Source organism: Rhizobium leguminosarum bv. trifolii WSM2297 (assembly GCF_000271845.1).
In genome coordinates, this window is record NZ_JH719395.1 from 2766208 (window position 1) to 2823878 (window position 57671).

A 57671-nucleotide genomic window follows, 5' to 3' on the forward strand; every position below is an offset into this window, starting at 1 on the left:
TCGACAAAACCAACGCTCCAAACTCTCGCTCGAAGCACAAACCAGCATTCGCTAATCCGCTTGGGTTTCTTCAGAACGAAAGACTTCGTCGCCAGCAGCGCCGCCGCCCTCGTTCAGTGAGTGGGCTTATAGAACTAACCCCTTTTCCAAGTCAACACACCAAACAAAAGTTTTTTGACAATTTTGTAACAGGTTGATTCGGCTGGCGTTTTTGTCGGTCGCTCTTATCCACAGGGCACCCTTTCGGAACGGATTCCTGAAAATTCCTTTATCAACTGGTCAAAAATCCCTCGGAAAGCCGCTCTCAGGCGCGGAAAGATAACGAGAAAACAGCGGCTTGAGCGGATTTATGGTTAACAGAGGATTAAACTGCTTCCCGCCGCCAGCTTTAAATTTCCGTCACAAATCAACGGCTGACATTTCGGAACCTATTTCCGTCTTAGGTGTTTTCTTTCCCATTGAAGGAAGGAGACCGATATGGCTGCCAACACCGATGATATCAGAGCTTCTGTCAGCAAGGACATCGCTGCGCTCCAGCAGGAAGTATCCCGCCTGCAGAAGATGATTTCCGCCCAGGGCGCCGAGGCCTATTACGAAGTGCGCGGCCGCGCCGGCAAGGCTTATGATGAGGCTCTGCCCCGCGCGAAGAATGCCGTCGCCCAGATCAAGGCCGAAGGGGCCGCTGCAGCTGGTGCAGCCCGCGAACATCCGACCGCAGCAACCACTGCGCTGGTGCTTGCGGGGGCCATTGGATTCCTGGCCGGATATCTGCTTTCCAGCAGCTCGCAGCCGCAGCCTCGCCATTTGTGGCGCTAAAGCCCTCGCATCCGCCAAAAAGCATACTTTTACGCACCCGCCGATCCGTTTTTCGGCAGGGTGCGTAAATGCTTATGTCTCAGAAAAACCAATTTTTAATGCGAGTGATGGGAACATAAAAAACGAAAGGGAGGACACCATGGAAAATAAGAGGGCCAATTGCATCATTGAAGTCAGCGTCGATGGCGTCAATGGCCGTTACGCGGTCGGCATCATGAACATGCGCCAGGCACTCGACCTGCCCGAAATGCCAAGCCTTTCGTATACCCATCCGGACCCGGTCAAGGCCGCCGCCGGCGTCGTCGTCAGCCGCAAGGAGCTGGCCGGTTTCATGGTCTGCCGCTGAGGCGGCGGGTCTCAGTCATGCCCTGACGGCGCTTTGCCCCAAAGCGCTGAAGCTCTCTTGTGGCACTTGTTATTCCCCTTAGTTTTGCAGGCTTGCTGGCATCCTTGCGCTGTTCATGCCAAGAGAAGGCATCGAAGCAGGACAAGGACGGCAGATGAGGGAGCGGCGCCCACCGCAGAAGACGCGCGAGCGGATAAAGCCGGCCGCTGGCGCCGCCGCCAAGCGGGTCACCCTCCCCCGCGCCCTATCCAAGCTCGGTTATTGCTCCCGCACGCAGGCCGAACGGCTGATTGCCGAAAGCCGCGTCGCCGTTGACGGCCGCACCGTCACGGATATTTCCGCATGGGTGGACCTTGCAACGGCGAGCATCAGCGTCGATGGCTTGGTTATCGCCGCTGAGGCGAAAATCTACCTGATGCTCAATAAGCCTCGCGGGCTTGTCACCACCCGCCATGATCCCGAAGGCCGGCCGACGGTCTATGATTGCCTCAGGGATTTCGACATTCCGCATCTCTCCCCCGTTGGCCGGCTCGACAAGGCAAGCGAAGGCCTGCTGCTTTTCACCAACGACACCGAATTTGCCCAGATCCTGCTCGATCCGGTCACCCATGTGACGAAGACCTATCATGTCCAGATCGACCAGATCATGGACGACGAGGCGATTGCCGCCATGACATCCGGCATTCGCCATGACGGCGAGCTGTTGACGGCAACCGCCGCGCGGCGCCTGCGCCACGGCGACAGGAACTCCTGGATCGAGGTCGAACTCGACGAGGGCCGCAACCGCCAGATCCGCCGCATGCTGGAGGCGCTCGGAACCGAATGCCTGCGTCTCGTGCGCGTTGCGATCGGCGGGCTCGAACTCGGTGAACTGCCGAAAGGCGCGGTGCGCGCGCTGACAGAGGCGGAATTGCAGTCGCTGCGGCGGAAAACCGGCATCGAAAAGGCAAGACGCAATTGAGTGATGTGACAGAGATGGCGCCGCACGATTTCTGGCAGGAGATTCATCCGCCCGGCACCTTTGCCGTCGACGGCGAATTCGCCTCCTTCCATGTCGCCGTGCTGGAAGACGGCCGCCAGCTTCGCCTGCCGATCCGCGTGCTTGCGGACGGCCAACATGCCCTCGCCTCGCTGATCGTCAACCAGGCGAGCTTCGCTGTGCTCGATACGCTCGCCGAACGCCTCGCCGAAACGATCAGGCCCATGTCCATCGATGTCGTCGCCGGTCTGCCGACACTCGGCCTGACGCTTGCCGCCGCCGTGGCGCAGAAGCTCGGTCACAACAGGTACGTTCCGCTCGGCACCTCACGCAAGTTCTGGTATCGCGACGAACTCTCCGTGGCCCTGTCCTCGATCACCACACCGACCCAACAGAAACGCCTCTATATCGATCCGCGCATGCTGCCGCTGCTTGAGGGACGGCGCGTCGCCCTCATCGACGACGTCATTTCCAGCGGCTCTTCGATCGTTGCCGGGCTCGCTCTGCTGGCGGGCTCAGGCATCGAACCCGTCGTCATCGGTGCCGCTATGCTGCAATCGGACCGATGGCGCGAAAGGCTGGAAGCCGCCGGGCCGCAGTGGATTGCCCGCACCGTCGGCGTTTTCGCCACGCCCATTCTGGAGCGGACCGCAGCCGGCCGGTGGCGGGCTCCGCCGGCCTGACGCGAGATAGGCGAAATGTCCAATCTTTGCCTGAAGGCGCCTCTGTACAGCGCATGAAGAACGATTACAGTCCGCCTCGTCGATGAAACACCGGATCTGCCCATGTCGTTCGAGCAAGCATCCCTGCTGATCCTTCTGCTGGCGATGCTCGTTCTCTTCTCACTCGATCGCTTCCGCATCGAGGTGGTCTCGATCGCCGGCCTGCTTGCCGGTTATGCGCTCGGCCTTTATCCGGCCGACCAGATCTTCTCCGGCTTCGCCAGTCCTGTCGTCGTCACCGTCGTCGAGGTCCTGCTGATTGTCCAGGTGCTGGCGCGCGCCAGGCTCTTCGACAGTCTCGCCGCCCGTTTCGCCGCAGCAAGTCCCTCGAGTTTCCAGGTCATATCAGGCACGTCTGCGCTTGCCGGCTTTATCTCCATCTTCATGAACAATATTGGTGCCTTTGCGATCACCCTGCCGGTGGCGCTGCGGCTCGGCACGGCTCTGGCGATCCCCCGCCGCCAGTTCGTCATGCCGGTCTCGTTCGCAGCCCTGCTCGGCGGCCTCGTTTCGCTGATCGGCACGCCGGCCAACCTGCTGGTCAGCGATGCGCTCGGCAAGGCGACCGGAGCCGGCTTTCACTTCTTCGATTTCGCCTATGTCGGCCTGCCGGTCGCATTTGCCGGCATTTTCCTCATCACCTTTCGCGTGCAGCGGCTGTTTCCGGAACCTGACGAAGCGCCGGCGACGATCTCCCCGACCACACGCCGCATTGTCGTCGAACGTCGCGTCCCTGAGGTTTCGCCGCTGCTCGGTGTAAGGCTTTCCGATTGTCCGGCGCGCTTCGGCATCAAACCGCACGCACTGATCCGCGGCGACAATTTCGTCTTCGGACCGCTTGATCAGTCGGTGATCCAAGCCGGCGACGTGCTGCTTGCCGAAGGCAGCGATGCGGTCTTTGCCGGGCTCGCCGCCACACAGGCGCTTATGGCCGATGCTCATCCGCACGGCCTGCAACCGGATTTTTACCGTATCGGAAGCGTCGTCATGCCGGAAAGCACGCTGGTCGGTTCTCGGATCCGCTCGCTCGAAATCTTTCACAGTCGCGGCGTCGCGGTCACTGCGCTTTCCATGCGCGCGCCGCGCATCGAGGGCCGCTTCCTCGACCTGCAGCTGTCGATCGGCGATATATTGACGCTGGAGGGGCCGCGCTTGGCGATCGCCGAGGCGCTTGAAGAAAGCGAGTGCCTGCCGCTCGCCTCGGCTGCTTCGACCGAACCAGCCTCGCACTCCTGGCGGCCTCTGGCGCTGTTTGCCTGCGGCATCACCGCGTCTGCGGCCGGGTTGCGTCCCGACGTCGCCTTTGCCGGCGTCGTACTCGTACTCGCTTTGCTCAATCATCTGAATATCCGCCAGGCGATGGCCGATCTCAACTGGCCGATCATTATCATGCTGGCGGCGATGATCCCGATCGGTCAGGCGGCGGCAACCACCGGAGCGGCCGAAACCATCGCCTCCTGGCTGAGCCTCGTCGTGCCAATCGCCCATCCACTCATCGGCGTCGCCCTCATCCTCTTCCTCGCCATGGCGCTGACGCCCTTCGTCAACAACGCGACGGTCGCCATCGTCCTGACCCCGGTCGCCCTGGAATTTGCAAGAGACGGCCAGCATGCGCCGCACGCCTATCTGATCGCGGTCGCCGCTGGCGCCTCGCTCGATTTCCTGACACCCTTCGGCCATCATAACAACACGCTGGCCATGGGCATCGGCGGCTACCGCTTCAGCGACTTCCTGCGCGCCGGCTGGCCGCTTGCCGTTACAAGTTACGGCCTCGCCCTGTTTCTCCTGGCTCTGTTCTGGCTGTGATGCGATAGTTGGGGCCACCTTGACTTCCCGGCAATGAAACGACAGGAAGCCTTCACCCAACCACAAGGACAGTCGAGCGCCGTGCGAATCCTCTCCGAAGCCCATTTCCCGGAACTGCCGAACTATTATCGCGGCAAGGTGCGCGAGAATTACGATCTTCCGGACGGACGCCGGATTATCATCAGCACCGACCGGCTGAGCGCTTTCGACCGCATCCTCACCTGCATTCCCTACAAGGGCCAGGTGCTGACGCAGACGGCGCGCTACTGGTTCGAGGCGACGAAGGACATCTGCCCCAACCACGTTCTCGATTATCCGGATGCGAATGTCGTCATCGGCAAACGGCTCGACATCCTCCCGGTCGAAATCGTCGTGCGCGGTTATCTCGCCGGCACCACCGGGACCTCGATCCTGACACTCTACAAGAAGGGTGAGCGCGAGATGTACGGCATGCGCCTGCCGGACGGCATGCGCGACAACCAGGTCCTGCCCGAGCCCGTCATCACCCCGACCAGCAAGGAATTCGACGGTGGCCATGACGAGCCGCTGACCCCTGACGAAATCGTCACCCGCGGCCTTCTGACCAAGGAGCAATGGGAGACCTTGTCGGGATATGCGCTCGCCCTCTTTGCCCGCGGCCAGGAGATGGCGGCCGAACGCCGCCTCATCCTCGTCGACACCAAATATGAATTCGGCACCGACGGCGAGGGTAACATCATCCTTGCCGACGAGATCCACACGCCCGACAGCAGCCGCTACTGGCTTGCCGAAAGCTATCCGGCAAGCTTTGCTGCCGGAACACGCCCGGAAAGTTTCGACAAGGACTTCGTCCGCGCCTGGGTGGCGGAGCGCTGCGATCCCTATAAGGACGAAATTCCAGAAATCCCCGCCGAACTGATCGAGCAGACCTCTGCCGTCTACATCAGGGCCTACGAGGCGATCACTGGCGCGCGCTTTGTTCGCGACGACAGCGGTGAGACGCCGCTTGCCCGTGTCCGAAACAATCTCGCCGCCTATTTCCCCTGAAAAAACCAGGGGCAAGGCCAACAGGCCAAGCATCGGCTTGCGGCTTTTCGCCCAATCGCGCTAGCATCGGCAAAAAGGGTACCGGGCTCGGCCCCGGCGGGGGACGGATGGCAAAAAGGCCGAGACGCAAGGCCGAGGAAACGCGCGAGGACATTCTCTCCATGGCGGAGGTGCTGTTTCGCGAGCGCGGCTATGTCGCGGTGTCGATCGCCGATATCGCCGGTGTACTGCATATGTCGCCCGCCAATGTCTTCAAGCATTTCCATTCCAAGGTCGCGCTGGTCGATGCGATCGCCGGGCGCCATCTCGACAATGCCACCGAGCGTTTCGCCGCCTTCGAGCAGGACCTGCCGGCGAAGGAGCAATTGTTGCGCTTCGTCCTTCGCCTGCTGGAAGGCCATCTGCAGGACATCCAGAAGAACCCTTACATCTTCGAAATGGTGCTTTCGACGATCGAGGCCAAACTCGAGGCCGGCAACCGCTATCGCGCTCGCATAGAACAGAAGCTCGGCGAGATTATCCGCGAGGGCATAATGGAGGGACGTTATCATTGCCGCGATCCCGAGAGCGCGGCGCGCACCATCGCAGACGTGCTGGCCTGCGTTTTGCACCCGATCCTCATTGCCCGCGACGACAAGGAAACGCTCGTCCACCGTGCCGAGGACATTGTCGGCTTCGTCGATGCCGCACTGCAAAATAAACGCTTGCTAAGTGACGATTGCTGACATACGTCACTTCGTAAAGCTTTTGTTAAATTCGGACAGTGGCATTTGAAGCCAATCCAATCCTGACGCTTATATAAGCCTGCGCTCGGCTGAGCCGAGCCCGTGGATCGAACGGCAATTGCCACCGCACAGGGAATTCAGAATGATTCGGCGCGCCCTCCTCATCTCCTCGGCCCTGGCGTTCGGCACGTTGCTCGCAGCTTGCAGCGACAATGCCAGCAAGCCCGCCGGCAATGCAGGCGCAGGTGCCGCACAGCAGGCCTCGCCGGTCGGCACGGTCACGATGACGAAGGCCTCATTCCCGATCACGACGATCCTTCCCGGGCGCGCCGAGACCTTCCAGACGGCCGATATCCGCCCGCAGGTGAGCGGCCTCATCCGCGAGATCGCCTTTAAGGAAGGTGGCGAGATCAAGAAGGGCGACCTTCTCTACCAGATCGAGGATGCCCCCTATATCGCCGCCGTCGAGCAGGCCAAGGCGGCAATCTCCAAGGCGCAGGCCAGTGTGCCGAGCGCCGAAAGTAATCTCGACCGCTACCAGCGCCTCGTCGGCAGCGGCGCCACCCAGATCGAATTCGAAACGGCCAAGACGACGCTGCTTCAGGCCAAGGCCGAAGTCGAATCGGCAAAGGCAGCACTGTCCGCCGCACAGATCGATCTCGACCACACCAAGATCATCGCGCCCTTCGACGGTGTCATCGACCAGACGGCCTATAATGTCGGCAATGTCGTCTCCGCCAACCAGACGACGGCGCTGACGACGATCCGCCAGCTCGATCCGATCTATATCTCGCTGACGGAATCGAGCACCAACCTCCTGAAGCTGCGCGATGCGATGGCCGCCGGCGATATCAAGGGCGCAGACACCGTCGATTTTCACCTGATCCTCGAAGACGGCAAGGAATATAACCAGCAGGGCAAGCTCGACATGTCGAAGCAGGTGGTCAGCGAGACCACAGGCACCTTCATCATCCGCGTGCTCTTTCCCAATCCCGACCGCATCGTGCTGCCCGGCATGTATGTCCGGGCAACCGTCGAGCTCGGCGCCGAGGCCGGTTATGCACTGCCGCAGCTGGCGACGAGCCGTGACGCCAACGGCCGGCTGACGGCACAGTTCGTGTCCGCCGACGGCAAGGTCGAAACCCGCGCCTTCGAGTACAGCTCGCCCTCCAACAATTCCTGGCTGGTGACCGAAGGCATCAAGGACGGCGATCAGCTGATCGTTAGCGGCCTGCAGTCGATCACGGCGGGCATGCCGGTGAAACCCGTCCCGATGAAGATCAACGACAACGGCGTGGTCGTGGCTGCCGAGCAGCCAGCGGCCGGTGACGCTGAGAAGCCCGCAGCGAAGTAATCGCTTCGAGCCCGCATCGTCACCGTCTCAGCCGCACAGGAACAACCGATGGCCAAGTTTTTCATCCGACGTCCGATTTTCGCCTGGGTCATTGCGATCACCATCATGCTCGCCGGCCTGCTGGCGATCTTCACGCTGTCGATCTCACAATATCCCGACATCGCCCCGACGACGGTCCGCATCAATGCGACCTATCGCGGCGCCAGCGCCGAGACCGTCGAGAAATCGGTGACGACGATCATCGAGGACGGCATGACCGGCCTCGACGACCTGACCTACATGACCTCGACCTCGTCGACCGGTTCGGCCAGCATCCAGCTCACCTTCGGAACGAGCGCCGACCCCGACATCGCGCAGGTGCAGGTGCAGAACAAGTTGCAGCTGGTTCAGTCGCAGCTCCCAGGCGACGTCATCGATGCCGGCATCAGCGTCACCCGCTCGACCTCAAGCATTCTTCTCGTCGGCTCGCTCGTGTCGACCGACGGTAAGCGCAACTCGGTCGACCTCGGCAACATCATGTCGACCTCGATCGAGGATCAGATCCAGCGCCTGGAAGGCGTCGGCAGCATCAACGTCTTCGGTTCGGGTTACGCCATGCGGGTCTGGCTCGATCCGTTCAAGCTGCTGAAATACCAGTTGACGCCGAGCGACGTCACCTCAGCCATCCAGGCGCAGAACACCCAGGTCTCCGTCGGTTCGCTCGGCGCCCAGCCGACGATCCCCGGCCAGCAGATCAACGTCACCATCACCGCCCAAAGCCAGCTAACTACCGTCGCCGACTTCGAGCATATCATCCTGAAGGTCGAAAAGGACGGCGCCACGGTGCGCTTGAGCGACGTTTCGCGTATCGAGATCGGTCAGGAAAGTTACGGCGGCAGTTCGCGGTATAATGGCCAGCCGTCGACCGGTTTTGCCGTCAACCTGGCGATCGGCGCCAACGCCATCGATACCGCCGCCCGTGTGCGCTCCGCCCTCGACGTCATCGGCCGCGGCCTGCCGGCCGGCGTCGAGATTACCTATCCCTACGACACGACGCCCTTCGTGGAACTATCGATCGAGAAGGTCGTGCATACGCTGATCGAAGCGATCGTGCTCGTCTTTGTCGTGCTGCTCGTCTTCCTGCAGAATCTGCGGGCAACGCTCATCCCGACCATTGCCGTTCCCGTGGTGCTGCTCGGCACCTTCGGGGTGCTGGCGGTCACCGGCTACTCGATCAATACGTTGACGATGTTTGCCATGGTGCTGGCGATCGGCCTTCTCGTCGACGACGCCATTGTCGTCGTCGAAAACGTCGAACGCATCATGTCTGAGGAGAAGCTTTCGCCACTTGAGGCGACGGAAAAATCGATGGGCGAGATCACCGGCGCCATTGTCGGCATCGCGCTCGTTCTCACCGCCGTCTTTATTCCGATGGCCTTCTTCGGCGGTTCGACCGGGATCATCTATCGCCAATTCTCGATCACCATCGTCTCGGCCATGCTGCTGTCGGCGCTCGTCGCCCTGGTGCTGACGCCCGCGCTTTGCGCCACGATGCTGAAGCCGGTCGGCGAACACAGGAAACACCGCGTCGGCGACTGGTTCAACCGCAATTTCACGCGTTCGACCAACGGTTATATCAGCGCCATCGGTTATCTCCTGAAGCGGCCGATCCGCGTCATGCTGGTCTTTCTGCTGGTCGGCGCTGGCTGCGCCTACCTTTTCACCCGCCTGCCGAGTTCCTTCCTGCCGCAGGAAGACCAAGGCGTGCTGCTAACCATCGTCACCACGCCGCCGGGTTCGACCACGCAGCAGACCCAGGCTGTCGTCGAGAAGGTCGAGAAATACTATCGGGAAAACGAGAAGGATGCCGTCGAATCCGTCTTCGGCGCGCTCGGTTTCGGCTTCAGCGGCTCCGGCCAGAACAGCGCCATCGTCTTCACCAAGCTCAAGGATTTCTCGAAGCGCACCGATCCTAACCTCAGCGCCCAGTCGGTCGTCAATCGTGCGCTGCGCAGCTTCTTTGCGATGCGCGAGGCGCAGGTCTTCGCGCTTCTGCCGCCGGCGATCCAGGGACTCGGCGTATCGAGCGGCTTCTCGATGTATCTCGTCGATACCGGCGGCCACGGCAATGACGCGCTGACGGCCGCCTCCAAGCGGCTGATCCAGATGGGCAACACGTCGGGCAAGATCGTGGCGCTGCGCAGCAGCAACAAGGAAGTCGAGCCGCAGATGCGCATCGTGCTCGATCAGGAAAAGATCGGCGCCATGGGCGTCGACATCGCCTCGGTAAATTCGATGCTGTCGATCATCTTTACCGGCCGCGACGTCAACGACTTCACCCTGAACGGCGAGATCAAACCGGTCTACGTCGAGGGCGATGCGCCGTTCCGCATGCAGCCTGATGATCTCGACCACTGGTACGCCCGCAACAATGACGGCGAAATGGTGCCCTTCTCCGCCTTTACCAAGACGGAATGGGTAAAGGGTGCGCCGTCGCTTGCCCGCTTCAACGCCGTCAGCGCCATTCCGCTCGACGGAGCGTCCGCCCCCGGGGTTTCCTCCGGCGACGCGATGAACGAAATGGAAGCGCTGACCGAACAGCTCGGCGGCGGTTATACGGTCGCCTGGCAGGGCATCTCCTATCAGGAGCGCCTTTCCGGTTCGCAGGCGCCGATGCTCTATGCGATCTCCGTTCTCGTCGTCTTCCTCTGCCTGGCGGCACTTTACGAAAGCTGGTCGATCCCTTTCTCGGTGATCATGGCGGTGCCTGTTGGCATTCTCGGAGCGCTGACGGCCGCCACTCTCTTCGGCCAGGCGAACGACGTCTATTTCAAGGTCGGCTTGCTCACCACCATCGGGTTGGCGGCGAAGAACGCGATCCTGATCGTCGAATTCGCCAAGGATCGTATGGAAAGCGGCATGGGCCTCTACGAAGCCACACTGGAAGCCGCGAGGTTGCGGCTGCGGCCGATCATCATGACCTCGCTTGCCTTCATTCTCGGCGTCGTGCCGCTGGCGATCGCCACAGGCGCGGGCTCGGCGGCGCAGAACGCCATCGGCATCGGCGTTCTCGGCGGCATGCTGGCGGCGACAATGCTCGGAATCTTCTTCGTTCCGTCGTTCTTCGTCGTCATTCGACGCATCTTTGCCACACGCGGCAAAAATGCGGCAGGACTGTGATAAAAATGCACTGTGATAATGCTGTTCTCGTTGCTACATTGCGCCCGACTGCTTCGGTGTGTGTGTTTTTGGTAGAACGAGGCGCGGCCGCGTTAGTGAAGCATGAAGCTTCGGACAAGAATTGACTTGCTCGAGTACAGGATGAAATGAATGGTATCTCTTCGTTTTGCCACCCCGGCATTATTGTTATTGTTGTCGGGCTGCGTTGTTGGCCCGGATCATGTTCCTCCTGAAATGCCGCTGCCCGCCAAATTCGGAGAGGGTGGGACGAAAAGCGATGGTGACGTTGCGACCGCAGCCTGGTGGACATCCTTCAACGATTCCAGACTGAACGGCTACGTCAATGCGGGCCTTGAGCAGAACCTGACAGTCCAGCAGGCGATCGAACGCATCAATGCGGCCTCCGCCGCCGTCACCACCGCCGGTGCCGGCGCCCTGCCGAACCTGACCGTCGGCGGCTCGCACACGGTTAGCGGCCAGAGAGGTGAGCTGCGCACGCAGTTCGACACGCGCAATACCAGCGCCGGCGACGTCCAGTTGAGCTGGCTGCTCGATCTCTTCGGCCTCTACAAGCGCAGCACCGAAAGCGCTCTCGCTTCGCTCGATTCCGCTTACTCATCGGCCGATGTTGCCAGGCTGACGCTGGTACAGGACCTCGTCTCGAGCTATATCGACGTTCGCTACTACCAGCAGCGCCTGGCGCTTTCGAAGGCCAACCTGAAGTCCCGCCAGGAAACCTACGAACTGACCAAGTTCCAGCTCGAAGCTGGTGCCGCCTCGCGTCTCGACGTTGTTCAGGCCGAAGGCCTGGTGCAGTCGACGCTTGCCGAAATTCCCGGCCTCGAAACCAACATCCGCATATCAGCCCATCACATCGCGACGCTGCTAGGCCTGCCGGCCTCGGCCCTCGTCGACGAACTGCTGAAGGGCTACGGTCAGCCGGTATTCCGCGGCGGCATCAACTCCGGCATCCCGGCGGACCTGATTCGCAACCGTCCCGACATTCGTGTGGCGGAACGTGATCTCGCTGCCGCGACCGCCAATATCGGTGTCGCCCAGGCGCAGCTCTATCCGAGCATCTCGCTCAGCGGCTCGATCTCACCGACCTACATCAACCAGCGTGGTATCCATGGCGGCCTGACGCCTTGGTCCTTCGGCCCGACCCTCAACCTGCCGATCTTCGACGGCGGCCGACTGCGCGCCAACGTCAAGTCGGCGCAGTCCGATGCCGCCACGGCCTACCTCAACTGGAAGTCGACGGTACTGACCGCGGTCGAACAGGTCGAAAACGCGCTCGCTGCTGTCCGGCGCGACGCCCGCACGGTCGCCGCACTTCAGGCCCAGGTAAAGACCACCCAGGAAACGCTCGAACTTTCCACAGCATCCTACAAGGACGGCGCCTCTTCGCTGCTCGACGTTCTCGACGCGCAGCGCCAGGTTTCGCTCGCCCAGGCAAGCCTTGCCCAGTCCGTCCAGCAGATGGCCAAGGACTACGTGTCGCTGAATATCGCAGTCGGCGGCGGCTATGCACCCGGCGGCAAGACCACCGCATCGGTGAAGCCGGTACCGACGGCGAAGCCGGCCAAGAGCTGATTGGCGGTCTGCCTGTTGGAAAATCAAAACCCCGCGATCGCCTCGCGGGGTTTTTTCATGCCTGACGAATTCGCTTCGCGGATAATTGCACATAAGATGAGTTTGGATTCGACAAGCAAAAAAAGCTGAGGTAAAGCTCTGATTAAACGATTAACCAGAACGCTTTAGATCATGGCTCAATCGCGCCCGGGACCAAACCTCAGCAGGATCGCGACGTCGCTCGGCGTCTCTGTCGCCACCGTCTCCAATGCGCTGTCCGGCAAGGGCCGGGTCTCCGGCCAGTTGATCGAAAGAATCCGCGAGCATGCAGCCGAACTCGGTTATATCCCGAGCCAGGCCGGCCGGGCGCTGCGCACCGGACGCAGCGGCGTTCTCGGCCTGGTACTGCCCGATATCGCCAATCCGCTGTTCCCGAAGATCGCCCAGGCGATCGAATTCGCTGCCTCCGCCGCCGGTTACGGCGTGCTGATTGCCGATTCCCGCGGTGATGCCGCCGCCCAGACCGAGGCGATCAACCGGCTCGCCGAGCGCAGCGTCGACGGCATGATCATCATTCCCCGACGCGCCACCCGTATTTCTGCCGCCGCCTGTCCGGTCGCCGTCATCGACACCGCCTCGACGCCAGGCAACACGGTCGCCGCCGACCATAGGCAAGGCGGCCGCGAAATCGGCGACCATCTCGCCGGCCTTGGCCATCGCCGCATCCTCATCATCGGCAACAATCAGGAATCCAACGTCCAGAACGATCGTGCCGGCGGTATCCGCTCCGGCATGCGCCCGGGCATGCAGGCGGAAACGCTGTGGATCGACAGGCTGGAGCAGGATGGCGGCATCGGCTGCCCGCTCGGTCTCGCCGAAAAGGTCGGACAAGGTTTCACCGCCTTCGCGGCGCTCTCCGACCTCCAGGCCCTGCGGGCGCTGACGGAATTGCAGCAGGCTGGCATCAACATTCCCGCCGATGTCAGCGTCACCGGCTTCGACGACCTCATCTGGTCGCCCGTCGTGACGCCGTCGCTGACGACGGTCCGGATGGACATGGACAGGATTGCCGAGATTGCCGTGTCGGCGCTGGCGGATGCGATAAAAACAAGCGGCACCCGGGGTGGCATGCTCGTCACCGCGGAGATCGACCGCGTCGCCATGCAATTGATCGTCCGCCAATCATCCGGGCCTTGCGGACCCGGCACCAAAAACCTCAGAGATGGAGAACAGGTAAGATGAAAAAAGCTCTCATTGCGTCGGTGGCGCTCTCCGCGCTGACACCGCTTGCCGCAGCAGCGGCCGAACGGACGCTGACCATTTCCGTCTATGCCTTTGCCCAGGACGATTTCAAGACGCTGGTTTACGATCCGTTCGAAGCCAAATGCGGCTGCAAGCTCGTCGTCGAAACCGGCAACAGTGTCGAACGCCTGGCCAAGATGGAGGCCAACAAGGCCAATCCCGTCGTCGATCTCGCCGCCGTTTCGATGGCCGATGCGCTGGCAGCCTCCCGCGCCGGGCTGATCGACAACCTCGATACTACGAAACTCGAGAACTTCGCCAAACTCTACGACGTCGCCAAGGATCCGAACGGCGACGGCATGAGCGTTGGTTATACCTTCTATGCCACCTCCATCGCCTATCGCTCCGACAAGATGAAGATCGACTCCTGGGCCGATCTCCTGAAGCCGGAATATGTCGGCCACGTCGCCTTTCCGAACGTGACCACCAATCAGGGGCCGCCGGCGCTCTTTATGCTGGGCCAGGCGCTCGGCAAGGATACGCCCGATCTGAAGGGACCGATCGAGGCGCTGGGCGAAAAGAAGGACGAGATCGTCACCTTCTACGAAAAATCCTCGCAGCTCGTGCAGCTGATGCAGCAGGAAGAGATCTGGGCAGCGCCGATCGGCCGTTTCTCCTGGGCAGGCTTCACCAAACTCGACGTCCCCGTCGCCTGGGCGACGCCAAAGGAGGGCCAGACCGGCGGCATGAATGTACTGGTGCTGACCAAGGGTTCAAAGAACCAGGATCTCGCCTTGCAGTTCATGGATTTCTGGCTCTCGACCGATATTCAGACCAAGCTTGCCGAGAAGCTCGTCGACAGCCCCGCAAACAGCGAGGTCAAGCTTTCCGAGGCTGCGGCCAACAACCTCACCTATGGCGAGGCGACGGCCAAGAGCCTCAAGCTGATCCCATCAGCCGTCGCCCTCGACAATCGCGCCGGCTGGCTGAAGACATGGAACGAAAAAGTCGGCCAGTAGCGCATCTGTGAGAACCGGTTCCGGCGCCTCTGCCGGGACTATCCTCTGTCAGCTCGAAAGGCGCCTCATGTTCCAGAACCGCGCAGAAGCACTGGCGCTTGCCCTGCCGGCAGCCATCTTTGCGACCGTCGTCTTTCTGCTGCCCGTCGCGATCCTGCTGTCGGAAGGCTTCCACGCCGGCGGCGGCTGGACGCTATCGGCCTATGCCGATTTCTTCTCCGAAACGCTGAACCGCACAGTTTTTCTGCGAACCTTCCGGCTCGGCATCGAAGTCACCGCCGTCTCGGCAGTCATCGGTTACGCCGCAGCCTTTGCCATCGTCAACCTGCCGCCGAAGGGCAAGGGCCGCATGATCGGCCTCGTCACCCTGCCACTGATGATCTCGCCGGTGGCGCGCACTTATGCCTGGATCGTCATCCTCGGCCGCACCGGCATCGTCAACCAGGCGATAACGGGCCTCGGCCTCAGCGCCGAGCCGCTGCGGATGCTGTTCACCGAGACCGCGGTCTTCATCGGCCTGCTGCAGCTTTTTCTGCCGCTGATGATCCTGTCGCTGATCAGTGCGCTCGAAAACATGCCTAGGGATGCGATTCCGGCTGCCCGCGTTCTTGGCGCCAACTGGTTCCAGGTCTTCTGGAAGGTCATCCTGCCGCTGACCAGGGAAGGCCTCGTCGTCGGCGGCACGCTTGTCTTCACCGGTTCGCTGACCGCCTATATCACCCCTGCCGTGCTTGGCGGTTCCAAGGTGCTGATGCTCGAAACGCTGCTGTATCAGCAGGTTTCCGTCGCCAATAATTTTGTCTCGGCCAGCGTCATCGCCTTCATCCTGATCATCATGAGCTTTGCCGCCAACATCCTGCTGAAACGCCTTGCGACGGCGAGGAATCGCCGATGACCCTGCGGCTGTTTTCACCCATTGTGCTCTTGCTGCTTCTGGTCTTCCTGATCGGCCCGTTCCTGATCATCATCGCCGCTTCGTTATCATCGGGCGATACGCTGGCCTTCCCGCCGCAGGGACTGTCGCTGCGCTGGGTCGTGAAGGTCTTCACCATCGAAAGCTTCCGCGACAGCTTCGCCATGTCGATGTTCCTCGCCGTCTTCGGAACATTCGCAGCCCTCGTTCTCGGCATCCCGGCCGCCTATGCCTTGTCGCGCTACCGGCTGCCCGCGGCCGAAACCGTCCGCACCATCGTCTCGCTGCCAATCATCGTTCCCGGCATCATCGTCGGCCTGGCGCTGCTGCGGTATCTCGTCGTGCCCTTCGGCTTCAACATCACCCTGGCGCTCTTCTTTGCCCATACCGCCCTGGTGCTGCCCTATGCGGTGCGCGTCGTTTCGGCGAGCCTCGACAATTTGCGCTCGGATATCGAGGAGGCGGCCGTCCTCCTCGGCTCCTCCAGGCTCGGCGCATTTTTCCGCGTGGTGATGCCGAATATCCGCGGCGGCATTTTGGCCGCCTTCATCCTCGGCTTCGTCACCAGCTTCAATCAGGTGCCGGTCTCGCTTTTCCTCTCCGGTCCTGGCGTCCGGACGCTGCCGATCGACATGCTGGGCTACATGGAAACCACTTACGACCCTTCCATCGCAGCGCTATCCGCTCTTCTCGCCTTCCTGTCGATCGGCATCGTCTTCCTCGCCGAACGCTTCCTGGGATTCTCGCGTTATGTCTGATGCCTATCTTCAACTCGACAAGCTGACGCTCGCCTATGGCGATACGGTCGCAGTGAGGGATCTCGACCTTGCGATCGGCAAAGGTGAACTCGTCGCCCTTCTCGGTCCCTCCGGCTGCGGCAAGACGACGACGATGCGCGCCATCGCCGGCCTGCTGACGCCCGCCTCCGGCCGCATCAGCCTGGATGGCGCCGATATCACCCGCGTCTCCGCCAACAAACGCGCCATCGGCCTGGTCTTCCAGTCCTACGCGCTCTTCCCGCATCTGACGGTCTATGAGAACGTCGCCTTCGGCCTGCGCCTCAAGGGCATGTCGGGCGCCGATCTCGAAAACCGCGTCGGCGGCGGCCTGAAATCCGTCGGGCTCACCACCTTCGCCGGCCGCAAACCCGCTGAGCTCTCCGGCGGTCAGCAGCAGCGCGTGGCGCTTGCCCGCTCGATGGTGATGGAGCCGAAACTGCTGCTGCTCGACGAGCCGCTCTCCAATCTCGATGCCCGCCTTCGCCTCGAGATGCGGGCCGAGTTGCAGCGTGTCCAGAAGGAGACCGGCGTCACCATGATCTTCGTTACCCACGACCAGGTCGAGGCCCTGGCGCTCGCCGACCGCATCGTCGTCATGCTGAATGGCGGCATCGAGCAGATCGGCACGCCTGAGGAGATTTACAACAATCCCGCCTCCGCCTTCGTCGCCGATTTCGTCGGCTTCGAGAATGTCTTTGCGCTGATAGATAATAAGCTTGCGACGCCGAACGGCCCGGTAGCACTTTCCGGCCCGGCCCCGGAAGCCACGGCAGGCCTCGCCTGGCGCCCGCGCATGGTCAACCTCGGCTCTGGCCCGTTCCAAGGCACGGTGCGCGGCACGTCTTTCGCCGGCAGCACCCGCGAATATCTGCTCGATACGCCGCTTGGCCCCATCAAGGCCGAAATCGACGCAGGCCTGCCGTCCCACGAGATCGGCAGCGCGCTTGCCTTCGACCTGCCGGTTGCCGGCGCGGCAAACCTCAAACGGTTCGGGTGAAATCATGGGCGTCTGGATCGATACGGACATGGGCTTCGACGACATCGCCGCCATTCTGGTGGTGGCACAGTCGGAATTCGAAATCGACGGCGTGTCGCTGGTCTTCGGCAATGCACCGCTGCCGCAGGTGAGAAGGAATGCCGCTGGCGCCGCTAGCGCCTTCGGCTGGAACTTCCCCATCCACACCGGCCGCGCCACGCCGGTTCTCGGCAAGCTCGAAACCGCTGAGGCGATCCTCGGCACAACCGGCATCCCGACATCCGGCAAGAGCCTGCCGGAGGCAGCCGCCCTTGCCGAAAGCGACGCCTTCACAGCACTTTGCAGCTGGCTGGAAGGCCAGGGCGAGCACCGCATCCTGGCGCTCGGCCCCCTCACCAATATCGCCGCCGTGGCGCTCGCCCGCCCCGATCTTGCCGCCCGCATCACCGACCTCGTCTGGATGGGCGGCGCCGTGACGTCGGGCAACCACACGGCGTCTGCCGAATTCAATGCGCTCGCCGATCCCGAGGCTCTGTCGATCGTCATCGCCCATGGTCTGCCGCTGCGCATGGTCGATCTCGACCTCTGCCGCAAGGTGCTGGCAAGGCCGGAGGATGCCGAGCCTGTGCGTCATGCCGGCGGCGCCAATGCCGAGCTGATTGCCGATATGTTTTCCGGTTATATAAGCATCGCCACCAGCCGCGGCCGCCCTGGCATGGCGATCTACGACCCCTGCGCTGCCGTCGCTTTCATCGCTCCCGATATCGTCAGCTTCCGCCCGGCGCGCATCGATGTCGAGCTGCAGGGCAGCTTGACCCGCGGCCGCACCGTCGTCGAGACCCGCGCCACGCATGCGACCTTCAATGCGCAATTCGCCACCGATATCGATGCCGAGAGGGCGCGCGTGATCATTCTCGCCGCCCTGGTCAACGAGGCCCGCAAATGAACGCCACCCCTCGCCAGGAACCTTTCGATCTCAACGATCCCGCCTTGCGCGCCCGCGCCGTTGCCGCTGCGCGCGGCGATGCCCCCTTCGACGTGCTGATTACCGGCGGCCGCCTGCTCGACGCGGTGACCGGCCTGATCCGGGACGCTGATATTGGTCTCGTCGGCGCCCTGATCGCCAGCGTCCATGCCCCGGCAAGCCGCACGGATGCGGTCGAGATCATCGATGCCAAGAGCGGCATCCTGACGCCCGGTCTGATCGATACGCACATACATGTCGAAAGTTCGATGGTGACGCCGGCCGAATATGCAAGCGCCGTGCTGCCGCGCGGCGTGACCACCATCGTCTGGGATCCGCATGAATTCGGCAACGTCCATGGCCTCGACGGTGTGCGCTGGGCGATCGAGGCGGCGCGCTCACTGCCGCTGCGTATGATCCTGCTTGCCCCGTCCTGCGTGCCATCGGCACCGGGCCTGGAACGTGCCGGCGCCGATTTCGATGCCGCCATCGTCACCGAGATGCTGCGCTCCTCGGCCGTCGGCGGCGTCGCCGAAGTCATGAATATGCGCGGCGTCATCGACGGCGACCCGCGCATGACTGATATCGTCAATGCCGGTCTTGCCTCCGGTAAACTCGTCTGCGGCCATGCTCGCGGTCTCGAGGGCGCCGATCTCAACGCCTTCATGGCAGCAGGCGTCACCTCCGACCACGAACTCACCTCCGGTGCCGACCTCGCCGCCAAGCTTTCCGCCGGCCTGACGATCGAGCTGCGCGGCTCCCATGACCATCTGCTCAGGGAATTCGTCGAGGTGCTGAATGGTCTCGGCCACCTGCCCCCGACCGTGACCCTCTGCACCGACGATGTCTTTCCCGATGAACTTTATCAAGGCGGCGGGCTCGACGACGTCATCCGCCGTCTGGTGCGCTACGGCATGAAGCCGGAGTGGGCGCTGCGGGCCGCGACCTTCAACGCCGCACAGCGCCTGAAGCGCTCGGATCTCGGCCTCCTCGCCACTGGCCGCCGTGCCGACATCGTGCTCTTCGAGGACTTTACGGAATTCCGAGCGCGGCTGGTCATCTCGGGCGGCCGCATCGCCGCCCGCAACGGCAGCATGCAGGCTGACGTCCGACAGCGCGATACGTCACCGCTTGAAAATTCGGTGAAGCTTCCGCAATTCGGCGAGAATGATTTCCGCATTCCCTCGAGAGGCGAACGCGTCCGCGTCGCCACCATCGATCGCCCGCGCTTCACGCAATGGGGCGAGGCGGAGACGGAGGTCAAAGACGGGTTCGTCATGCCACCGCCCGGTAGCGCCATGATCGCCGTCGCCCACCGCTACGGCGAGGCCGACGGCACCCCGCGTATCGGCTTCCTCACCGGCTGGGGCGAATGGCGCGGCGCCTTCTGCACCACCGTCTCGCATGACAGCCACAACCTCACCGTCTTCGGCGGCAATGCACGCGACATGGCGCTTGCCGCCAACGCCGTCATATCAGCCGGCGGCGGCATGGCGGTCGCCAAAGACGGAAAGATCGAGGCGATCCTGCCGCTGCCGCTCTCCGGCCTAGTGACCGATGCATCGCTGAAGGACACCGCTTCCGCCTTCGCCGACATCCGCAAGGCGATGGGAAAAATCGTCGATTGGAAACCGCCCTATCGAGTCTTCAAGGCCTGCTTCGGCGCGACGCTCGCCTGCAATACCGGCCCGCACCAGACGGACCGGGGGATTGCCGATGTGGTGACGGGAAGCGTGATGGAAAGTCCGGTGCTGGAGGTTTTGTAAGTCGGGACGCACAGACCACAAACGAGAGGGAGTGCCGTGCAGCCCCCTCATCCGCCCTACGGGCACCTTCTCCCCGCTGGGGAGAAGAGGAATAGAGACCTCGCGACACATCCCCTTCGCCCCAGCGGGGAGAAGGTGCCGGCAGGCGGATGAGGGGGCCACAAACGCGACCTTATGTCTTCAACTCCAGCTCCACCAACGCCACCCAATAAGCCGCCCCATATCCAAGCGCCCCGTCATTGAAATCATAGGCCGTGTTGTGATGCAGCGCCCCGTCCACTGCCGGGCCATTGCCGAGCCAGACATAACAACCCAGCGCGTTCTGCGCGAAGAAGGCAAAGTCGTCCCCTGCCGTCGACGGTGGAAAATTCGTCCGCACCTTCTCGCCGAACACCGTGCCGGCCGCCGCGAGCGCCCGGGCGGTCGCCTCCCCGTCATTGACGACAGGCGGGATGCGCCGCTCGAAACGATAGTCGACCTCAATCCCGTACATCGCCGCCGTTCCGCTCGCCAACCGGCCGATCTCGGTTTCCAACTGATCGCGCACATCAGGCGAATAGGCCCGCGCCGTGCCGCCGATCTCCACGATATCGGGGATGACGTTCAGCGCCTTGGAATCACCCGCCTGCAGGAAACAGGCGCTGACGACGGCCGGCTGCAACGGATCGACTACCCGCCCGACGATCGTCTGCAGCGATGACAGGAAGGTGGCGGCGGCCGTGATCGGATCGCGGCCGAGATGCGGCTTGGCGCCGTGTGTGCCGATGCCGCGGAAGGTAATGCGCCAGCTGTCGGAAGAAGCAAGCTGCGGCCCCTCGACCACGGCGATCTCGTCAACCGCAAGACCGGGCATGTTGTGCAGCCCGTAGACGGCGTCGCAGGGGAAAAGCTTGAACAGCCCCTCGTCGACCATGCGCTTCGCCCCGCCGCGGCCCTCTTCGGCCGGCTGGAAGATGAAATGTACCGTACCGGAAAAATTCCGCGTCGCCGCAAGATAACGCGCGGCGCCGAGCAGCATCGTCGTATGACCATCATGGCCGCAGGCATGCATCTTCCCCGGAGCCGTCGATTTATAGGGGCGATCCGCCGTTTCAGGCATGGCGAGCGCATCCATATCGGCGCGCAGCCCAATCGTGCGGGTGCCATTGCCGACCTGCAGCGTGGCGACCACGCCGGTGCCACCGAGGCCGCGGTGCACCGTGATGCCCGCCTCATCAAGAAGTCTCGCGACAATGCCGCTGGTACGCTCCTCCTCGAAGCCGAGCTCGGGATGGGCATGCAGATCACGGCGCAAGGACGTAAGAAACGGCAGATCGTCCTTGATCCGGGCGGGAATGCTCATGGGCCTGGATGTCCTGTCAAGCGAAGCGGGCGCCCAACCGGCGCCCGCATCAGATCATCCTTTGTTCATCAAACAGACCGCAAGTTCAACCATCAAGTCTCCTCAACGAACACCTCTTCGCGCTTCTTCTTGACGCTCGGCAGGAAGACCACGATGAGCACGGCGACCGCGATCGCCAGAAGCGTGGCGCTGATCGGCCGCGTGACGAAGGTGGTCGGATCGCCGCGCGACAGGATCATCGCGCGCCTCAGATTCTCTTCGAGCAGCGGTCCGAGCACGAAGCCGAGCAGCAGTGGCGCCGGCTCGCAGCGAAGCTTTGCCAGCACATATCCGATTAGCCCGAAGAAGGCGACGGCATAGAGGTCGTAGACGTTGGCGTTGACGCTGTAGACCCCGATCGAGCAGAAGGCCATGATGACGGGGAAGAGCACGTAGTAGGGCACGGTCAGCAGCTTCACCCAGAGCCCGATCAGCGGCAGGTTGAGGATGACGAGCATCAGGTTGCCGATCCACATCGAGGCGATGATGCCCCAGAACAGCGCCGGTTGCTCGGTGGCGACGTTCGGTCCCGGTACGATGCCCTGAATGATCATCGCGCCGACCATCAGCGCCATGACGGGATTGGCCGGAATGCCGAGTGTCAACAACGGAATGAACGAGGTCTGCGCCCCGGCATTGTTGGCCGATTCCGGTCCGGCGACGCCGGCAACCGCTCCCTTGCCGAATTCCGCCGGCGTCTTCGACAGGCGTTTCTCCACCGTATAGGAGGCGAAGGAGGCAAGGATCGCACCACCACCCGGGAGGATGCCGAGCGCCGAACCGATCGCCGTGCCACGAATGATGGGCGCAATCATCTCCTTGAATTCCTGGCGCGAGGGCAAGAGGCCGGACACCTTGGCCATCAGCACCGTGCGGGTCGACTCGCCTTCGAGGTTGCGCAGGATTTCCGCCACGCCGAAGACGCCGACCGCGAGCGCCACGAAATTCAGCCCGTCGGCATATTCGCGGATGCCGAGCGTGAAGCGCGGCGTGCCGGTATAAATATCGGTGCCGACGAGACCGAGCAGCAGCCCGAGCGCCACCATCGCCAGCGCCTTGACCACCGAGCCATGCGCGAGAGCGATCGACGACACGAGGCCGACGATCATCAGCGAGAAATATTCGGCCGAGCCGAATTGCAGCGCGATGGCGGTGAGCGGCGGCGCGAAGATCGCAACGAGGAAGGTCGAGACCGTGCCGGCGAAAAACGAGCCGAGTGCGGCGATCGCAAGCGCTGCTCCCGCCCTGCCCTTGCGCGCCATCTGGTAACCGTCGATTGCAGTGACGGCGGAAGAGGATTCGCCCGGCATGTTGATGAGGATCGCCGTCGTCGAACCGCCATACTGGGCGCCGTAATAGATGCCGGCGAGCATGATCAGCGAGGAGACCGGTTCGAGCTGGAAGGTGATCGGCAGGAGCATGGCGATCGTCGCCGTGGCGCCGATGCCTGGCAGGACGCCGATCAACGTGCCGAGCAGCACGCCGATCAGGCAGAAGAGCAGATTGTCGAATGTGCCGGCTGTCGCAAAACCGAGCGCGAGATTGCTGAAAAGATCCATCATCGCCTCCTAGAACCGGACCCAGGGGCCGAAGCGCTCGAACGGCAGGCCGAGCCCATAACTGAAGACCGCCACCGAAAAGACCGTCAGCAGCAGCGAAAGAATGATCGCGAAGAACACATTCATCTTTTGCGATGCGAAACAGGCGATGAAGGCGGTGAAGAACAGCGCCGGCGCAAAGCCGAGCCCGCGCACCGTCAGCCCGAAAAAGACCGGCGCCGGCAGGATGAACAGCATGCCGCGCCAGGCGAAGGGGTCGATCGGCTCACCCTCGACGCGCAGCGCCTGGATGAAGATGATCGCTCCGAGAAGCACGAGCACGCAGGCAAGCACCAGCGGAAAATAACCAGGCCCCATGCGTACTGCCGTGCCGAGGTCGAGCCCCAGCGACTGCAGGGCGAAGAAAGCGCCGGTCGCGACGAAAAGCGCACCGCAGATCGCGTTGGTGGTATCGAAACTGATGGATTTCATGGTGTCTCCTGGAGTTGGAGATGGTTCACGTAACATCGGCACTGCAGCAATTGCCCCTCATGCGCCTGCCGGCACCGTCCTTCGGACCCCGGCAAGCGGGAAGACGGGAACGCGCCGCAACCTTCCGTTCCCCGCCACGTCTCGCAGGGCACGTCCCTCTCCCCGCGAGCGGGGAGAGGGTTAGGGTGAGGGGCTATTCCTGGCACATCCCTCACTAGTCGGCATATTCGCCGGCAGCCTCGATCACCGGCTTCCAGCGGGCGATCTCGCTTTCGAGCTTGGCTTTCAGTGCAGTCGGCGTCGCGTCGGCGTCCGAGGATGGCGCCGTGCCGAGTTCGGCGAATCGCGCGGCAACGTTCGTATCCTTGAGCGCGACCTGCAGTGATTTCGACAGCCGTTCGTTGATCGCTGCCGGCGTGCCCTTCGGCGTGTAGATGCCGTGCCAGATGCCAACTTCGAAGCCCGGCAGGCCGGCTTCGACAGCTGTCGGAATGTCCTTCATCACGTCGAGGCGCTTGGGCGAGGTCACGGCATAGGCCTTGATCGTGCCGCCCTGGATCTGCTTCGTCGTATTGGTCGTCTGGTCGCACATGATGTCGACCTGGCCGCCGAGCAGATCGGTCATGGCAGGGCCGGTGCCCTTATAGGGAACGGTCGTCAGCGGCGTCTGGATGGCGCTCATGAACATCATGCCGCAGAGATGCGAGGCAGCGCCGATGCCGGCATTGGCAACCGTCACCTTGTCCTTGTTGGCCTTGACATAGTCGATCAGCCCCTTGAGATCGGTCGGTTCGAAATCCTTGCGTGCGACGATCGTCATCGGCACCTCGGTGACGAGGCCGACATAGTCGAAGGCGCCGAGCGTGTCATAGGCGAGCTTGCGGTAGAGCGTGGCGCTGGTCGCCATGCCGATATGGTGCAGCAGGATGGTGTAACCATCGGGATCGGAACTCGCCACGCGGCCGGCGCCGAGCGTGCCGCCGGCGCCGCCGACATTTTCGACGACGATCTGCTGACCGAGATCCTTCGACATGGATTCGGCGACGAGGCGCGCGACGGTGTCGGTCGGGCCGCCAGCCGCAAACGGCACGACCATCGTGATGGTGCGTTCGGGATAGGTCTGCGCCGAAGCGGCGCCGGCGAGAACAGAGACTGCGGCAGCCGCGGTCAGGCCGAGCATGGCCTTCAGAATTTTCATCGTTTCCTCCCTGATGAAACAAGCAAGCCCGCCGACACATCCTCCGCGCCGGGCATGACCTATTTGCCGCCGGGAAAAACCGACCCGCAATCACTGCCACCACTTTCGAGAGACGATTTTGCAACAGTGCGATGCAGCATGGGTCGATTTGGAAACAAACGGCTTGGGCGATGGGTGGATTTCCACCCATCGCCAACACAGGCGGCCGCCGAGAATTAGCCTTCCGTGGTCAGCATTCGCTTGTCGAGGCCATATTTCTGCATCTTTTCGTAGAGCGTCTTGCGGGAAATGCCGAGTGCCTCATAAACCGGCTTGAGGCTACCGCCATGCGCCACCAGCGCGCTGGCAATGACGCCCCGTTCGAATTCGGCGACGCGCTCCGCCAGCCCGGTCGCCTCCTCCGCCTGTGGCCCGCCATCGTCGAGACCGAGGACCAGACGGTCTGCGGCATTTCTGAGTTCGCGCACGTTGCCCGGCCAGTCACGCTGGGCAATGTCGGAGATCACCTCGGGCGGCACGGCCACCTCGTCGCGGCCGTAGCGGGCCGCCGCTTCCCGAACCAGCTGCAGAAAGAGCAGCGGAACATCCGCCCGGCGCTGCGACAGCGACGGCACATGCAGCGTCGCGACGTTCAGCCGATAGAAAAGATCGGCGCGGAAGCGCCCCGCCGCCACCTCGGCCTCCAGATCCACCTTGCTCGTGGCGATAAAGCGCACGTCGAGCGCCACCGTCTCATTCGATCCCAACCGGGAGATCACGCGCTCCTGCAGCACCCGCAGGAACTTCGCCTGCAGGTCGAAGGGCATGGAGCCGATTTCGTCGAGCAGGATGGCGCCGCCGCGCCCATGCTCGAATTTTCCGTAACGCGGCCTCACCGCGCCGGGAAAGGCGCCCACCTCATGGCCGAAGAGCTCGCTCTCGATCAGGTTTGCCGGCAATGCTGCGCAATTGATCGCGATGAACGGCCGGCTCGCCCGGGCGCTGATATCGTGCAGCGCCCGCGCCACCACCTCTTTGCCGGCGCCGGTTTCGCCGACAATAAGCGTATCGGCATCGCTCGCGCCGATCGCCCGAATGCGGTAGCGCAGATCCACCATCACCTGCGTGCGCCCCGGCAGCCGCGCCTCGATATCGTCGCGTTTGCCGGCGACCGCTTTCAGCAGCCGGTTTTCGAGCACGAGACCACGCCGCTCCATCGCCCGGCGGATGACGCCGGCAAGCATCTCGGGCGTGAACGGCTTCTCGATGAAATCATAGGCGCCTTCGCGCATCGCCTTCACCGCAAGCTGAACGTCGCCGTGGCCGGTGACGAGAATGACCGGCACCTCCGGGTCGAGCTCGCGGAGCTTCTGCATCAGCGTCATCCCGTCCATGCCGGGCATGCGGATATCGCTGACGACGACGCCGGGAAAACTGTAGCCGATCAATTCCAGCACATGATCGCCGTTCGAAAAGGTCTCGACGCTAAAGCCGGAAAGCTCCAGCGCCTGCGCCGTCGAGCGGCGCAGTTCCTCTTCGTCGTCGACCAGCAGGATCTTCGCATCGTTCATTCCGCCGCCTCCGGCATCAGCCCTGCCGCCGATTGCAGCTCGATACGGAACATCGCACCGCCTTCCGGATGATTGGCCACGGAAAGGCTGCCGCCGAAATCCTTGATGATATTGTAGGAGATCGACAGCCCGAGACCGAGCCCCTTGCCGACCCCTTTCGTGGTGAAGAAGGGATCGAAGATACGCTCGGCGATTGCCGCCGGCACGCCGGGCCCGTGGTCCCGCACCGTCAGCACAACCTTGCCTGCCTCCTCGAAGGCCGAAACCTCGATGCGTCTGTCGTCCAGCCCTTCCACCGCATCGGCCGCATTGGAAATCACATTCACCAGCACCTGCTGCAGACGCACCGAACCGGCACGCACCACCGGCGCGCGGGTTCCCAGATCCAGCCGGAACTCGGCATCGGCCGCCTTCAGCCGCCAGGCGACGATTTCGAGCGTGTCATGCATCGCCTCGTCGAGAGAAACAGACCCGAGCTTCTCGTTCGGTTTGCGGGCGAAGTTGCGCAGGTGCCGGCTGATTGCGGCCATGCGATCGATCAGCCCGCCGATACGCCTGATATTGTCCCGCGCCTCCTCCGTTCGACCGCGATCGATGAGAACGGATGCGCTGTCCGTGTAGGTCTTGGCGGCGGCAAGCGGCTGATTGAACTCATGCGAAAGAGCAGCCGACATCTGCCCGAGGCCGGCAAGCTTGCCCGCCTGGATGAGATCGGCCTGCGTCTGGCGGAGCTGCTGCTCGGTCAGACGCCGTTCTGATATCTCCTCCTCGATCCGGCTGTTGACGCGGGCAAGATCGGCCGTGCGCTCTTCGACGCGCCGCTCCAGCTCGTTGCGAGCCTCGGTTTGCATCTGCATGCGCTCGGTGAGCCGCGCCCGCCGCTGGCGCAGAACCGCGACCGCCAACCCGGCAATGCAAAGGATGAGGAAAACCGCCGCAAGCGCCGTGCGCGCCTGGGCGCGGATGGAACTCGTTTCCATCAGCACGTTCACCGTCCAGTCCTCGGCCGGCATATAGTGCGAAAGCACCAGATACTCGCTCGATCCGCGCTCGCCCGCGAGTGTCATCAGCTCGTGCGGCTCAAAGCGCTGGCGGGTCACCGGCAGCGCCGTCAGCCTGGCATTGGCATAACGCCGCGATGCTTCCGTGCGCGCGATGCGGTCGGCCGTCAGCGGCAGGATTGCGCCGTAGAGCCATTCCGGACTGCCGGACATGAAAATGATGCCCTCCGGATCGGACACGAAAATCTTGTATTCACCGCCGCCCCAGGAGGATTCGATCATGTCGATATCGACCTTGAAGACGATGACGCCGCGAATATCCGCACCGGTTCGGATCGGCGCAGCGAAATAATAGCCGCGCTTCAGCGACGTCGTGCCGAGCGCGTAGAACCGCGCCTGTCGGCCTTCGATCGCGTCCTGGAAATAGGGCCGGTAGCTGAAATTCTGTCCGACGAAGCTTCCCGGTCCGTCGTAATTGCTGGCCGCGATCGTCTCGCCGTCCGGCTTGACCACGTAGATATCGGAGGATTTCAGCAGCCCGTTGATCTCCTTGAGATAGAGATTGGCCGCATCGCGCAAGGCTGCATTGTCCGGCGCGCTGACCAGTTCCTTGATGTCGTCGTGATCGGCAATCAACGCCGGCAGCGCCTCGTAGCGGTTGAGGTGACCGCTGAGCGCCGAGACGGCAAGGCGCAGCGCCGTTCCCGCCTGCGCCGAGGCCTCCCCCATATAGGCGCGTGTCGCGATCGCGCTCCCAAAGGTGAAGAAGGCGAAGATGATCAGCGGCACCACCAGCAACGCAGCTATCGCACGATATCGCAAAGACAGGTCCGGCTCCTCCCCTTTCCGCCTCCACTCCCCAGCGAGGCATACCCGACGGTCCAAGTCTAATGACACCGACTGTGATTTCCAAGGGCCGTCGAAACTTGACACCCGTCAAGCGCCGATATCCTATTGCCGCATCGCAAGGGAACCCATCATGAGCGACGACAACACGCCCGCCGACAGCAAGCTCACCAGCTCCAAGCGTCGCTGGGCGGCGGAGGGCAAGTTCCTGACCGGCCGCATCAGCCGCCCTGAAGCCGAGCGCCTGCCGCCGGGCCAGCACCTCGTCAAGAACTGGCCGGTGCTCGACCTTGGCCAGCAGCCTGTTGTCTCGACCGATAGCTGGCGGCTCGAGGTGCGCGGCCTCGTCGAAACGACGCTTACCCTCAGCTGGGCCGATTTCCAGGCGATCGAGCAGAGCACCAGGGTCAGCGATATTCACTGCGTCACCACCTGGTCGCGCTACGACAATAAATGGAACGGCGTTTCGACCCGCGATCTGCTTGATCTCGCCATGCCAAAGCCGCAAGCCGGTTACGTCATGCTGACGAGTTACGACGGCTATACCACGAACCTGCCGATTGGCGATTTCGCCGCCGAGGACGCGATTCTTGCGACCTCTTGGGAAGGCCTGCCGCTGACGCCGGACCACGGCGGCCCGATGCGCCTGGTCGTGCCGCATCTTTATTTCTGGAAAAGCGCCAAATGGCTGCGCCGCATTGAACTGCTGCCCGCCGACGAAGCCGGCTTCTGGGAAAAGAACGGCTACCACATGCTTGGTGATCCGTGGCACGAGCAGCGCTATTCCGACGATTGAGCCTTCAACCGCAGGAAGCGGCAAAGCCCGAAGACGGCAAATCCGAGCAAAAAGGCAAACCCCGTCAACGACGCCATGCTCGCGGCGTGAAACGGCACTTTACTCCAGTGTGGTTTGACGACATCGGCGGTGTTGAAGGCTTCGCCGCTGAACCGGCAGGTGATGAGCGCCAGGCTACGCCGCACCATATCGGCATCGACAGCGGAAATGATTTCACCCGCAGCAACGGCCTCCCGCGGCATCTCCCGCATCGAAAGCAATACTGCCTTGGCCGCCGCGAGATAGGCATGGGCGCATTCGTTGAACGGGCTTTCCTCGTCCGTCACGCTGCCCGGCATCCGTCCCCATAGACAATAGGAATACTGGATTTCGGCATAGTTCAGCACCCGTCTGAACGGCTCGTTTGTATCGACTGCACTGGATGCAAGGTCGATGATACGACTGCGATAGTCGGATATGATAGCCATCTCGCCATGGGAAATTTCCGGGATATCCAGACCGGCATGGCTGCCGCCATCGCTGGGGCTGTGCGCAAAGGCGTTTCCAGCAACCATCCAAAAGAAAGCGGCGGTGGCAAATGCCGTCAACAGGCGTGATATGGTTCTGCTGCTATTCATAGCGCCCGAAAAGTTCAGGGCGCCGGCAAAAGGCGGCGCCCTCGATGCGTTCAATGATATGCCGCTGCCTTCCGGCCACGTTGCCCGCCTTTGACGGCGAGCCGCTTTTCCGCCAGTACTCCGAAAACAAGACCGAGCGCTGCCCAAAGAACCGCGTGCATGCCGAGCGTGGTCGTGCGGAACCGCCAGAGCACCATCGCTGAGAAGTTCTCCGGCACCTCGTTGATCGGCGGCAGCAGATAGAGAACCGCGCCGACGAAGATGAGATAGGCGGCGCCGGCAATGATCGCGCCGTTCCACAGGCCGAAGCGGTCGGCAAGGCGGCGAGAAAGCGCAACCGCCGCAACCAGCGAGGCAAGCGAAACGACGATCATCAGGAAGAACATTTCCGTCCTGACGCCGATCGTATCGGGATTGCCGACCGCCGGCGGGTTGGCCGGATATTTGATGCCGGGAACCAGAACGATCGCGACGAAGGCGACAATGGCGATGACGGCAGAGGTGCCGCGTGGCGAAAGGCTGCTGAGGCGGCCGTGCACGAAAGCGAAGGCGAGCGAAAAAAGCCCGCCGACGGCGATGCTGTAGGCCATGACGCCGATGAAAAGGCCGGGACCGGCCTGCGTGGCCCGGCTGACGATTTCAGGTTCGGCAACTTCGCCGGCAGCCTTTGCGCTCGCCTCCTCGAAGGCGATCGCCGCGTCGACCAGCGGCTCGCCGAAGGTATGGGCGAAGGCAAAAACCAGGATGCCAGCAATCAGGCCCGCGAGCATGCCGCGAAGCAGAAGATTTCCAACCATGTGAGTATCCCTTTAGTGGCAGGGAAAGCCAAGGAGATGGCGGGCGTCATGCACGAATTCATGCACATACATGCCGTTGAACAGCGCCATCGCGCCCTCTTCGGTGCCGACGAAATAGAGGACGATGAGCATCAGCAGGCCGCCGAAGATCGCCCAGGGCAGGATTTCTCCTACGGGGATCGGGGCCGGTACTGCTACGGGCGCGAAAGTGGTGTCAGACATGTATTCCTCCGGAATGACGCGTTCAGTCGAAAGAGTGTTTGTGCGGTAAGGTCTGACTTCCAGCGCGAAGAGCCTTCGACACGCTGGTCACAGTGGCGCGACCGCGCCGGATTTCCACCGGCTTCCAAACCCGCAACAGCCCGGTTATATCTGCATGCCGAAGAGACTGTCAACGAAACATCACGCGCCGGCAAAGGGCTGTCCAACTGTATTCCCGGGGGATCAGAAGACCGTGAACACGCGCCTTACCTGGATCTGCCATGGTGCAACGGCGGCGAGCCGCAAGGCCTTGTTTCCGGTCGACGAACCGCTGGAAGACAAGGCGACGGAGGAAGCCGGTAGGATGGCCGCCCTGCCCCGCGCCGATCGTATTGCCGCAAGCCCGGCTTTGCGCGCGCGCCAGACCGCCGACGCGCTTCGCCTTCAAGCCCGGATAGACCCAGTCCTTGGCGACTGCGATCATGGCCGCTGGGCCGGCAAGTCGATCGCGACGATAGAGGCCGAGGAGCCGGAAAACCTCATGGCCTGGATGACGAATCCGGAAGCGGCCCCTCACGGCGGCGAAAGCCTTGTTGATCTCGGAATGCGCGTCGCCGGCTGGATGGAGAGCCAATCCGCCCTCGGCGGCCATGTGATCGCCGTCAGCCACGCCGCTGTCATCCGGGCGGCGGTCACCCATGCGCTTCAGGCGCCGCCCTCCTCCTTCTGGCTCGTCGATGTCGAGCCGCTCGCTGTTATTCGCATGACCAGCAACGGCCGGCGCTGGTCCCTGCGTTTCCCGCATTAGCGTTCCCTCATCTTATCCAGCCTTACACAAGCAAATCGCGTCATCTCTATTGAACCCGGTTTCGCCGGGACTACTTCCTTATCCCAAGGAGATGGAAGACATGACATATGATTGGAGTGGGGAGCGCACGCGTCGCCTGCGGTTGATGCGTTTCGCCACAATCACGGTTCTGGTCGGTCTCATCGTCAGCGTTCCGCTGCTGATCGTCACCGCCTGAAACACGAGAAAAGGCGAGCGATGCACCAGCACGCTCGCCTTCGTTGTTCCCGGCCCCCGCTTCACGAGAAGCTGTCCGTCTCTCGACGATGCAGCAAAAGGCTGCCGTCTCCAATAATTCGCCTTCTGGTTTCAACGAACATTTCAGACTTTCATGATAGTTCGGCACAGGGTGGAGATGGAGAAGGCCATATGCCGGTGTTTTTCCAGAGCAGGGCCGGAAGGCAGTGCGTGTCGATCGTCGGGCTGGGTTAACTCTCTGGCTTCTCGGTGCGCTGTTGCAGGTCGACGACAGCCTTGTCTTCTTCATGACCGGTTTCGGCGAATACGGCGCCGACAAACTCGTTCTGGCGCTCGGCATTGCCGGCGCCATGAGCTTCATCTATTCGGTGCTGCGCATCGCCGACCTGCGCAAGGAAACGGAACTGCGCGCCGCCGCCCAGGCGAAGGCCGATTGGACCGCAACCCACGACCATCTGACCAAGCTGCCGAACCGCTACGCCTTCGAGCGCAAGATCCTCTCACGTCCGATCAAGGACGACGAGGACCAGATCGAGGAGTGGGACCACAACGTCACGCTCTTCTCCGTCGATCTCGACGGCTTCAAGAAAGTCAACGATCTCGTCGGCCACAAGGGCGGCGACATTCTGCTGATCGAGGTCGCCAGACGGATCTGCGCGCTCGGCAATGCCGATTGCGTCTATCGCTTCGGCGGCGACGAATTCATCATTGTCGCCTTTGCCCTGACGGCGCAGCGCGAGGAGCGTTTTGCCAGGCTGCTGATCCAGGCCGTCACCCGGCCTATCCATATCGATGGTTTTGCCGTCGAAGTCGGCGCCAGCGTCGGCTACGACCGCTGGGCCGAGGGAGCCGAACCGCTGGAGGATGCCGCTCATCGGGCCGACCTCGCCATGTACGAAGCGAAATCACGCGGCCCCAACCACTATTTCGTTTTCGAACCGGCGATGCAGGACAAGGTAGCGGAACGCGCGGCGCTGGAAACCAGGCTGCGCGCCGCAATCGCCAACAAGGCGATCAAACCCTTCTATCAGCCGCTGATCGACCTGAAGACCGGTCAGCTCTGTGGCTTCGAGGCGCTGGCGCGCTGGATCGGCGAAGACGGCGTCAACATTCCGCCGCCTGTTTTCATCGATATCGCCGAGGAGAACGGGATGATCACCGCCTTGTTCGAGGATCTTCTCGCCCAGGCCTGCAGCGACGCGCTCACTTGGCCGGACCATGTGATGTTGTCCTTCAACGTCTCGCCGGTACAGATGGAAGACAGGCTGCTGACGTCGCGCATTCTTAAGGTTCTCTCGGCAACCCGGCTGCCGCCGCAGCGCCTGGAAGTGGAGATCACCGAAAACGCGTTGATCCAGGATCCCGCCATCGCCGCCGTCATCCTTGATGAACTGCACGCGGCCGGCATCCAGATCGCGCTCGACGATTTCGGCACGGGTTATTCAAGTCTGGCCCAGCTCGCCCGCTATCGTTTCGACAAGATCAAGATCGACAAAAGTTTCATCGCCACCTATCGCGGCGACGAACGTCAGGAAAAGATCGTCCGCGCCATGCTTGGCCTCGGCCGGAGCCTCAACATCAAAACAACAGCTGAGGGCGTCGAGGAGCACGGCCAGCTCGCCTTCCTGCTGCAGCTCGGCTGTGACATCGGCCAGGGTTATCTTTTCGGCAAGGCGATGCCCGCCGCCGAGGCGGGCATCTTCATCAGCGATCGCAATGCCAGTCTGGCATCCACGGCCTAACGGAGCCCGTTAAAAGACCTGGCGCAGGATCACGAAGAGCACGAAGGCGATCGCGATCGAGGCCGGCAGCGTCAGCACCCAGGCCATCAGCATGTTGCGGACGGTCGACCATTGCAGGCCGGAACCGTTTGCCGCCATGGTACCGGCGACGCCTGACGACAACACATGCGTGGTCGAGACCGGCAGGCCGAGGTGATCGGCCGAGGCAATGGTGACCATCGCCACGACTTCGGCTGCCGCGCCCTGGCCGTAGGTCAAGTGCGTCTTGCCGATCTTTTCACCGACGGTGACGACGATGCGCTTCCAGCCCACCATCGTGCCGAGGCCAAGCGCGATTGCCACCGCCACCTTCACCCAGAGCGGGATGAACTTCGTCGCGTTGTCGACCGCCTTGTGGTAGTTCGTCACCGCCGAGAGATCGCCGGCGTCCATCGGCAGCAGCTTCTGCTTGTCGATCAGTTTCAGCGCCTCGCCGATCAGGTAGATGTCGTTGCGGACGTTGCCGACGAGATTGGTCGGCACCGCTTCGAGCGTCGGGAAGGCGGCGACTTCAGCGCTTGTCTGATGGATATATTGCTGCAGGGCCGGTGTCGTCGCGTCCGTCCAGGTCTTGTTCTTGACGGCGTTGCTGACCTCGGCCTTGTAGTCGGCGACGGTCACGCCGGGCTTTACATATTTGCCGAGCGCGGTTTCCACCTGGACCGACGCCGACTTGTAGGCTTCGAGATAGTTGACGTCGGGCGTGCGGTTCAGCGCGAAGGCCGTCGGCACCAGACCGATCAGGATCAGCATGATGAGACCCATGCCCTTCTGGCCGTCGTTGGAGCCGTGCGCAAAGCTGACGCCCGTGCAGGTGAAGATCAGGATCGTGCGGATCCAGAGCGGCGGCGGCTGGTTGCCCTTCGGTTCGTCATACAGCGCCTTGTTGCGGATCAAAACCTTCATGACCAGCAGAAGAACGGCGGAAAGACCGAAGCCGATGAGCGGCGAGATCAGCAGCGACAGGCCGATATTGGTCGCCTGCGACCAGTCGACGCCGCTCGTCGCGGTGCCTGCCGGCGCCAAGAACTGGTTGGCGAGGCCGACGCCGATGATCGAACCGACCAGCGTGTGCGAACTCGACGACGGCAGGCCAAGATACCAGGTTCCGAGGTTCCAGACGATCGCGGCAATCAGCAGTGCGAAGACCATGGCAAGGCCTGAGCCGGAGCCGACCTGCAGGATCAGTTCCACCGGCAGCAGCGCCAGAATGCCGAAGGCGACGGCGCCGCTCGAGGTCAACACCCCGAGGAAGTTGAAGAAGCCCGACCAGATGACGGCGAATTCCGCCGGCATGGAACGGGTGTAGATGACGGTGGCGACGGCATTGGCCGTATCGTGGAAACCGTTGACGAATTCGAAGCCGAGCGCAATCAGCAGCGCAAGGCCGAGCAGAATCCAGGGAACGGCAACTGCTGACGTCAGGTCGCGTCCGAGTGCATAGGCGACATATCCAAGGCCGCAAACCAGAACCAGCGCGAAGAGCGGCAAGAACCACTTGCCGGTCGAATTCGAACTGTGGAGCGGGTGGGAAGTGTCGCTATGAACCTGGCTGGGGGCAATATCGGCCATGGCATAGTTCCTTATTCCGTTTTGCAAACTTGCTTTTTGTTAATAGTTCCGCAGCGTGAAGCTCTCATGACGCCCCCATGACGCCCTTGCCTCGGCCGCTCTCTAAGACGCTGACATCAGGCGATATTGGCTGTCACAGGCTTGCCGCCGGGCGCATTCGTCCGGATGCTGCTTCACAATTCCAGCGGAACAAGATGATCGGCTGAGTAGCTGCGGAAAATCGAGCATTTCAAGCGATAAAGACCGTGTCGAGGGTTCCTTGCAAAGTGATCGCTCTGGCAATCTCTGCTGCTATACACCCTCAAGCCGCACCTTCTCCTTCACGCGCCAGACCCGCGGTGTTTCGCCGGTATATTTGAGAAAGAAGCGCGAGAAATAGGCGGGATCGGCAAAGCCGAGCCGGAAGCCGATCTCCTGAACGCTGCCCAGCGTAAAAACCAGCTGGCGCTTCGCCTCCTCGATGAGTTTGCCGGCGATCAGCTCGTGCGGGGTGCTGCCGGTCATCGACCGGACGATGCGGGTGAGATGGGTCGGCGAAATCCCAAGCTCACTAGCATAGAAGGAAGCGGGCTTGTGCGATCGGAAATGCTGCTGAAGAAGCTCGTCCAGCATTTCTAAGCGCCGCCCATTCTCGTTCGACGCAAGCGCATCGCTGTTTCCCTGATGGGAAACCCTCGCCGTCAGCCGCAGCGCCAGCGCAACGTAAGCGCCCAGCATCTCGTTGCGGCCGCTGCGGCGATTTTCGAATTCGTCGCCCAGCCGTCGCAACGTCTGCATGACATAGGCAGCCTCGGTATTGCCAGGATCAAGTGACGTCAGATGCGGCGTCGCCAGCCATTCGCCCAACTGGCTTCGGTCGCCGAGCGGATGGCTGAGATGGGATCGCAATATGGTGATGACCAGGCCGTCGATATCGCGTGAAAACCGAAAGCCATGATTGAGGCCCGGCGGTACGGTGATGATGGCCGGCGGACGAATGGCATGGCTCTCGTCGGCGAAGATCGCATCGCCCGAACCACTTTCGATGTACAATATCTGAAAGAAACTCTCGTGCCGATGCAGCCGGATCTCCCATTGATGCAAGCTGCTGCGGGAGCGAATTGTTTCGCAATGCAACCAGAATTCCGGTCCTCGCCCGGTATTCTCGCCGTAGAGCTCGTAGGTCGGTACATGTCTGCGCATGGCACTTCTCCTGCACCAATGTTCGATTAGTGCAATTTTTTGGCCGGGATGTCCATTGCCGCGGCTTGGGCGACACGGCAGAATCTGGCAAAACGCAAAAATGTGAGGGAGGACGCATTTGCGAACCCAGGTCGCCATCATCGGTTCAGGCCCATCTGGCCTGCTGCTCGGCCAGCTTCTGACCGAGGCCGGCATCGACAATGTCATTCTTGACCGCGTCAACAAGGATTACATCCTCGGCCGGGTGCGCGCTGGCGTTCTGGAGGAAGGCACGGTCGGACTGCTGGATCAGGCCAAATCGGCAGCGCGACTGCATGCCGAAGGCCTGCCGCATGACGGTTTCTCGCTGGCCTTCGACGGACGCGACCATCGCATCGACCTGCATGAGCTGACCGGCGGCAAGCGCGTCACCGTTTACGGGCAGACCGAGGTGACGCGCGATCTGATGGAGCGGCGCGAAGCGAGCGGCGCCTTGTCGATCTACGATGCCGCCGACGTCACACCGCATGACTTCGATGGGCATTCCCCTTTTGTCACCTATACGAAAGACCACGTCACCCAGCGCATCGATTGCGACTTCATCGCCGGCTGCGACGGCTTTCATGGAGCAAGCCGCAAGGCCGTTCCCGAAAAGGCGATCAGGCATTTCGAGAAGATCTATCCCTTCGGCTGGCTGGGCCTGCTTGCCGATGTGGCGCCCGTCAGCCATGAACTGATCTACGCCAACCATCCGAGGGGCTTTGCCCTCTGTTCGATGCGCTCGGCGACGCGCAGCCGCTATTACATCCAATGCGCGCTCGACGAGAAGATCGAAGACTGGAGCGACGATCGCTTCTGGGAGGAGTTAAGAAGGCGTCTGCCGGCCCATCACGCCGAAGCCTTGATGACGGCGCCGTCGTTCGAGAAATCGATCGCTCCGTTACGCTCCTTCGTCGCCGAGCCGATGCGTTTCGGCCGGCTTTTCCTGGTCGGCGACGCCGCGCACATCGTGCCGCCGACTGGCGCCAAGGGGCTGAACCTGGCGGCGAGCGACGTCCACTACCTTTTCTCCGGGCTGATCGAGCATTACCGCGAAGGCTCGGATGCCGGCATCGATGCCTATTCGCAGACAGCGCTTGCCCGCGTGTGGAAAGCCGTGCGGTTTTCCTGGTGGATGACGACGATGATGCATCGTTTTCCCGATACGGGTGATTTCGACCAGAAGATCCAAGAGGCGGAACTCGACTATCTCACCCATTCCCGCGCGGCCTCGACGGCGCTGGCGGAAAACTATGTGGGATTGCCATTCTGACAGGAAGATTTGAGACTCGTGCGAACCATCGAGGTCCGCATTTAAAAAAGGGAGGAACCAAAACCATGAAGAAGCTCGTTCTCGCCGCGCTTGCGGCAATCGTGCTCGGCAGCGCCGCCTATGCCGACACCATCAAGGTCGGTGTCATCGGCCCGTTCTCCGGTCCGTTCGCGCTCCAGGGCAAGAACTTCAAGGCCGGCATCGACGCCTATATGGCGGTTAACGGCAGCAAGGTCGGCAACGACACGGTGGAAATCGTCTATCGCGACGTGCCGCAGGCCGATCCGGCCCAATCCAAGGCGCTGGCGCAGGAACTGATCGTCAAGGAAAAGGTCCAGTATCTCGCCGGCTTCTATTTCACCCCGGATGCCATGGCAGTGACGCCGGTCCTGAAGCAGGGCAATGTGCCGATGGTCATCATGAACGCCGCCACTTCGGCGATCGTGACCAAGAGCCCGCTCGTCGTCCGCACCTCCTTCACCACCTGGCAGACCTCGACGCCGATCGCCAAGGTCGCCTTCGACGCCGGCGTCAAGAAGGTGATTTCGGTCGTCAGCGATTACGGCCCCGGCATCGACGCCGAGAACGCCTTCAAGACCGGGTTCGAGAAGGCCGGCGGCCAGGTGATCGAGGCGATCCGCATGCCGCTTGCGACCAACGACTTCAGCCCGATCATGCAGCGCATCAAGGATTCCGGCGCTGAAGGCGTCTTCGCCTTCCTGCCGTCGGGTCCGACGACGCTCGGCTTCGTCAAGGCTTATAACGAAAACGGCCTGAAGGCCGCCGGCATCAAGTTCTTCGCGCCGGGTGATCTGACGCAGGAATCCGACCTGCCGGCGCTTGGCGACGCCGCGCTCGGCATCCAGACGACCTTCCACTATGCGGTGTCGCACGACTCTCCTGAAAACAAGGCTTTCGTCGAGGCGGCGACCAAGGCGATCGGCAACAAGGCCGAACTCTCCTTCCCCGCAGTCAGCGCCTATGACGGCATGTATGTCATCTACAAGATGATCGAGGCGACGGGCGGCAAGCAGGATGCCCAGAAGGCCGTCGATGCGGTCAAGGGTCTTGCCTGGGTGAGCCCGCGCGGTCCGGTTTCGATCGACCCGGAAAGCCGTCACATCACGCAGAACATCTATCTGCGCGAAGTCACCAAGGCCGATGACGGGACCTACATCAACAAGGAGATCCAGACCTTCGAGAAGCAGAGCGATCCGGGCCTGGTGGCCGTCAAGTAAGCTCCTAAATCGCGATACGCGACGGACTCGGCCATGTCAGCCGAGCCCGTCGCATCGAAGCAAGGTATTTCCATGCAGACAGTCTTCAGCATCGCCGTCGACGCCTTTGCCTATGGCATGGTGCTCTTCGTGATATCGATCGGCCTTTCCGTAACCATGGGGCTCATGCGCGTCGTCAACCTGGCGCACGGCGCCTTCGCGATGATCGGCGGCTACATCGCCTCCTATGCAGCCCGCGACCTCGGCCTCGGTTATGCTGTGGCGGTCCTCGCCGCTATTGTCATTACGATCATCATCGCAATCCCGCTCGAGCGTTTTCTCTACCGCCGGATCTACGGCGCGCCCGAGCTGACCCAGGTGCTGATGACCATCGGCATCACCTTCTGCGTTATCGGCATCGCCAATTACGTGATGGGGCCGACGCTGAAAATCATACCGCTTCCGGCTGTGCTGCAGGGATCTGCCGATCTCGGCTTCCGCACCATTCCCGTTCACCGGCTTTTCGTGATCTTCTGCGGCCTGGCCGTGGCACTCGCGCTCTGGTTCGCGATCGACAGGACCAGCTTCGGCGTCAAGCTGCGCGCCTCTGTCGACGATGCGGCGATGGCTGCGGCACTCGGCGTACGCACCGAGATCATCTATGCCGTGAGTTTTGCCGTTGCGGTCGGGCTTGCCGCCTTCGGCGGCGTGGTCGGCGCCGAACTCCTGCCTGTCGAACCCTACTACGCGCTGCGCTACATGGTCACCTTCCTGGTCGTCGTTTCCGTCGGCGGCGCCGGCTCCATTCCGGGCGCGCTGATCGCCTGTCTGCTGCTCGGAGCGATCGACACGACGGGACGCTATCTGATGCCTGAATTCGGCGAATTCTTCTTCTATCTCGCCGTGATCGCCATCATCTGCGTCTTCCCGCGCGGCCTTGCCGGAAGGGCGAAGTAGAATGGCGCTTGTCATGAACAACGAAAACGAACGTCTTCAGCATCGGCGCGGGGCGATCGGCCGCGATCTCGCCGGAATGGCGGTTATAACGGCCATCGCCGCGATCGGCTATTTCGCCTTTCCCGACAATCTGGCGCTTCTGACCCGGATGATGACGATCGCATTGCTCGTCTTGTCGCTCGATCTGGTGACCGGTTATTGCGGCGTCGCAACGCTCGGCCATGCCGCGCTCTTCGGCTCCGGCGCCTATGCCGCCGGCATCCTGTCGGCCCATTACGGCATCAATGATCCGCTGCTGATGATGCTTGCCGGCGTGGCCGGCGGCGCCATTGCCGGGCTGCTCTGTGGTGTTATCATCTTGCGGGCGCATGGATTGCCGCAGCTCGTGCTGTCGATCGCGCTGATCAACCTCTTCCATGAATTCGCCAACAAGGCTTCGTCATGGACAGGAGGCAGCGACGGGCTTTCCGGCATCGCGCCGGACCCGATATTCGGCCTCTTCGAATTCGATCTCTACGGTCACACCGCTTTCTTCTTCGGAATGGCGCTGCTGCTTGTTGTCTTCTTGCTGCTGCGATTGCTGGTCCGCTCGCCCTTCGGCATGCTCTGCCGCGCCATCAAGCAAGACCCTCTGCGCGTCCGCGCCATGGGTGCTTCGCCGAAGGCAGCCCTCATCAGGATGTATGCGATCTCAGGCGCCGTGGCCGGTGTCGGCGGCGCCTTGAATGCGATCTCGACGCAGGTTGTCGGCCTGGACAGCCTGTCTTTCACCCAGTCGGCCGAAGCCCTTGTCATGCTGGTGCTCGGCGGCACCGGTTCTCTCTTCGGCGCGCTCTCCGGCACGGTGATTTTCATGCTTTTCGAAGATTATGTCTCGGCCGCCAATCCCTTTCACTGGCTGACCATGGTCGGCGCGCTGCTGATCGCCGTCGTGCTTTTCGCGCCGAAGGGCCTCTACGGAACCGCTGCGAGCTTTATCAGTCGTCGCAGGGAGCAGCGCTCATGAGCCCGGTTTTCCAAGTCGCCAATCTCAGGAAAGCCTTCGGCGGCCTCGCCGTCACCAATGATGTCTCGCTGGCGATGTCACCGGGCGATCGCGTGGCGCTGATCGGCCCGAACGGCGCCGGCAAGACCACCTTCGTCAACCTGGTGACCGGCAATCTCGCTGCCGATTCCGGTGAGGTGCGGCTCGGCGGCGAGGTGGTCACGAAAGCCGGCGCCATCGGCAGGGTCAGACGCGGTCTCATCAGATCCTTTCAGGTGACACGGCTTTTCCAGGATATGACACCGGCCGAACATGTCGGGCTCGCCGTTCTTCAGCGGGACGGAAGGACCGGGCGCATGTTCGGCAATTTCTTGCGCATGCCCGATGTCATGGCCGAGGTCGACGATCTGCTTGCAAAGCTCGGTCTGGCGCCGCTGATGCATCGCAAGGTCAGCGAGATCGCCTATGGCCAGCAGCGGTTGCTCGAGATCGCCGTGGCGCTGGCGCTGAAGCCGAAAGTGCTGCTGCTCGACGAGCCCGCAGCCGGCGTGGCGCAAAGCGATACCGGCCGCATCGAGCAGGCGCTTGCCGATCTGCCCGCCGATCTCGCCGTCCTGATGATCGAGCACGATATGGACCTTGTTTTCCGCTTTGCCAAACGCGTCATCGTGCTTGCCGCTGGCGCAATCATCTTCGACGGCCTGCCTGAAGACGTCACCAAGGATGCGCGTGTGCGCGAGGCCTACCTCGGGAGCTATGCCAATGCCAGCCATATCGCTTGAGGTCGAAAATCTGTCGGCCGGATATGGACCGACGCGCGCGCTCGAAGGCATTTCCTTCTCCGTGCCGGCAGGCGCCCGGCTTGCCGTGCTCGGCCGCAACGGCATGGGCAAAACCACGTTGCTGGCCACACTCGCCGGCCAGACCAGGCGATATCAGGGCCACATCCGCCTCGGCGGTTCGGATGTTACCGCAGCGCCGAGCGCAGCAAGGGCGCATAAGGGCCTCGGATATGTGCCGCAGACGCGTTGCGTCTTTCCGACGCTGACGGTCGAGGAAAACCTCTTCGTCGGCCTGAAGGCGCGGCCAAAAACGGCGCTGGAAGAAGCCTACGCCATGTTCCCGCGCCTGAAGGAGCGCCGCCGCAACCTCGGCAGCCAGCTCTCCGGCGGCGAGCAACAGATGCTCTCCACCGCCCGCACCATTCTCGGCCGCCCCTCCATCCTGTTGCTCGACGAACCGCTGGAGGGCCTCGCACCTGTCATTTGTGAGGAACTGATGGCCGCCTTCGCCGAACTCGCCCAGTCAGGCGATATGACCATCGTGTTGGTCGAACAACGCATTCAGAGCGCGCTCGATTTCGCCGATCAGGTCGTCATCCTCGAACGAGGGAGACTGGCTTGGACGGGAACGCCGGAGAGCCTGTCCAGAGATCACGAAGCAGTAGAAAGCTTGCTCGGAGTCGGCGGCCTGCATTGAAGCAATGCAGTATATCGTCATGATCACGTCATGGTTATCCTGGCATTATTGCGCTATCAAGGCATAAATCTTCATTGCCAGGGGAATAGACGTCGACGCCGAGCCCTCTACTTGGATATTTGAGCCGCAGACAAATTGCGCCTGTTGGGTTTGACCGGTTGGATTGATCTGATGCTCCGTCAAATTTCATTGCCAAGCACCCGATAAGGTTGCATATTCGACCAATACTTCAGACGGGAGGTAGAAATGGCAAACCACAAGCCCATCGCAGGTGACGTATACCAGCCTATTTTCGACGTCGATAAGTCGATTGACGGCAACATTCTGGACAGCACCAGTTCCGTGGATGCCGACGGAGATCTTGTGCGTCTCAACTTCGTCAACGGACAGCGAATTCCGCAGCCGGCCAATCCGGATGGACAGGCCACCACGACGACGATCGAGGGAAAGTACGGCACACTGACCGTCTATTCCAACGGCAACTACACCTATGAGCTTGATCACTCCAATCCGGTGGTATCAGCGCTCGGCCCAGGAGATCAACTCGTCGACCAGTTCAATTTCAAGATCTCCGATGGCAAAGGCGCCACCGACTTCGGCTTGCTCAACATCGCGGTCGACTTGCCGGAACGTGGCGACGTCTTTGTCAATTTCGAGGATGTCGGCAAACATGACTTCCCCACGGGTTACAAGGGCTTCGATTGGGGCGCCTGGCGGGACGGAGACGACGCGACGGTGCGGGAGGAAGCCGACGGCAATCACTATCTGGGCGGAGGCGTGTTCTGGACACCCATTTATTCAGCGGACGGCGGCCCATTCCAGATCAAGCAGTTCGAGGTTGCCAACGGAACATCGAACTACGACAACGTACTGACGATCGAAGGCCAGCTGAACGGCAATATCGTCTTCTCCACCACAGTCACCATAACCGCCGACAGCATCCACGATCCCCAGCTGATCGATCTCAGCGCCTACGGCCCGATCGATTACCTCCTGCTCGATAGCGAACCTATCGTCACGGAAGATAGCGGCCCTGATTATTTTGGCGCACAATACGACAACTTTCACTTCCTCGTTTGACCGAGGGGAGTGAAAAGGGCGCCGTACCGCCAAAAATTCTGCATCTTTTCCGAGCGTATGGTTAGCAAATTCTATCGGGTACTAATTTCTTGCGATAGCTGAGCGACCTGCACCTTGCTAGCATTGGATCATCCGTGGGGGACGGATTATGCTGGGATGGAGGAAATGATGGAGTCAGTCGGGATCAGGTTAGCGGCGGTCATGTTCTCGCTGGCCGTATGGGCTATTATCATCGCTGCCGCATCGCATCTTTGGGCGACGAAGATGCCCATATTGCTTTTGGCGCTCTACAGATAGTCCCATTCTCTTCGGCGTTAATGCATGTCGCCCGGAAGTGTATAGTGGTTCCGGAATAACGACATGCATCAAACCGAAGAGCTAAAGCGCGCCGCATGAATCCAGTTCATGCGACGCGCCTTATCGGAAATCCTGCAGATCAGAGCCGGACTGATTGTCCCCTCGCCCACGTCTGGCGCTGCGACCGATGTGCTACTGCGGCCGCGGCAACCGGCTCAAAATCGAGCCGCAAATATCGCTAATTCTGCAATGAAGAAATGGTAGCGGAGGAGGGATTTGAACCCCCGACACAAGGATTATGATTCCTCTGCTCTGACCTACTGAGCTACTCCGCCACTAGTCAAACGATGCCTGCTCGCGAAGCGTGCCGGCTCGTGGGATGAGCGGCTTATAAGGTGCGCCTCGGCTTTGTGTCAAGCGCATGATGGAGAAAAACGGTGGGCTTTGATGCCCGCGCTCTCCTGTTGATTTCAGGCGGCGACGGGGCTGGACAAAAGAGCCTTCAGCGAGGCCTCGGCTGAAGGTTCGCGCTCTGAGCGCTCGATGAAGCCGCCGCCGAAGACGCGGGCGTCGTCGCCGGGTGCCGAATAAAGCGCGCAGGCCTGACCGGGCGCGATACCCGCTTCGCCGACCGTCAGGTCGACATAGGTGCCGGTGGCATCGACATGCAGCACGGCAGGCGCCGGCGCCCGTGTCGAGCGGACCTTGGCGTAGCAGGCAAAGCCCTTGCCGGAGGCGGCGTCAGCAAGCGTCTCGTCGCCCAGCCAGTTGACATCACGAAGGTAGACGCGGTGCGTTTCCAGCGCCTCTTTCGGTCCGACGATGACGCGGCGTGAGCGGGCATCGAGAAAGACCACATAGAGCGGCTCACCGGTGGCGATACCGATGCCGCGGCGCTGGCCGATCGTGAAGTGCAGAATGCCTTCATGACTGCCGAGCACGCGGCCGTCGAGATGGACGATCTCGCCGGCGAGCGCCGCATTCGGCTTCAGCTTGGTGATAACGTCGGAATATTTGCCCTGCGGCACGAAGCAGATGTCCTGGCTGTCGGCCTTCTTGGCGACGACGAGGCCCATCTCTTCAGCAAGCCTGCGGGTCTCGGCCTTCGGCAGGCCGCCCAGGGGAAACCGAAGATAATCGATCTGTTCCTGCGTCGTGGCGAAAAGAAAATAGCTCTGGTCGCGGTCGGCATCGGCCGGGCGGTAAAGCGCGCGGCGGCCCGGATGCTCCTGCGACGGGTTCGGCCGCGAGCGGATATAGTGGCCGGTCGCCAGCGCATCGGCGCCAAGCTCCTTGGCGGTCGCCAGCAGATCGGCAAACTTGACGGTCTGGTTGCAGGACACGCAAGGGATCGGCGTTTCGCCGGCCACATAGCTTTCGGCGAAGGGATTGATCACCGTCTCGCGAAAGCGCTTCTCGTAATCGAGCACGTAATGCGGAATGCCGAGCGTTTCGCAGACGCGGCGCGCATCGTCAATATCCTGCCCGGCACAGCAGGAGCCGGCACGGTGAACGGCGGCCCCATGGTCGTAAAGCTGCAGCGTAATGCCGAGCACATCGTAACCCTGCTGTTTGAGAAGGCCGGCGACCACGGATGAATCGACGCCGCCCGACATGGCGACGACGACACGGGTCTCTTCCGGCTGCTTGTCAAAATCCAGTGTGTTCAACGGTGGTGCCAAATTTCTGCGTGGGTCACGATCCGCCCTTGCGCTGCAATTGCGGCGGATTTGCCGATATCAGGCGGGATCGCCCGCCATTTCTCGATGAGCAACCGATATAGAAAGGATTGTATCGGGACGCAAGAGGCGGCCTCGGAGGGCGGATTTGGAATTGCCGGACAAAAACAAGGCGCAGCTTAAGCCACGCCTTGGAAGCGGGGGGTGCGGCTCAGGTGCCGATCAGCTTGTTGCAGGCGAATGCGATGCCCGGATTGGCGATGATGGCGGTCAACAGCGCCAGTCCGATTATCGAGAATGAATAGCGTTTCATAAACATCCTCCTTTTCCAGCCCATGGGAATTATGCCGGTTCGGCCCCAATTCTCAAAATAACGAATGCTTGAGCAGAAACGCTGAACCGAAAATCAACCGACAAAATATTTAAGCGCCATGGAACATTTCTTTCCATCACGCGTTGCGGGTGATCAATGTCGCAATCGAATTTCTGCGGAGGGTTGCATGGCCAGGTTCGGAACGACAGCGGATTACAGCAGGATCAGACACTGGATTGAGGAACGCGGTGGCCATCCCGCCCGTATCAAGGACGCCCGGGATAGCGAAATTGTCGGCATCGATTTCTCCTCGGAACCAATGGAAGAAATTTCCTGGGACGAATTCTTCGAGGGTTTTGACAGCAGCCGGCTCGCTTTTCTTCATCGCACGAAGGCGCAGGACGATGCCGCACGTCTCGGCCGGATCGTCCGCCGACGCAAGCACCACTGAATTTTTCCGATTCCCGATGCAGCAAAAACCCGGCGCCGTTTCCAGCGCCGGGTTTCTCCGTTTTCCTTGGGAGGAGGAAACTCAGTCGATATTGAAGGTGAGCAGCTTTGCCTGGCGGATCGCCTGGTGGGCTGTCAGCTGTCCAAGCACGGCTTCGTCCACGTCGCCGTCGACATAGAGCAGCGCGATGGCGTCACCGCCCTGCTTGTCGCGGCCGAGCTGGAAGTTGGCGATGTTGACGCCGGCAGTACCAAGCGTCGTGCCGATGAAGCCGATCATGCCGGGAACGTCGGTATTGGTGATGTAGATCATGTGCGAGCCGACATCGGCATCGAGATTGATGCCCTTGATCTGGATGAAACGCGGCTTGCCATCCGAAAACACCGTGCCGGCGACGGAACGCGTCATGCTTTCGGTCGTCACCGTCAGCTTGATATAACCGTCGAACACGCCCGTCTTGTCACGCTTGACCTCAGAAAGCACGACGCCCTTTTCCTTGACCATGATCGGCGCCGAAACCATGTTGACGTCGGCAACCTGTGGCCGGATGAGGCCGGCGAGCACGGCGCTCGTCAGCGCCCGCGTGTTCATGTTGGCGGTGATGCCGTCATAGAGGATTTCGATTTCCTTGATCGGCTCCTCGGTGACCTGGCCGACGAAGGCGCCGAGCACATCGGCAAGGCGGATGAAGGGCTTCAGGATCGGCGCTTCCTCAGCCGTGATCGACGGCATGTTGATGGCGTTGGAGACAGCACCCTTGACGAGGTAATCCGCCATCTGTTCGGCCACCTGCAGCGCGACGTTTTCCTGCGCCTCGGTGGTCGAGGCGCCGAGATGCGGCGTGCAGACAACATTCGGCAGGCCGAAGAGCGGGCTTTCCTTGGCCGGCTCGACCTCGAACACGTCGAAGGCGGCACCGGCGACATGGCCGGACTTGATGGCTTCGGCAAGGGCTGCCTCATCGACCAGGCCGCCGCGGGCGCAGTTGATGATGCGCACGCCGGGCTTGGTCTTTGCCAGCGCTTCCTTGTTGAGGATGCCGCGCGTCTTGTCGGTCATCGGCACGTGCAGCGTGATGAAGTCGGCCCGGGCGAAAAGCTCGTCCAGCTCGACCTTGGTGACGCCCATCTCCTCGGCGCGCTCCTTGGAGAGGAACGGATCGTAGGCGACGACATGCATCTTCAAGCCGATAGCGCGGGCGCAGACGATCGAGCCGATATTGCCGGCGCCGATGACGCCGAGCGTCTTGCCGGTGATCTCGACGCCCATGAATTTCGACTTTTCCCATTTGCCGGCCTGCGTCGAGGTATCGGCTGCCGGAAGCTGGCGGGCGACGGCAAACATCAGCGCGATCGCGTGTTCGGCAGTGGTGATCGAGTTGCCGAAGGGCGTGTTCATGACGATGATGCCGCGGCGCGAGGCGGCCGGAATATCGACATTGTCGACGCCGATGCCGGCGCGGCCGACAACCTTGAGGTTCGTCGCCCCTTGGATGATCTTTTCCGTCACTTTGGTGGCGGAGCGGATGGCCAGACCGTCATATTTGCCGATGACGTCGAGCAGACGGTCCTTGTCCTTGCCGAGCTGCGGTTCGAAATCGACTTCGACGCCGCGGTCGCGGAAAATCTGGACGGCGGTTTCCGACAATTCGTCGGATACGAGAACGCGAGGTGCCATTGTGGCCTCCTTCTAAAGTGTTCAGCGATGGATGAAATCGGGAATGCCAGAGCATGATGCCGAAAAGTGTCGGCGGTTTTCGGACGACACCATGCTCTAATTCTTTGATTCGGCTCCGCCCGGTGGCGGAGCCGAATGCGATCACGTCAGGCGGCCGCCTGAGCGAGCTGCGCCTTCTGTGTTTCGAAGGCCCAGGAAAGCCACGGCATCAGCTTCTGCATGTCGGATGCCTCGATCGTGGCGCCGGCCCAGATGCGCAGGCCGGACGGCGCGTCGCGGTAGTGCCCGACGTCATAGGCGACGCCTTCCTTTTCCAGGAGGCCGACCAGTCCCTTGGCGAAAGCCGCCTGGCCGTCTTCGTCGAGGGCTGCGATGTCGTTGTCGACGATCTTCAGGCAGACGGAGGTGTTGGACGCCGTTTCCGCCTTGACGGCAAGATTAGCGATCCAATCGTTTGCCGCGACGAAATCGTGGATAACCTTCGCATTGGCATCGGCACGGGCAATCAGCGCCTTGAGGCCGCCGAGGCCCTTGGCCCAGACCAGCGCATCGATATAGTCCTCGACGCAGAGCATCGACGGCGTGTTGATCGTTTCACCCTGGAAGATGCCTTCCGTCAGCTTGCCGCCCGAGGTCATGCGGAAGATCTTCGGCAGCGGCCAGGCCGGCGTATAGGTGGTGAGACGCTCGACGGCGCGTGGCGAAAGAATGATGACGCCGTGTGCGCCCTCGCCGCCCAGAACCTTCTGCCAGGAGAAGGTGACGACATCGAGCTTGGCGAAATCGAGGTCCTGAGCGAAAGCAGCCGAGGTGGCATCGCAGATCGTCAGGCCCTTGCGGTCGGCAGGGATGAAATCGGCGTTCGGCACGCGCACGCCCGACGTGGTGCCGTTCCAGGTGAAGACCACATCGCGATCGAAATCGACGGCGGAGAGATCGGGAAGCTCGCCGTAACCGGCTTCGAGCCTGCGCACGTCCTTGAGCTTCAGCTGCTTGACGACATCGGTGACCCAGCCGGCGCCGAAGCTTTCCCAGGCGAGCATGTCGACGCCACGTTCGCCGAGCAGCGACCAGAGCGCCATTTCGACGGCGCCGGTATCGGACGCCGGAACGATGCCGATGCGGTAATCCGCCGGCACGTCGAGAATTTCACGGGTAAGGTCGATGGCCTGCTTGAGCTTGGTCTTACCGACCTTCGCGCGGTGCGAACGGCCAAGGGCCGCGTCGGAAAGGGCGTCGAGCGACCAACCGGGGCGCTTCGAGCAGGGGCCAGAAGAAAAATGAGTATTCTGCGGACGGATGTCCGGCTTTGCGGTCTTCGCCATGATGCTATCCTCTCAGATAGAAAGCCCTTCGTTGGGGAAGGGTGTCCCGCCGCCGTGTGTATGGATTGCCGGCGCCATAGTCAAGATCGAAGTGTCGCAGAGAGAGGATAATTTGACGCAGGCACGCTTGACGCAGCAAAAAGCCGCCCGGGCGGGCGGCTTTCTGAAGAGGGAGAATTGAGCTTACTTGTAGACCGCCGGCTGCAGCGGAATTTCCGGCGGCGGTTCGTAGCTCGCCTGGGCGCAGCCGCCGAACAGATAGCGGGCACCGACGCGGGCTTCGTGGACGCTAAGACCCTTGTCGCGGCCGGGGCCGCCGTTTTCGGCGTAGCCGAACATGTTGCCGCCATCGATATGCAGGTAACGGTAGCCGACATCGGCCTTGACGTTGCAGGTGACGTCGATCGAGGCGCCGGCCATGAGGGCGTAAGTAAAGCGCCAGTTGCCCTTGCCGCCATGGGTGACCTGGTCATCGCAGAAGCTGCCGTCATCGGCGCAGGCAACGTTGCGGAGGTTCTTCCACTTTACGTAGGAACCGCCGATACCGGCGCCGACGTAAGGGGTGACGTAGCCATAGGTTCCGAGATCGACGTAAGCGTTGGCAAGCAGCGTGTAGGCGGTCAGCGAAGAGCGGTCGCTCGACGTGCAATCCACCAGGGGGAAGCCGCATTGTCCAACCGTCGAGCCCTTGAAATCAGCCTGCGTCAGATAGTCGAAGGTCAGATCGGTGCGCAGATAGCTGTTGATCTGATAACCGACACCGCCGCCGATCGTCCACGCGTCGTCCAGATCGGCACGATCGAAATCGACCTCGGTGGCGTTACTGCCCTGGAAATAGCGCGCGCCGCGCAGATCGGTGAAGGCATAGCCGACATCGCCGCGCAGGTACCAGCCGGTTGCTTCGGTGACCGTTACCTCGGGCGGCTGCTCCGGGATCGGTTCGGCGGGGGCGAGGTCCGCGGAATAGGCGTTTGTCGCGATCAACAATGCGGCGAAGATGCCGGACAAGCTTCTTTTCATGGATCCCACTCCAAATTCGTTGGGTCGGCAGGCTGAAGTCGCTGCCAAACTGATACGCTTCGGATGGATAATGAAGGGGAAACGTTAAAAGCTGCTTAACCACGATTATTTACCGTATTTTGCAGATACTCCCGAAAGAAAAACAGGGATCGCAGCGATAAGAATTACTGCCTGCGGCGACTATAGAATCTGGCTGAACCAAATGCGCATAACGAAAAAGCCGGCGCATGCGCACCGGCTCCTTCGGTAATCTATTTTCACAGCGTCAGGCGGCAGTCCGCACGTTCGAGATCGTGCCGATCAGCTCGTTGACGATGCGCTCGATCTGGGCGCGGTCGTCGCCCTCGGCCATGACGCGGATCAGCGGCTCGGTGCCCGAGGGGCGGATGACGAGGCGGCCGTTCTTGGCGAGTTCGGCTTCGGCATCGGCGATCGCCTTCTGCACCTGGATATCCTCCAGCGGCTTGCCGCCGCTGATGCGGACGTTGCGCAGGAGCTGCGGCACCGGCTCGAAGCGGCGGCAGACCTCGCTGACGGTCCGGCCGGTCCGCTTGACCGCGGCCAGAATTTGCAGCGCTGCAACCAGACCGTCGCCGGTCGTGCCGTAATCCGAAAGCACGATGTGGCCCGACTGCTCGCCGCCGACATTGTAATTGTGCTGGCGCATGTGCTCAACGACGTAGCGGTCGCCGACCCGCGTGCGGGCAAGCGCCATGCCGCGCTCATCGAGGAAGCGCTCGAGGCCGAGGTTGGACATCACGGTGGCGACGATGCCGTTGCCGCGCAGCTGCTGGCTCTCGGCCCAGCTCTCGGCGATGACGGCCATAAGCTGGTCGCCGTCGACGATGGAGCCGTTTTCGTCGACGATGATGACACGGTCCGCATCGCCGTCGAGCGCGATGCCGATATCGGCACGCACCTCGTCGACCTTCTTCTGCAGCGCAACCGGGCTGGTGGAGCCGCAATTGAGATTGATGTTGGTGCCGTTCGGCTCATTGCCGATGGTGACGACTTCGGCGCCGAGTTCCCAGAGCACGGCAGGCGCCACTTTGTAGGCAGCACCATTGGCGCAGTCGATCGCGATCCTCAGCCCCTGCAGCGTTACGTCGCGCGGCAGCGTACGCTTGGCATGTTCGATATAGCGGTCATGCACGCCATCGACGCGCTTGGCGCGCCCGATGTCGTCGGATTTGGCAAGCTGGGCGTTCAGGTCCTTTTCGAGCAGATCCTCGATCTCGGCTTCGAGGTCGTCGGAAAGCTTGTAACCATCAGGGCCGAAGAGCTTGATGCCGTTATCCTCATAAGGATTGTGCGAAGCCGAGATCATCACGCCGATATCGCAGCGCAGCGAGCGAGTCAGCATCGCGACGGCAGGCGTCGGAATCGGGCCGAGAATAAAGGCATCCAGACCGGCAGCCGTGAAGCCCGCGACCATGGCATTCTCAAGCATATAGCCGGAAAGACGCGTATCCTTGCCGATGACGACGCGGTGGCGGTGGTTGCCGCGGCGGAAGATCGTGCCGGCGGCAATGCCGACCCGCATGGCGAGATCCGGCGTCATCGGGAAGACGTTGGATTGGCCGCGAATTCCGTCCGTACCGAAATAGCGTCTCTTCATCTGCACTCCTGCGCTTTCCGCGCGCCATTCAAGGCAGCGCACCGTTCCAAGCGAATCCGGCTTCCATGGAATGTCGTCAATCCAGGAGCGTGATTCATGCTTGCCTCAATTCAGCGGAATGCCACAAAATGCGGCGAACGGCACGTAAATTAGCAAGAAAAATGATTATATCCCGTTACCAATAGAAAAGGCCGGATCTCCCGCTGGGGAAATCCGGCCTTGTTCAAGATCGTCCTAGCCGCTCAATGCGGCTGCGGTTCGAGGCCGGCCTCGGGCTCATCACCCTTGGTGGCGGGCCGTGCGCCGGCTTTCGGAACTGCCGAGCCGCGGCTTGGCGGCGAATCATCGCCGAGATCGCGGGAGGGCTTTTCGCCGCGGATCAGCGCCTTGATCTCTTCACCGGTGAGCGTCTCGTATTCGAGAAGACCTTCGGCAAGAGCGACGAATTCGTCGTGCTTATCCGTCAGGATGGTGCGGGCCTGCGTATAGGCTTCGTCGATCAGGCGGCGCACTTCATTGTCGATCTTCTGCGCGGTTGCTTCCGAAACGTTCTTCGACTGCGAAACCGAATGCCCGAGGAAGACTTCCTGCTGGTTCTCGCCATAGGCGACCTGACCGAGCTGATCTGAAAAGCCCCATTGCGTGACCATCGCTCGGGCAAGCTTGGTGGCCTGCTCGATGTCGGAGGAGGCACCCGAAGTGATGTTCTCCTTGCCGAAAGTGAGCTCTTCGGCGACGCGACCGCCCATCATGATGCAAAGCCGCGAGACCATCCACTTGTAGCTCATCGAGTAGCGATCGCCCTCGGGAAGCTGCATGACCATGCCGAGCGCACGGCCGCGCGGAATGATCGTCGCCTTGTGCAGCGGATCGGCGACGGCGACATTGAGCGCGGTGATGGCGTGGCCGGCCTCATGGTAAGCGGTGAGCTTCTTTTCCGCCTCGGTCATGGCCGAGGATCGGCGCTCGGCGCCCATCATGATCTTATCCTTGGCGTCTTCGAATTCCTGCATGGTGACGACGCGCTTGTTGCGGCGGGCGGCCATCAGGGCGGCTTCGTTGACGAGGTTCATCAGGTCGGCGCCGGAGAAACCGGGCGTGCCACGGGCGAGAACCTTGAGATCGACATTCGGCGCCAGCGGAACGTTGCGGGCATGCACCTTGAGGATGCGCTCGCGGCCGACGATATCCGGGTTCGGCACCACGACCTGGCGGTCGAAACGGCCGGGACGCAACAGCGCCGGGTCGAGCACGTCGGGACGGTTGGTGGCGGCGATCAGGATCACCCCTTCATTCGCCTCGAAGCCATCCATTTCCACAAGCAGCTGGTTCAGCGTCTGCTCGCGTTCGTCATTGCCGCCGCCGAGACCGGCGCCGCGATGGCGGCCGACGGCATCGATTTCGTCGATGAAGATGATGCAGGGCGCATTCTTCTTCGCCTGCTCGAACATATCGCGCACGCGGCTGGCGCCGACGCCGACGAACATTTCGACGAAGTCAGAACCTGATATGGTGAAGAAGGGCACGTTGGCTTCGCCGGCAACCGAGCGGGCGAGCAGCGTCTTGCCGGTGCCCGGAGGGCCGACGAGCAGCACGCCGCGCGGGATCTTGCCGCCGAGACGCTGGAACTTCTGCGGATCCCGCAGGAATTCGACGATTTCTTCGAGATCCTGCTTGGCCTCGTCGACACCGGCGACGTCCTCGAAGGTGACACGGCCATGCGCTTCGGTGAGCAGCTTGGCCTTCGACTTGCCGAAGCCCATTGCGCCACGTGAGCCGCCCTGCATCTGCCGCATGAAGAACAGCCAGACGCCAAGAATGAGCAGCATCGGCAGCAGCGTTCCGAGGTAGCTCAGAAAGCCGGAGGAACCATCGGTCTCCGGACGCGCGGTGACAGCAACGTTTTTGGCCTGCAGGCGGTCGAGCAAGCTGTCGTCGATGACGGGCGAATAGGTCTGGAAGTTATTGTTATTCTCCAGATATGTTCCGCTCAGCCGATTGCCGGTGACCACGACATCCTTCACGCGGCCCGCATCGACCTCACGCAGAAACTGCGAATAAGGGATTTCGCGGGAGCCCGTTTGCGCCGGCGCCGTCTGGAACATACTGAAAAGGGCGATCAGCAGAAGCGCTATGATCGCCCACAAGGCGAAATTACGTAAGTTAGGGTTCATTGAACTCCCCAGCACTGGAACAGCCGCCTCATGGCGACCGTCTTATTCGTTTCTAACATAGGGTTGCGCCGTGCGATTGCCAAGGCGATCCCCCAGGTCAGATGGTTTTTCCGTCAATACTTCTTAAAGGCGGCCTCGCATAGGGCGCCGTCGCGAAAACCGCCGAAAGCCTGTTGGCAAAGATGAAGTCAAATCGTGTCAAAAAGCGGTCGAAGGGTGCGAAATAGGGCGTGAGATCGATCGCTCCGGCGGATTCCGGAGATAATGGGGCCCCTCCAGCGGATAAAGCCGGTGCCGACGCGATGGCACGGTTCCATGCGGCTTTGGGAAGGTGCTCAAAATGATCCTCCCTCATTCCTGTCCTCGGGCTTGCGGCGGCCTCGATTTCAATCGATACGTCAAGTCCGTTGCTGACAATAAACCTCCCATCCCACTCCCCCGCCTCCCCCGGCGGCAGAACCAGAGGCAATATCCCCCGGCTCTCGCGGGAAAAATAAAGCCCGTCCCGCCTGAGGTCGAACACCACCCTGCCGACAGTCATCCGTCCCGGTTCGCCGCTGGCGGCAAACAGCAGCAAGCGCTCCATCTGTGCCCTGCCCGGCACAAACGGCTGCCCGCCCAAAACCGCCGTCAGACGGCCAAGTACATAGTCGAGCAAAGCGCGATCCTGCCGCAACCCGTCAGGCATCACCTGCCCGAGCAAACCGCCGTGAAGCCGGAAATGACGATCCAGCCATTCTGCTCCTCTGGACGACAGAGCCAGCCGCTCGTCCCAAGCCGCGCGGATATCCTTCTCCGTGCCTCTCTCGGCCGTAAGCTGCCGGCGCGTCCGCACGCGCTCGTATTTCATATCCTCGTTGCTCGGATCGTCGACCCACCTCACGCTCCGCTCTCTGAGTAAAGCCCGGATATCTGTCCGGGTGGAAAAAAGAAGCGGGCGCAAAATCCAGAAACGCCGGTCGAAAAGCACCGCATCGGCAATACCTGAGGAAACCTGCTCCGTCCGCATGCCGCGCATGGCAAGCGTTTCGCGCTGATCGTCGAATGTATGGCCGGTGACGATGAGATCGGCTGTAACGCTTTCTGCGGCATTGGCGAGCAGGCCATAACGCGCCTCGCGGGCTGCAGCCATGATACCGGCCTTCGGCTTGGCGCCTTGCCAAGTCATTATGGTGTGGGGAATACCGAGCGATGTGCAGAGGGCTGCGACCTCGCGCGCCTCGTCTGCGGAGCCGGCGCGCAACGCATGATCGACGGTCGCAGCGCATAGGGAAATTTTGAGATTCGGCGCGGCCTTCCCGGCTTCATCGAGAAGGAAAAGCAGGCCGGTGGAATCGCTGCCGCCCGATATCGCGACGAGAATGCGTGCGGGGCTTTGAAGCGATGTGAGAAACTGGAGGATCGCCTCTCGCGGCGATCGGGCTTCCGGAGACATGCCGGAAGACCTTAGCAGGCGAGGCGCTTCTGTTCGCTCGCAACCTTGCTTATGACGGCACGCGAAGCCTTCGGATAACGCTTCGAGACTTCGCGCAACGTCGCACAAGCCGTCTCCTTATTATCGAGGGCGGCAAGCGACATGCCGAGCTTCAACAGCATCTCAGGCGCCTTTTCCGATGTGCCGTATTTCTGGTGCGCATTGAGGAAGGTTTTCGCCGCCTCATTGTACTTGCCCTGGGAATAGAGCGCTTCGCCGAGCCAGAAATTGGCGTCCGCTGCCCGCGCGCTGCTCGGGTAGCGGGTGATGTACTGGGTGAATTCCTGTTCGGCCGTGCTGTAATCGCCGGACAAGACGTGACCATAGGCCGCCTTGTACTGGTCCGCCTCACCACCGAGCGAGGCGGTCTGCTGCGGCGCGCCGGGAGTAGCGTCGGGGATAGGGCCGGAGCCCACTCCCGCATTGTCATCGACGGTTCCGCCGATCGGATTGCCGTTCTGATCGAAATCGATCGAGCCGAGCTCCTTCGGCGGCTGGCCGAGACCACTATTGCTGGGCACGTTGGTGGAGGGAGCCGTTTCGGCTCCCTGTGGTGCCTGGATCACCCTGGCAACGTCGTCACCGCCGGACGCTGCCGGAGCGGCATCGGTCTCGCTCTTCTTGACAGGAGCTTTGGCGCCACCGCCGCCGGCACCCGTCTTTTCCAACTGCTGAAAGCGGAATTCATTGTCTTCCTGCTGCTTGCGGATCGTCTCCTGCATTTGCAGCAATTGGAAGCTCATCTCCTCGATCCGCCCGTTCAGCTGCCGCAGCTGCTCTTCGAGCTGTTGCACGCGAACCTCTGCATCACCGCTCTGCACCTTGACAACCGGCGGCGCCGCTTGGTTTTCCGCAGACCGGCCGCCGAGATGCAGCCCAAAGAACGAGGCGGAATAGGCCGCCCGTTCGCTCCCGGTCACAGCCGCGAGGCACAGCATGCCTGCCACGACAAGTTTCTTCATATGTATCGTCCTGTCCCAGTGATTCTTCGCACCTCGATGGCACGAACAGGAGATTTTTCCAATTGCTTTCAAAAAGCAACGGAGTCTGGCCAAAGTGTGGTCAAAAAGAAAGGCGGCCCCCGAGAGGACCGCCTTCCGAAAGCGCACTGAATCGGCAGATTACATGCCGGCGCCGCCGAGAACCGTGACCGCGCGGCGGTTCTGCGACCAGCAGGAAATATCGTCGCAGACGGCAACCGGACGTTCCTTGCCGTAGGAGATCGTCTTCAGGCGCTGCGCCGGGACACCACGCGAAGCAAGATAATCCTTGGCGGCAGCCGCACGGCGGGCACCGAGCGCGAGGTTATATTCGCGTGTGCCGCGTTCGTCGGCATGGCCTTCGACAGTGATCTGATAGTTCGGGTAGCGGCCGAGCCACTGGGCCTGACGGTCGAGCGTCTGCGAAGCATCGGCGCGGATCGACGAGGAGTCGGTATCGAAGAAGATGCGGTCGCCGACATTGACCGTGAAGTCCTGGGCCGAGCCCGGCGTGGCGGAACCGCCCGCGCCGCCGCCGAGACCGAGATCACCGGCGCTGTTCGGCGGCTTCTTGGCGCAGCTTGCCAGCGCGAGACCGGCGACCAGCGCGATCATGACGGGGTTGCGGGCGAAATTCTGCATGCGGCTCATTGCCGGGGTATGAATTCGGCTCATGGCCGGTCTCCTTGCGGGTTCATTAGGGTTTCTGGACAGTAACCGCACTCGGTTAACTGCCCCTCAAAAATTATGGTTAACGAATTACTGATTTGTCCCTTTGTCGCTCGGTTCCATGACTTTGGGACGAGATGAAGGCAGCAGCGCATTGCCTACTCCATAAGCGGCGACCAAGCCGGGTCGGAACCGTAGCTCGGCGTCTTCACAAGCTGTTCGTTGTAACCGGTCAGATCGATCGAATAGAGCTGCGGACCGCCTGAGCCTGCCGCCTGACGAAAGAACATCAGCACGCGGCCGTTCGGCGCCCATGTCGGGCCCTCATTGTGGAAGCCGGTCGTCAGGATGCGCTCGCCCGAACCATCCGGCTTCATCACGCCGATCGAGAACTTGCCGCCGGCCTGCTTGGTGAAGGCGATCAGATCGCCGCGCGGCGACCAGACCGGCGTCGAATAGGAACCGTCGCCGAAGGAAATGCGGGTCTGACCGGAACCATCGGCATTCATCACATAGATCTGCGGCTTGCCGCCGCGGTCGCTTTCGAAGCTGACGCGCGCGCCGTCAGGCGAATAAGAGGGCGAGGTGTCGATCGCAGCGGTCGAGGTCAGGCGCGTCGTCGTGCGCGAGCGCAAGTCCATCGTATAGATGTTGGAATTTGCATCCTGCTGCAGGCTCATAATCACCTTCTGACCATCGGGCGAAAAGCGCGGCGAGAATGTCATGCCCGGGAAATTGCCGACGACCTCGCGCTGCCCGGTTTCCAGCTGCAGCAGATAGACGCGCGGCTGCTGGTTGGCAAAAGACATGTAAGTGACTTCCTG

At 61.8% G+C, this 57671-nt stretch carries 48 protein-coding genes, 1 tRNA gene and 2 pseudogenes (1 of these 51 running past the window's edge); 29 read left to right on the forward strand and 22 right to left on the reverse strand.

What is annotated here, in order from left to right:
* The 18 genes and pseudogenes from RLEG4DRAFT_RS41175 to RLEG4DRAFT_RS28785 all read left to right on the forward strand — a co-directional run.
* The coding region (locus tag RLEG4DRAFT_RS41175; protein WP_210161337.1) for a hypothetical protein at positions 1-197 on the forward strand (197 nt) is incomplete at its 5' end.
* Between the two features lie 280 nt (positions 198-477).
* Complete coding sequence (locus RLEG4DRAFT_RS28705; protein ID WP_003582036.1) at positions 478-816, forward strand: hypothetical protein; 339 nt, start codon at positions 478-480, stop codon at positions 814-816.
* A gap of 139 nt (positions 817-955) precedes the next feature.
* Positions 956-1162 (forward strand): hypothetical protein, encoded by a 207-nt coding sequence (locus RLEG4DRAFT_RS28710; RefSeq protein ID WP_003582037.1) that lies wholly within the window; start codon positions 956-958, stop codon positions 1160-1162.
* Between the two features lie 154 nt (positions 1163-1316).
* A complete protein-coding gene (locus tag RLEG4DRAFT_RS28715) occupies positions 1317-2123 on the forward strand; it encodes a pseudouridine synthase (RefSeq protein WP_003582038.1) in 807 nt (268 codons plus the stop codon).
* 14 nt (positions 2124-2137) lie between these two features.
* A complete protein-coding gene (locus RLEG4DRAFT_RS28720; RefSeq protein ID WP_003582039.1) occupies positions 2138-2824 on the forward strand; it encodes a phosphoribosyltransferase in 687 nt (228 codons plus the stop codon).
* Between the two features lie 102 nt (positions 2825-2926).
* On the forward strand, positions 2927-4669 hold the full coding sequence (locus tag RLEG4DRAFT_RS28725; RefSeq protein ID WP_003582040.1) for an SLC13 family permease: 1743 nt from the start codon (positions 2927-2929) through the stop codon (positions 4667-4669).
* 81 nt (positions 4670-4750) lie between these two features.
* Positions 4751-5695, forward strand: coding sequence for a phosphoribosylaminoimidazolesuccinocarboxamide synthase (locus RLEG4DRAFT_RS28730; RefSeq protein WP_003582043.1), 945 nt, complete (start codon positions 4751-4753; stop codon positions 5693-5695).
* 107 nt (positions 5696-5802) lie between these two features.
* A complete protein-coding gene (locus RLEG4DRAFT_RS28735; protein WP_003582046.1) occupies positions 5803-6420 on the forward strand; it encodes a TetR family transcriptional regulator in 618 nt (205 codons plus the stop codon).
* Positions 6421-6562: 142 nt separating this feature from the next.
* Positions 6563-7774 (forward strand): efflux RND transporter periplasmic adaptor subunit, encoded by a 1212-nt coding sequence (locus RLEG4DRAFT_RS28740; protein ID WP_003582048.1) that lies wholly within the window; start codon positions 6563-6565, stop codon positions 7772-7774.
* 48 nt (positions 7775-7822) lie between these two features.
* On the forward strand, positions 7823-10933 hold the full coding sequence (locus RLEG4DRAFT_RS28745; protein ID WP_003582051.1) for an efflux RND transporter permease subunit: 3111 nt from the start codon (positions 7823-7825) through the stop codon (positions 10931-10933).
* Positions 10934-11083: 150 nt separating this feature from the next.
* Positions 11084-12526 carry an efflux transporter outer membrane subunit gene (locus RLEG4DRAFT_RS28750; protein ID WP_003582053.1) on the forward strand — a complete coding sequence of 481 codons (1443 nt, stop codon included), beginning with the start codon at positions 11084-11086 and terminating at the stop codon, positions 12524-12526.
* Between the two features lie 171 nt (positions 12527-12697).
* Positions 12698-13742: pseudogene (locus RLEG4DRAFT_RS28755) on the forward strand (LacI family DNA-binding transcriptional regulator).
* 1 nt (position 13743) lies between these two features.
* Complete coding sequence (locus RLEG4DRAFT_RS28760; protein WP_003582057.1) at positions 13744-14766, forward strand: ABC transporter substrate-binding protein; 1023 nt, start codon at positions 13744-13746, stop codon at positions 14764-14766.
* 67 nt (positions 14767-14833) lie between these two features.
* Positions 14834-15661, forward strand: a complete 828-nt coding sequence (locus RLEG4DRAFT_RS28765) for an ABC transporter permease (protein ID WP_003582060.1) — start codon at positions 14834-14836, stop codon at positions 15659-15661.
* A complete protein-coding gene (locus RLEG4DRAFT_RS28770; protein ID WP_003582062.1) occupies positions 15658-16437 on the forward strand; it encodes an ABC transporter permease in 780 nt (259 codons plus the stop codon). Before RLEG4DRAFT_RS28765 ends, RLEG4DRAFT_RS28770 begins: the two co-directional genes overlap by 4 nt.
* Complete coding sequence (locus tag RLEG4DRAFT_RS28775) at positions 16430-17455, forward strand: ABC transporter ATP-binding protein (protein WP_003582064.1); 1026 nt, start codon at positions 16430-16432, stop codon at positions 17453-17455. Before RLEG4DRAFT_RS28770 ends, RLEG4DRAFT_RS28775 begins: the two co-directional genes overlap by 8 nt.
* A gap of 4 nt (positions 17456-17459) precedes the next feature.
* Positions 17460-18380: a nucleoside hydrolase gene (locus RLEG4DRAFT_RS28780; protein WP_003582066.1), complete on the forward strand. Its 921-nt coding sequence runs from the start codon at positions 17460-17462 to the stop codon at positions 18378-18380.
* Positions 18377-20164: an adenine deaminase gene (locus tag RLEG4DRAFT_RS28785; protein WP_003582067.1), complete on the forward strand. Its 1788-nt coding sequence runs from the start codon at positions 18377-18379 to the stop codon at positions 20162-20164. The genes RLEG4DRAFT_RS28780 and RLEG4DRAFT_RS28785 overlap by 4 nt, the downstream gene beginning before the upstream one ends.
* 172 nt (positions 20165-20336) lie before the next feature.
* Here RLEG4DRAFT_RS28785 and RLEG4DRAFT_RS28790 read toward each other — a convergent pair whose 3' ends face one another.
* From RLEG4DRAFT_RS28790 to RLEG4DRAFT_RS28815, 6 genes are all read right to left on the reverse strand, one after another.
* Complete coding sequence (locus RLEG4DRAFT_RS28790) at positions 20337-21506, reverse strand: M20 aminoacylase family protein (protein WP_003582069.1); 1170 nt, start codon at positions 21504-21506, stop codon at positions 20337-20339.
* A 92-nt stretch (positions 21507-21598) separates the two neighbouring features.
* Entirely contained in the window at positions 21599-23104 is a 1506-nt protein-coding gene (locus RLEG4DRAFT_RS28795; RefSeq protein WP_003582071.1) for a tripartite tricarboxylate transporter permease, read from the reverse strand.
* A gap of 9 nt (positions 23105-23113) precedes the next feature.
* Complete coding sequence (locus tag RLEG4DRAFT_RS28800; protein WP_003582072.1) at positions 23114-23575, reverse strand: tripartite tricarboxylate transporter TctB family protein; 462 nt, start codon at positions 23573-23575, stop codon at positions 23114-23116.
* A 214-nt stretch (positions 23576-23789) separates the two neighbouring features.
* Positions 23790-24773 carry a tripartite tricarboxylate transporter substrate-binding protein gene (locus tag RLEG4DRAFT_RS28805; RefSeq protein ID WP_003582075.1) on the reverse strand — a complete coding sequence of 328 codons (984 nt, stop codon included), beginning with the start codon at positions 24771-24773 and terminating at the stop codon, positions 23790-23792.
* Between the two features lie 215 nt (positions 24774-24988).
* A complete protein-coding gene (locus RLEG4DRAFT_RS28810; protein WP_003582076.1) occupies positions 24989-26323 on the reverse strand; it encodes a sigma-54-dependent transcriptional regulator in 1335 nt (444 codons plus the stop codon).
* Entirely contained in the window at positions 26320-28116 is a 1797-nt protein-coding gene (locus tag RLEG4DRAFT_RS28815) for a sensor histidine kinase (protein ID WP_280805590.1), read from the reverse strand. Before RLEG4DRAFT_RS28815 ends, RLEG4DRAFT_RS28810 begins: the two co-directional genes overlap by 4 nt.
* A 187-nt stretch (positions 28117-28303) precedes the next feature.
* Between RLEG4DRAFT_RS28815 and RLEG4DRAFT_RS28820 the strand changes: the two genes are divergently transcribed.
* The gene (locus RLEG4DRAFT_RS28820) at positions 28304-28966 is read left to right on the forward strand and encodes a sulfite oxidase-like oxidoreductase (RefSeq protein WP_003582078.1); all 663 of its coding nucleotides are present in this window, start codon (positions 28304-28306) and stop codon (positions 28964-28966) included.
* Here the strand turns inward: RLEG4DRAFT_RS28820 and RLEG4DRAFT_RS28825 are convergent.
* Genes RLEG4DRAFT_RS28825 through RLEG4DRAFT_RS28835 form a run of 3 tightly spaced genes read right to left on the reverse strand, consistent with a single transcriptional unit; the run spans position 28951 to position 30602 of the window.
* Positions 28951-29583, reverse strand: coding sequence for a hypothetical protein (locus RLEG4DRAFT_RS28825; RefSeq protein ID WP_003582079.1), 633 nt, complete (start codon positions 29581-29583; stop codon positions 28951-28953). The two genes, RLEG4DRAFT_RS28820 and RLEG4DRAFT_RS28825, sit on opposite strands and share 16 nt — an antisense overlap.
* A 50-nt stretch (positions 29584-29633) precedes the next feature.
* Complete coding sequence (locus RLEG4DRAFT_RS28830; RefSeq protein WP_003582080.1) at positions 29634-30380, reverse strand: CbtA family protein; 747 nt, start codon at positions 30378-30380, stop codon at positions 29634-29636.
* A gap of 12 nt (positions 30381-30392) precedes the next feature.
* Positions 30393-30602 carry a CbtB domain-containing protein gene (locus RLEG4DRAFT_RS28835; protein ID WP_003582081.1) on the reverse strand — a complete coding sequence of 70 codons (210 nt, stop codon included), beginning with the start codon at positions 30600-30602 and terminating at the stop codon, positions 30393-30395.
* Between the two features lie 232 nt (positions 30603-30834).
* Between RLEG4DRAFT_RS28835 and RLEG4DRAFT_RS28840 the strand changes: the two genes are divergently transcribed.
* Positions 30835-31389 (forward strand): histidine phosphatase family protein, encoded by a 555-nt coding sequence (locus RLEG4DRAFT_RS28840; protein ID WP_003582082.1) that lies wholly within the window; start codon positions 30835-30837, stop codon positions 31387-31389.
* Positions 31390-31797: 408 nt separating this feature from the next.
* Positions 31798-33368, forward strand: a pseudogene (locus RLEG4DRAFT_RS28845) (putative bifunctional diguanylate cyclase/phosphodiesterase).
* Between the two features lie 9 nt (positions 33369-33377).
* Here RLEG4DRAFT_RS28845 and RLEG4DRAFT_RS28850 read toward each other — a convergent pair.
* On the reverse strand, positions 33378-34979 hold the full coding sequence (locus RLEG4DRAFT_RS28850; protein ID WP_003582085.1) for an inorganic phosphate transporter: 1602 nt from the start codon (positions 34977-34979) through the stop codon (positions 33378-33380).
* A gap of 291 nt (positions 34980-35270) precedes the next feature.
* A complete protein-coding gene (locus RLEG4DRAFT_RS28855; protein ID WP_003582087.1) occupies positions 35271-36161 on the reverse strand; it encodes a helix-turn-helix domain-containing protein in 891 nt (296 codons plus the stop codon).
* Between the two features lie 118 nt (positions 36162-36279).
* Here RLEG4DRAFT_RS28855 and pobA point away from each other — a divergent pair, with 118 nt between their 5' ends.
* The 7 genes from pobA to RLEG4DRAFT_RS28890 all read left to right on the forward strand — a co-directional run bounded on the left by pobA (position 36280) and on the right by RLEG4DRAFT_RS28890 (position 43170).
* Positions 36280-37452 carry a 4-hydroxybenzoate 3-monooxygenase gene (pobA, locus tag RLEG4DRAFT_RS28860; protein ID WP_003582089.1) on the forward strand — a complete coding sequence of 391 codons (1173 nt, stop codon included), beginning with the start codon at positions 36280-36282 and terminating at the stop codon, positions 37450-37452.
* A 65-nt stretch (positions 37453-37517) separates the two neighbouring features.
* Positions 37518-38690 carry an ABC transporter substrate-binding protein gene (locus tag RLEG4DRAFT_RS28865; protein WP_003582091.1) on the forward strand — a complete coding sequence of 391 codons (1173 nt, stop codon included), beginning with the start codon at positions 37518-37520 and terminating at the stop codon, positions 38688-38690.
* Positions 38691-38762: 72 nt separating this feature from the next.
* Positions 38763-39626: a branched-chain amino acid ABC transporter permease gene (locus RLEG4DRAFT_RS28870; protein ID WP_037094898.1), complete on the forward strand. Its 864-nt coding sequence runs from the start codon at positions 38763-38765 to the stop codon at positions 39624-39626.
* 1 nt (position 39627) lies between these two features.
* Entirely contained in the window at positions 39628-40632 is a 1005-nt protein-coding gene (locus RLEG4DRAFT_RS28875; RefSeq protein ID WP_003582093.1) for a branched-chain amino acid ABC transporter permease, read from the forward strand.
* A complete protein-coding gene (locus RLEG4DRAFT_RS28880; protein WP_003582094.1) occupies positions 40629-41393 on the forward strand; it encodes an ABC transporter ATP-binding protein in 765 nt (254 codons plus the stop codon). Before RLEG4DRAFT_RS28875 ends, RLEG4DRAFT_RS28880 begins: the two co-directional genes overlap by 4 nt.
* Positions 41374-42090 carry an ABC transporter ATP-binding protein gene (locus RLEG4DRAFT_RS28885; protein ID WP_003582095.1) on the forward strand — a complete coding sequence of 239 codons (717 nt, stop codon included), beginning with the start codon at positions 41374-41376 and terminating at the stop codon, positions 42088-42090. The genes RLEG4DRAFT_RS28880 and RLEG4DRAFT_RS28885 overlap by 20 nt, the downstream gene beginning before the upstream one ends.
* Positions 42091-42336: 246 nt before the next feature.
* Positions 42337-43170 (forward strand): VCBS domain-containing protein, encoded by an 834-nt coding sequence (locus tag RLEG4DRAFT_RS28890; RefSeq protein ID WP_003582096.1) that lies wholly within the window; start codon positions 42337-42339, stop codon positions 43168-43170.
* Between the two features lie 555 nt (positions 43171-43725).
* Here the strand turns inward: RLEG4DRAFT_RS28890 and RLEG4DRAFT_RS28895 are convergent.
* Together RLEG4DRAFT_RS28895 and mnmA are read right to left on the reverse strand one after the other, a co-directional pair.
* Positions 43726-43802: transfer RNA gene (locus RLEG4DRAFT_RS28895), tRNA-Met, on the reverse strand.
* Between the two features lie 135 nt (positions 43803-43937).
* Positions 43938-45137, reverse strand: a complete 1200-nt coding sequence (gene mnmA, locus RLEG4DRAFT_RS28900) for a tRNA 2-thiouridine(34) synthase MnmA (RefSeq protein ID WP_003582098.1) — start codon at positions 45135-45137, stop codon at positions 43938-43940.
* A 509-nt stretch (positions 45138-45646) separates the two neighbouring features.
* On the opposite strand from mnmA, the gene RLEG4DRAFT_RS28905 reads away from it, so the two are divergent.
* On the forward strand, positions 45647-45910 hold the full coding sequence (locus RLEG4DRAFT_RS28905) for a hypothetical protein (protein WP_003582099.1): 264 nt from the start codon (positions 45647-45649) through the stop codon (positions 45908-45910).
* A gap of 81 nt (positions 45911-45991) precedes the next feature.
* Here the strand turns inward: RLEG4DRAFT_RS28905 and serA are convergent, their stop codons facing one another.
* The 9 genes from serA to tolB all read right to left on the reverse strand — a co-directional run.
* Positions 45992-47587: a phosphoglycerate dehydrogenase gene (serA, locus tag RLEG4DRAFT_RS28910; protein ID WP_003582100.1), complete on the reverse strand. Its 1596-nt coding sequence runs from the start codon at positions 47585-47587 to the stop codon at positions 45992-45994.
* 146 nt (positions 47588-47733) lie between these two features.
* Positions 47734-48912 (reverse strand): phosphoserine transaminase, encoded by a 1179-nt coding sequence (locus RLEG4DRAFT_RS28915; RefSeq protein WP_003582101.1) that lies wholly within the window; start codon positions 48910-48912, stop codon positions 47734-47736.
* Between the two features lie 183 nt (positions 48913-49095).
* The gene (locus RLEG4DRAFT_RS28920; protein ID WP_003582102.1) at positions 49096-49932 is read right to left on the reverse strand and encodes an outer membrane protein; all 837 of its coding nucleotides are present in this window, start codon (positions 49930-49932) and stop codon (positions 49096-49098) included.
* Positions 49933-50197: 265 nt separating this feature from the next.
* Positions 50198-51550, reverse strand: coding sequence for a phosphoglucosamine mutase (glmM, locus tag RLEG4DRAFT_RS28925; protein WP_003582103.1), 1353 nt, complete (start codon positions 51548-51550; stop codon positions 50198-50200).
* Between the two features lie 242 nt (positions 51551-51792).
* Positions 51793-53724 (reverse strand): ATP-dependent zinc metalloprotease FtsH, encoded by a 1932-nt coding sequence (gene ftsH, locus RLEG4DRAFT_RS28930; RefSeq protein ID WP_003582104.1) that lies wholly within the window; start codon positions 53722-53724, stop codon positions 51793-51795.
* A gap of 97 nt (positions 53725-53821) precedes the next feature.
* Complete coding sequence (gene tilS / locus RLEG4DRAFT_RS28935) at positions 53822-55159, reverse strand: tRNA lysidine(34) synthetase TilS (protein WP_003582105.1); 1338 nt, start codon at positions 55157-55159, stop codon at positions 53822-53824.
* Between the two features lie 11 nt (positions 55160-55170).
* Positions 55171-56160 (reverse strand): tol-pal system protein YbgF, encoded by a 990-nt coding sequence (gene ybgF / locus RLEG4DRAFT_RS28940; protein ID WP_003582107.1) that lies wholly within the window; start codon positions 56158-56160, stop codon positions 55171-55173.
* 159 nt (positions 56161-56319) lie between these two features.
* Positions 56320-56853, reverse strand: a complete 534-nt coding sequence (gene pal, locus RLEG4DRAFT_RS28945) for a peptidoglycan-associated lipoprotein Pal (protein WP_003566326.1) — start codon at positions 56851-56853, stop codon at positions 56320-56322.
* 152 nt (positions 56854-57005) lie between these two features.
* A protein-coding gene (gene tolB, locus RLEG4DRAFT_RS28950) for a Tol-Pal system beta propeller repeat protein TolB (RefSeq protein WP_003582110.1) crosses the window boundary here: on the reverse strand, positions 57006-57671 show its 3' portion. The gene runs 642 nt beyond the window's last position; 666 of the gene's 1308 nt are visible here — the last part of the coding sequence; the start codon falls outside the window, past its right edge — the gene reads right to left on this strand; the stop codon is at positions 57006-57008.

Excerpts from the sequence above, each read along its gene's own strand:
- RLEG4DRAFT_RS28775 (WP_003582064.1), top strand. The coding sequence starts at position 16,430 with ATGTCTGATGCCTATCTTCAACTCGACAAGCTGACGCTCGCCTATGGC.
- RLEG4DRAFT_RS28750 (WP_003582053.1), top strand. The coding sequence starts at position 11,084 with ATGGTATCTCTTCGTTTTGCCACCCCGGCATTATTGTTATTGTTGTCG.
- RLEG4DRAFT_RS28725 (WP_003582040.1), top strand. The coding sequence starts at position 2,927 with ATGTCGTTCGAGCAAGCATCCCTGCTGATCCTTCTGCTGGCGATGCTC.
- RLEG4DRAFT_RS28855 (WP_003582087.1), bottom strand. The coding sequence starts at position 36,161 with ATGCGCAGACATGTACCGACCTACGAGCTCTACGGCGAGAATACCGGG.
- RLEG4DRAFT_RS28740 (WP_003582048.1), top strand. The coding sequence starts at position 6,563 with ATGATTCGGCGCGCCCTCCTCATCTCCTCGGCCCTGGCGTTCGGCACG.
- RLEG4DRAFT_RS28810 (WP_003582076.1), bottom strand. The coding sequence starts at position 26,323 with ATGAACGATGCGAAGATCCTGCTGGTCGACGACGAAGAGGAACTGCGC.
- RLEG4DRAFT_RS28805 (WP_003582075.1), bottom strand. The coding sequence starts at position 24,773 with ATGAAAATTCTGAAGGCCATGCTCGGCCTGACCGCGGCTGCCGCAGTC.
- RLEG4DRAFT_RS28880 (WP_003582094.1), top strand. The coding sequence starts at position 40,629 with ATGAGCCCGGTTTTCCAAGTCGCCAATCTCAGGAAAGCCTTCGGCGGC.
- RLEG4DRAFT_RS28830 (WP_003582080.1), bottom strand. The coding sequence starts at position 30,380 with ATGGTTGGAAATCTTCTGCTTCGCGGCATGCTCGCGGGCCTGATTGCT.
- RLEG4DRAFT_RS28800 (WP_003582072.1), bottom strand. The coding sequence starts at position 23,575 with ATGAAATCCATCAGTTTCGATACCACCAACGCGATCTGCGGTGCGCTT.
- ybgF (WP_003582107.1), bottom strand. The coding sequence starts at position 56,160 with ATGAAGAAACTTGTCGTGGCAGGCATGCTGTGCCTCGCGGCTGTGACC.
- RLEG4DRAFT_RS28710 (WP_003582037.1), top strand. The coding sequence starts at position 956 with ATGGAAAATAAGAGGGCCAATTGCATCATTGAAGTCAGCGTCGATGGC.
- RLEG4DRAFT_RS28915 (WP_003582101.1), bottom strand. The coding sequence starts at position 48,912 with ATGGCGAAGACCGCAAAGCCGGACATCCGTCCGCAGAATACTCATTTT.
- RLEG4DRAFT_RS28820 (WP_003582078.1), top strand. The coding sequence starts at position 28,304 with ATGAGCGACGACAACACGCCCGCCGACAGCAAGCTCACCAGCTCCAAG.
- RLEG4DRAFT_RS28745 (WP_003582051.1), top strand. The coding sequence starts at position 7,823 with ATGGCCAAGTTTTTCATCCGACGTCCGATTTTCGCCTGGGTCATTGCG.
- tilS (WP_003582105.1), bottom strand. The coding sequence starts at position 55,159 with ATGTCTCCGGAAGCCCGATCGCCGCGAGAGGCGATCCTCCAGTTTCTC.
- RLEG4DRAFT_RS28885 (WP_003582095.1), top strand. The coding sequence starts at position 41,374 with ATGCCAGCCATATCGCTTGAGGTCGAAAATCTGTCGGCCGGATATGGA.
- RLEG4DRAFT_RS28905 (WP_003582099.1), top strand. The coding sequence starts at position 45,647 with ATGGCCAGGTTCGGAACGACAGCGGATTACAGCAGGATCAGACACTGG.
- RLEG4DRAFT_RS28770 (WP_003582062.1), top strand. The coding sequence starts at position 15,658 with ATGACCCTGCGGCTGTTTTCACCCATTGTGCTCTTGCTGCTTCTGGTC.
- RLEG4DRAFT_RS28850 (WP_003582085.1), bottom strand. The coding sequence starts at position 34,979 with ATGGCCGATATTGCCCCCAGCCAGGTTCATAGCGACACTTCCCACCCG.
- RLEG4DRAFT_RS28795 (WP_003582071.1), bottom strand. The coding sequence starts at position 23,104 with ATGGATCTTTTCAGCAATCTCGCGCTCGGTTTTGCGACAGCCGGCACA.
- RLEG4DRAFT_RS28835 (WP_003582081.1), bottom strand. The coding sequence starts at position 30,602 with ATGTCTGACACCACTTTCGCGCCCGTAGCAGTACCGGCCCCGATCCCC.
- RLEG4DRAFT_RS28890 (WP_003582096.1), top strand. The coding sequence starts at position 42,337 with ATGGCAAACCACAAGCCCATCGCAGGTGACGTATACCAGCCTATTTTC.
- glmM (WP_003582103.1), bottom strand. The coding sequence starts at position 51,550 with ATGAAGAGACGCTATTTCGGTACGGACGGAATTCGCGGCCAATCCAAC.
- RLEG4DRAFT_RS28870 (WP_037094898.1), top strand. The coding sequence starts at position 38,763 with ATGCAGACAGTCTTCAGCATCGCCGTCGACGCCTTTGCCTATGGCATG.
- pal (WP_003566326.1), bottom strand. The coding sequence starts at position 56,853 with ATGAGCCGAATTCATACCCCGGCAATGAGCCGCATGCAGAATTTCGCC.
- RLEG4DRAFT_RS28825 (WP_003582079.1), bottom strand. The coding sequence starts at position 29,583 with ATGAATAGCAGCAGAACCATATCACGCCTGTTGACGGCATTTGCCACC.
- RLEG4DRAFT_RS28760 (WP_003582057.1), top strand. The coding sequence starts at position 13,744 with ATGAAAAAAGCTCTCATTGCGTCGGTGGCGCTCTCCGCGCTGACACCG.
- ftsH (WP_003582104.1), bottom strand. The coding sequence starts at position 53,724 with ATGAACCCTAACTTACGTAATTTCGCCTTGTGGGCGATCATAGCGCTT.
- RLEG4DRAFT_RS28875 (WP_003582093.1), top strand. The coding sequence starts at position 39,628 with ATGGCGCTTGTCATGAACAACGAAAACGAACGTCTTCAGCATCGGCGC.
- RLEG4DRAFT_RS28790 (WP_003582069.1), bottom strand. The coding sequence starts at position 21,506 with ATGAGCATTCCCGCCCGGATCAAGGACGATCTGCCGTTTCTTACGTCC.
- RLEG4DRAFT_RS28780 (WP_003582066.1), top strand. The coding sequence starts at position 17,460 with ATGGGCGTCTGGATCGATACGGACATGGGCTTCGACGACATCGCCGCC.
- serA (WP_003582100.1), bottom strand. The coding sequence starts at position 47,587 with ATGGCACCTCGCGTTCTCGTATCCGACGAATTGTCGGAAACCGCCGTC.
- RLEG4DRAFT_RS28765 (WP_003582060.1), top strand. The coding sequence starts at position 14,834 with ATGTTCCAGAACCGCGCAGAAGCACTGGCGCTTGCCCTGCCGGCAGCC.
- RLEG4DRAFT_RS28920 (WP_003582102.1), bottom strand. The coding sequence starts at position 49,932 with ATGAAAAGAAGCTTGTCCGGCATCTTCGCCGCATTGTTGATCGCGACA.
- RLEG4DRAFT_RS28720 (WP_003582039.1), top strand. The coding sequence starts at position 2,138 with ATGGCGCCGCACGATTTCTGGCAGGAGATTCATCCGCCCGGCACCTTT.
- RLEG4DRAFT_RS28735 (WP_003582046.1), top strand. The coding sequence starts at position 5,803 with ATGGCAAAAAGGCCGAGACGCAAGGCCGAGGAAACGCGCGAGGACATT.
- RLEG4DRAFT_RS28705 (WP_003582036.1), top strand. The coding sequence starts at position 478 with ATGGCTGCCAACACCGATGATATCAGAGCTTCTGTCAGCAAGGACATC.
- RLEG4DRAFT_RS28865 (WP_003582091.1), top strand. The coding sequence starts at position 37,518 with ATGAAGAAGCTCGTTCTCGCCGCGCTTGCGGCAATCGTGCTCGGCAGC.
- RLEG4DRAFT_RS28715 (WP_003582038.1), top strand. The coding sequence starts at position 1,317 with ATGAGGGAGCGGCGCCCACCGCAGAAGACGCGCGAGCGGATAAAGCCG.
- RLEG4DRAFT_RS28785 (WP_003582067.1), top strand. The coding sequence starts at position 18,377 with ATGAACGCCACCCCTCGCCAGGAACCTTTCGATCTCAACGATCCCGCC.